The 53,607-nt window shown below is 63.0% G+C and carries 58 protein-coding genes, 1 rRNA gene and 2 pseudogenes; 30 read left to right on the top strand and 31 right to left on the bottom strand.

The annotated features are described in order from the left end of the window. The first annotated feature begins 46 nt into the window (after window positions 1–46). The 4 genes from rloA to BLR94_RS02370 all read left to right on the top strand — a co-directional run bounded on the left by rloA (window position 47) and on the right by BLR94_RS02370 (window position 3,832). A complete protein-coding gene (gene rloA, locus BLR94_RS02385) occupies window positions 47–577 on the top strand; it encodes a retropepsin-like aspartic peptidase RloA (RefSeq protein ID WP_084303439.1) in 531 nt (176 codons plus the stop codon). 4 nt (window positions 578–581) lie between these two features. Continuing rightward, window positions 582–2,108 carry an osmotic stress tolerance membrane protein RloB gene (rloB, locus tag BLR94_RS02380; RefSeq protein ID WP_084303440.1) on the top strand — a complete coding sequence of 509 codons (1,527 nt, stop codon included), beginning with the start codon at window positions 582–584 and terminating at the stop codon, window positions 2,106–2,108. A 4-nt stretch (window positions 2,109–2,112) separates the two neighbouring features. Further along, on the top strand, window positions 2,113–3,099 hold the full coding sequence (locus BLR94_RS02375; RefSeq protein WP_084303441.1) for an alpha-L-glutamate ligase-like protein: 987 nt from the start codon (window positions 2,113–2,115) through the stop codon (window positions 3,097–3,099). A 112-nt stretch (window positions 3,100–3,211) separates the two neighbouring features. Next, on the top strand, window positions 3,212–3,832 hold the full coding sequence (locus BLR94_RS02370; protein WP_084303442.1) for a phosphoadenosine phosphosulfate reductase domain-containing protein: 621 nt from the start codon (window positions 3,212–3,214) through the stop codon (window positions 3,830–3,832). Window positions 3,833–3,895: 63 nt separating this feature from the next. On the opposite strand, the gene cysB is transcribed toward BLR94_RS02370, so the two are convergent. The 3 genes from cysB to BLR94_RS27050 form a co-directional block, all read right to left on the bottom strand. After that, complete coding sequence (gene cysB, locus BLR94_RS02365; RefSeq protein WP_084303443.1) at window positions 3,896–4,870, bottom strand: HTH-type transcriptional regulator CysB; 975 nt, start codon at window positions 4,868–4,870, stop codon at window positions 3,896–3,898. A gap of 104 nt (window positions 4,871–4,974) precedes the next feature. Next, the gene (locus BLR94_RS02360; protein ID WP_084303444.1) at window positions 4,975–5,472 is read right to left on the bottom strand and encodes a universal stress protein; all 498 of its coding nucleotides are present in this window, start codon (window positions 5,470–5,472) and stop codon (window positions 4,975–4,977) included. Beyond that, window positions 5,469–5,747: a hypothetical protein gene (locus tag BLR94_RS27050; RefSeq protein WP_139207406.1), complete on the bottom strand. Its 279-nt coding sequence runs from the start codon at window positions 5,745–5,747 to the stop codon at window positions 5,469–5,471. Before BLR94_RS27050 ends, BLR94_RS02360 begins: the two co-directional genes overlap by 4 nt. Window positions 5,748–5,876: 129 nt before the next feature. Between BLR94_RS27050 and BLR94_RS02355 the strand changes: the two genes are divergently transcribed. After that, window positions 5,877–6,293 carry a PilZ domain-containing protein gene (locus BLR94_RS02355; RefSeq protein ID WP_084303445.1) on the top strand — a complete coding sequence of 139 codons (417 nt, stop codon included), beginning with the start codon at window positions 5,877–5,879 and terminating at the stop codon, window positions 6,291–6,293. Between the two features lie 133 nt (window positions 6,294–6,426). Next, the gene (locus tag BLR94_RS02350) at window positions 6,427–7,503 is read left to right on the top strand and encodes a 3-deoxy-7-phosphoheptulonate synthase (protein WP_084303446.1); all 1,077 of its coding nucleotides are present in this window, start codon (window positions 6,427–6,429) and stop codon (window positions 7,501–7,503) included. A gap of 60 nt (window positions 7,504–7,563) precedes the next feature. Here the strand turns inward: BLR94_RS02350 and BLR94_RS02345 are convergent, their stop codons facing one another. Next, the gene (locus tag BLR94_RS02345; protein ID WP_084303447.1) at window positions 7,564–7,845 is read right to left on the bottom strand and encodes a GNAT family N-acetyltransferase; all 282 of its coding nucleotides are present in this window, start codon (window positions 7,843–7,845) and stop codon (window positions 7,564–7,566) included. 376 nt (window positions 7,846–8,221) lie between these two features. On the opposite strand from BLR94_RS02345, the gene oprI reads away from it, so the two are divergent. Further along, on the top strand, window positions 8,222–8,473 hold the full coding sequence (oprI, locus tag BLR94_RS02340) for an outer membrane lipoprotei OprI (RefSeq protein WP_042553774.1): 252 nt from the start codon (window positions 8,222–8,224) through the stop codon (window positions 8,471–8,473). Window positions 8,474–8,592: 119 nt separating this feature from the next. Here oprI and BLR94_RS02335 read toward each other — a convergent pair whose 3' ends face one another. Genes BLR94_RS02335 through BLR94_RS02325 form a run of 3 tightly spaced genes read right to left on the bottom strand, consistent with a single transcriptional unit; the run spans window position 8,593 to window position 10,564 of the window. Beyond that, window positions 8,593–9,549: a L,D-transpeptidase family protein gene (locus BLR94_RS02335; RefSeq protein WP_084303448.1), complete on the bottom strand. Its 957-nt coding sequence runs from the start codon at window positions 9,547–9,549 to the stop codon at window positions 8,593–8,595. 57 nt (window positions 9,550–9,606) lie between these two features. Further along, window positions 9,607–9,888: a hypothetical protein gene (locus tag BLR94_RS02330; RefSeq protein ID WP_084303449.1), complete on the bottom strand. Its 282-nt coding sequence runs from the start codon at window positions 9,886–9,888 to the stop codon at window positions 9,607–9,609. Between the two features lie 58 nt (window positions 9,889–9,946). Further along, window positions 9,947–10,564, bottom strand: a complete 618-nt coding sequence (locus BLR94_RS02325; protein WP_084303450.1) for an arylesterase — start codon at window positions 10,562–10,564, stop codon at window positions 9,947–9,949. A 10-nt stretch (window positions 10,565–10,574) separates the two neighbouring features. Here BLR94_RS02325 and BLR94_RS02320 point away from each other — a divergent pair, with 10 nt between their 5' ends. The 3 genes from BLR94_RS02320 to greB are packed head-to-tail and all read left to right on the top strand — an operon-like array spanning window position 10,575 to window position 14,293. Further along, window positions 10,575–11,258, top strand: a complete 684-nt coding sequence (locus BLR94_RS02320) for an ABC transporter ATP-binding protein (RefSeq protein WP_084303451.1) — start codon at window positions 10,575–10,577, stop codon at window positions 11,256–11,258. Next, window positions 11,258–13,762 carry an ABC transporter permease gene (locus tag BLR94_RS02315; protein WP_084303452.1) on the top strand — a complete coding sequence of 835 codons (2,505 nt, stop codon included), beginning with the start codon at window positions 11,258–11,260 and terminating at the stop codon, window positions 13,760–13,762. Before BLR94_RS02320 ends, BLR94_RS02315 begins: the two co-directional genes overlap by 1 nt. Before the next feature lie 33 nt (window positions 13,763–13,795). Beyond that, window positions 13,796–14,293: a transcription elongation factor GreB gene (gene greB, locus BLR94_RS02310; RefSeq protein WP_084303453.1), complete on the top strand. Its 498-nt coding sequence runs from the start codon at window positions 13,796–13,798 to the stop codon at window positions 14,291–14,293. Here the strand turns inward: greB and BLR94_RS02305 are convergent, their stop codons facing one another. The 3 genes from BLR94_RS02305 to BLR94_RS02295 all read right to left on the bottom strand — a co-directional run bounded on the left by BLR94_RS02305 (window position 14,294) and on the right by BLR94_RS02295 (window position 16,760). Beyond that, on the bottom strand, window positions 14,294–14,593 hold the full coding sequence (locus BLR94_RS02305) for a hypothetical protein (protein WP_084303454.1): 300 nt from the start codon (window positions 14,591–14,593) through the stop codon (window positions 14,294–14,296). A 218-nt stretch (window positions 14,594–14,811) separates the two neighbouring features. Further along, window positions 14,812–15,246 carry a DoxX family protein gene (locus BLR94_RS02300; protein ID WP_084303455.1) on the bottom strand — a complete coding sequence of 145 codons (435 nt, stop codon included), beginning with the start codon at window positions 15,244–15,246 and terminating at the stop codon, window positions 14,812–14,814. Between the two features lie 101 nt (window positions 15,247–15,347). Beyond that, the gene (locus BLR94_RS02295; protein WP_084303456.1) at window positions 15,348–16,760 is read right to left on the bottom strand and encodes an MltF family protein; all 1,413 of its coding nucleotides are present in this window, start codon (window positions 16,758–16,760) and stop codon (window positions 15,348–15,350) included. Between the two features lie 206 nt (window positions 16,761–16,966). Here BLR94_RS02295 and BLR94_RS02290 point away from each other — a divergent pair, with 206 nt between their 5' ends. The 3 genes from BLR94_RS02290 (at window position 16,967) to BLR94_RS02280 (ending at window position 19,794) form a co-directional block, all read left to right on the top strand. Next, complete coding sequence (locus BLR94_RS02290; RefSeq protein WP_084303457.1) at window positions 16,967–17,812, top strand: TatD family hydrolase; 846 nt, start codon at window positions 16,967–16,969, stop codon at window positions 17,810–17,812. A gap of 161 nt (window positions 17,813–17,973) precedes the next feature. After that, window positions 17,974–19,458 (top strand): methyl-accepting chemotaxis protein, encoded by a 1,485-nt coding sequence (locus BLR94_RS02285; protein ID WP_084303458.1) that lies wholly within the window; start codon window positions 17,974–17,976, stop codon window positions 19,456–19,458. 105 nt (window positions 19,459–19,563) lie between these two features. After that, complete coding sequence (locus tag BLR94_RS02280) at window positions 19,564–19,794, top strand: hypothetical protein (protein WP_084303459.1); 231 nt, start codon at window positions 19,564–19,566, stop codon at window positions 19,792–19,794. Here BLR94_RS02280 and BLR94_RS02275 read toward each other — a convergent pair. The 15 genes and pseudogenes from BLR94_RS02275 to BLR94_RS02205 form a co-directional block, all read right to left on the bottom strand. Next, a complete protein-coding gene (locus tag BLR94_RS02275; protein WP_084303460.1) occupies window positions 19,770–20,567 on the bottom strand; it encodes an acyl-CoA thioesterase in 798 nt (265 codons plus the stop codon). The genes BLR94_RS02280 and BLR94_RS02275 overlap by 25 nt on opposite strands. A 104-nt stretch (window positions 20,568–20,671) precedes the next feature. Beyond that, on the bottom strand, window positions 20,672–21,433 hold the full coding sequence (locus BLR94_RS02270; RefSeq protein WP_084303461.1) for a CHAD domain-containing protein: 762 nt from the start codon (window positions 21,431–21,433) through the stop codon (window positions 20,672–20,674). 22 nt (window positions 21,434–21,455) lie between these two features. After that, window positions 21,456–23,450: a transglutaminase TgpA family protein gene (locus tag BLR94_RS02265; RefSeq protein WP_084303462.1), complete on the bottom strand. Its 1,995-nt coding sequence runs from the start codon at window positions 23,448–23,450 to the stop codon at window positions 21,456–21,458. Next, a complete protein-coding gene (locus tag BLR94_RS02260; RefSeq protein ID WP_084303463.1) occupies window positions 23,447–24,403 on the bottom strand; it encodes a DUF58 domain-containing protein in 957 nt (318 codons plus the stop codon). Before BLR94_RS02260 ends, BLR94_RS02265 begins: the two co-directional genes overlap by 4 nt. Beyond that, window positions 24,400–25,317, bottom strand: coding sequence for an AAA family ATPase (locus BLR94_RS02255; RefSeq protein ID WP_084303464.1), 918 nt, complete (start codon window positions 25,315–25,317; stop codon window positions 24,400–24,402). The genes BLR94_RS02260 and BLR94_RS02255 overlap by 4 nt, the downstream gene beginning before the upstream one ends. A 222-nt stretch (window positions 25,318–25,539) precedes the next feature. Then, window positions 25,540–26,147 (bottom strand): annotated as a pseudogene (locus tag BLR94_RS02250) (flavin reductase family protein). A 183-nt stretch (window positions 26,148–26,330) separates the two neighbouring features. Beyond that, window positions 26,331–26,603 carry a hypothetical protein gene (locus BLR94_RS02245; RefSeq protein ID WP_084303465.1) on the bottom strand — a complete coding sequence of 91 codons (273 nt, stop codon included), beginning with the start codon at window positions 26,601–26,603 and terminating at the stop codon, window positions 26,331–26,333. Between the two features lie 221 nt (window positions 26,604–26,824). After that, window positions 26,825–27,898 carry an AI-2E family transporter gene (locus BLR94_RS02240; protein WP_084303466.1) on the bottom strand — a complete coding sequence of 358 codons (1,074 nt, stop codon included), beginning with the start codon at window positions 27,896–27,898 and terminating at the stop codon, window positions 26,825–26,827. A gap of 46 nt (window positions 27,899–27,944) precedes the next feature. Then, on the bottom strand, window positions 27,945–28,745 hold the full coding sequence (locus tag BLR94_RS02235) for a DUF4892 domain-containing protein (RefSeq protein WP_084303467.1): 801 nt from the start codon (window positions 28,743–28,745) through the stop codon (window positions 27,945–27,947). A 159-nt stretch (window positions 28,746–28,904) separates the two neighbouring features. After that, the gene (locus BLR94_RS02230) at window positions 28,905–29,768 is read right to left on the bottom strand and encodes an alpha/beta hydrolase (RefSeq protein WP_084303468.1); all 864 of its coding nucleotides are present in this window, start codon (window positions 29,766–29,768) and stop codon (window positions 28,905–28,907) included. Next, window positions 29,765–30,568, bottom strand: coding sequence for an alpha/beta fold hydrolase (locus BLR94_RS02225; RefSeq protein WP_084303469.1), 804 nt, complete (start codon window positions 30,566–30,568; stop codon window positions 29,765–29,767). Before BLR94_RS02225 ends, BLR94_RS02230 begins: the two co-directional genes overlap by 4 nt. Window positions 30,569–30,671: 103 nt before the next feature. Continuing rightward, entirely contained in the window at window positions 30,672–31,115 is a 444-nt protein-coding gene (locus tag BLR94_RS02220) for a hotdog fold thioesterase (protein WP_084303470.1), read from the bottom strand. Window positions 31,116–31,212: 97 nt separating this feature from the next. Beyond that, window positions 31,213–31,677 carry a phosphohistidine phosphatase SixA gene (sixA, locus tag BLR94_RS02215; protein WP_084303471.1) on the bottom strand — a complete coding sequence of 155 codons (465 nt, stop codon included), beginning with the start codon at window positions 31,675–31,677 and terminating at the stop codon, window positions 31,213–31,215. A gap of 10 nt (window positions 31,678–31,687) precedes the next feature. Then, window positions 31,688–32,026 carry a DUF4389 domain-containing protein gene (locus BLR94_RS02210; RefSeq protein WP_084303472.1) on the bottom strand — a complete coding sequence of 113 codons (339 nt, stop codon included), beginning with the start codon at window positions 32,024–32,026 and terminating at the stop codon, window positions 31,688–31,690. Window positions 32,027–32,037: 11 nt separating this feature from the next. Continuing rightward, complete coding sequence (locus BLR94_RS02205) at window positions 32,038–33,060, bottom strand: NAD(P)H-dependent glycerol-3-phosphate dehydrogenase (protein ID WP_084303473.1); 1,023 nt, start codon at window positions 33,058–33,060, stop codon at window positions 32,038–32,040. A gap of 229 nt (window positions 33,061–33,289) precedes the next feature. On the opposite strand from BLR94_RS02205, the pseudogene BLR94_RS28280 reads away from it, so the two are divergent. The 6 genes and pseudogenes from BLR94_RS28280 to fabB all read left to right on the top strand — a co-directional run. Further along, a pseudogene (locus tag BLR94_RS28280) lies at window positions 33,290–33,490 on the top strand (hypothetical protein); the annotation flags it as partial. Window positions 33,491–33,629: 139 nt separating this feature from the next. Beyond that, complete coding sequence (locus BLR94_RS27475) at window positions 33,630–33,788, top strand: hypothetical protein (protein ID WP_167359702.1); 159 nt, start codon at window positions 33,630–33,632, stop codon at window positions 33,786–33,788. After that, the gene (locus BLR94_RS02195; protein ID WP_084303474.1) at window positions 33,785–34,708 is read left to right on the top strand and encodes an ABC transporter substrate-binding protein; all 924 of its coding nucleotides are present in this window, start codon (window positions 33,785–33,787) and stop codon (window positions 34,706–34,708) included. The genes BLR94_RS27475 and BLR94_RS02195 overlap by 4 nt, the downstream gene beginning before the upstream one ends. Next, complete coding sequence (locus BLR94_RS02190) at window positions 34,705–36,615, top strand: ATP-binding protein (protein ID WP_084303475.1); 1,911 nt, start codon at window positions 34,705–34,707, stop codon at window positions 36,613–36,615. Before BLR94_RS02195 ends, BLR94_RS02190 begins: the two co-directional genes overlap by 4 nt. Window positions 36,616–36,846: 231 nt before the next feature. Then, window positions 36,847–37,362, top strand: coding sequence for a 3-hydroxyacyl-[acyl-carrier-protein] dehydratase FabA (fabA, locus tag BLR94_RS02185; RefSeq protein WP_084303476.1), 516 nt, complete (start codon window positions 36,847–36,849; stop codon window positions 37,360–37,362). Between the two features lie 12 nt (window positions 37,363–37,374). Further along, on the top strand, window positions 37,375–38,595 hold the full coding sequence (gene fabB, locus BLR94_RS02180) for a beta-ketoacyl-ACP synthase I (protein ID WP_084303477.1): 1,221 nt from the start codon (window positions 37,375–37,377) through the stop codon (window positions 38,593–38,595). A gap of 156 nt (window positions 38,596–38,751) precedes the next feature. Here the strand turns inward: fabB and BLR94_RS02175 are convergent, their stop codons facing one another. Then, window positions 38,752–39,780 carry an amidohydrolase family protein gene (locus tag BLR94_RS02175; RefSeq protein WP_090423644.1) on the bottom strand — a complete coding sequence of 343 codons (1,029 nt, stop codon included), beginning with the start codon at window positions 39,778–39,780 and terminating at the stop codon, window positions 38,752–38,754. A gap of 182 nt (window positions 39,781–39,962) precedes the next feature. Here BLR94_RS02175 and BLR94_RS02170 point away from each other — a divergent pair, with 182 nt between their 5' ends. The 3 genes from BLR94_RS02170 to BLR94_RS02160 all read left to right on the top strand — a co-directional run bounded on the left by BLR94_RS02170 (window position 39,963) and on the right by BLR94_RS02160 (window position 42,150). Continuing rightward, the gene (locus BLR94_RS02170) at window positions 39,963–40,511 is read left to right on the top strand and encodes a sigma-70 family RNA polymerase sigma factor (RefSeq protein ID WP_084303478.1); all 549 of its coding nucleotides are present in this window, start codon (window positions 39,963–39,965) and stop codon (window positions 40,509–40,511) included. Then, the gene (locus tag BLR94_RS02165) at window positions 40,508–41,212 is read left to right on the top strand and encodes an anti-sigma factor (RefSeq protein WP_084303479.1); all 705 of its coding nucleotides are present in this window, start codon (window positions 40,508–40,510) and stop codon (window positions 41,210–41,212) included. The genes BLR94_RS02170 and BLR94_RS02165 overlap by 4 nt, the downstream gene beginning before the upstream one ends. Window positions 41,213–41,364: 152 nt before the next feature. Further along, complete coding sequence (locus BLR94_RS02160) at window positions 41,365–42,150, top strand: DUF4394 domain-containing protein (protein WP_244158052.1); 786 nt, start codon at window positions 41,365–41,367, stop codon at window positions 42,148–42,150. Between the two features lie 49 nt (window positions 42,151–42,199). On the opposite strand, the gene BLR94_RS02155 is transcribed toward BLR94_RS02160, so the two are convergent. Then, on the bottom strand, window positions 42,200–42,979 hold the full coding sequence (locus tag BLR94_RS02155; RefSeq protein WP_084303480.1) for a dienelactone hydrolase family protein: 780 nt from the start codon (window positions 42,977–42,979) through the stop codon (window positions 42,200–42,202). Window positions 42,980–43,094: 115 nt separating this feature from the next. After that, complete coding sequence (locus tag BLR94_RS02150; RefSeq protein ID WP_084303481.1) at window positions 43,095–43,703, bottom strand: FMN-dependent NADH-azoreductase; 609 nt, start codon at window positions 43,701–43,703, stop codon at window positions 43,095–43,097. A gap of 148 nt (window positions 43,704–43,851) precedes the next feature. Here BLR94_RS02150 and BLR94_RS02145 point away from each other — a divergent pair, with 148 nt between their 5' ends. From BLR94_RS02145 to BLR94_RS02135, 3 genes are read left to right on the top strand one after another with little or no spacing between them, the layout of a single operon-like run. After that, window positions 43,852–44,829, top strand: coding sequence for a LysR substrate-binding domain-containing protein (locus BLR94_RS02145; protein ID WP_084303482.1), 978 nt, complete (start codon window positions 43,852–43,854; stop codon window positions 44,827–44,829). Then, window positions 44,826–46,025, top strand: coding sequence for an MFS transporter (locus BLR94_RS02140; RefSeq protein ID WP_084303483.1), 1,200 nt, complete (start codon window positions 44,826–44,828; stop codon window positions 46,023–46,025). Before BLR94_RS02145 ends, BLR94_RS02140 begins: the two co-directional genes overlap by 4 nt. Next, on the top strand, window positions 46,022–46,375 hold the full coding sequence (locus BLR94_RS02135; protein WP_084303484.1) for an MmcQ/YjbR family DNA-binding protein: 354 nt from the start codon (window positions 46,022–46,024) through the stop codon (window positions 46,373–46,375). The genes BLR94_RS02140 and BLR94_RS02135 overlap by 4 nt, the downstream gene beginning before the upstream one ends. On the opposite strand, the gene BLR94_RS02130 is transcribed toward BLR94_RS02135, so the two are convergent. Next, window positions 46,370–47,089, bottom strand: coding sequence for a DUF1294 domain-containing protein (locus BLR94_RS02130; protein ID WP_084303485.1), 720 nt, complete (start codon window positions 47,087–47,089; stop codon window positions 46,370–46,372). The genes BLR94_RS02135 and BLR94_RS02130 overlap by 6 nt on opposite strands. A 24-nt stretch (window positions 47,090–47,113) precedes the next feature. Then, window positions 47,114–47,944 (bottom strand): undecaprenyl-diphosphate phosphatase, encoded by an 831-nt coding sequence (locus tag BLR94_RS02125; RefSeq protein WP_084303486.1) that lies wholly within the window; start codon window positions 47,942–47,944, stop codon window positions 47,114–47,116. Between the two features lie 244 nt (window positions 47,945–48,188). On the opposite strand from BLR94_RS02125, the gene pnuC reads away from it, so the two are divergent. From pnuC to queD, 5 genes are all read left to right on the top strand, one after another. Next, window positions 48,189–48,755, top strand: a complete 567-nt coding sequence (gene pnuC / locus BLR94_RS02120) for a nicotinamide riboside transporter PnuC (RefSeq protein WP_084303487.1) — start codon at window positions 48,189–48,191, stop codon at window positions 48,753–48,755. Further along, a complete protein-coding gene (locus BLR94_RS02115) occupies window positions 48,752–49,282 on the top strand; it encodes an AAA family ATPase (protein ID WP_084303488.1) in 531 nt (176 codons plus the stop codon). The genes pnuC and BLR94_RS02115 overlap by 4 nt, the downstream gene beginning before the upstream one ends. A 176-nt stretch (window positions 49,283–49,458) precedes the next feature. Continuing rightward, a complete protein-coding gene (locus tag BLR94_RS02110; protein ID WP_084303489.1) occupies window positions 49,459–51,369 on the top strand; it encodes a di-heme-cytochrome C peroxidase in 1,911 nt (636 codons plus the stop codon). Further along, window positions 51,362–52,504, top strand: a complete 1,143-nt coding sequence (locus BLR94_RS02105; protein WP_084303490.1) for a catalase family protein — start codon at window positions 51,362–51,364, stop codon at window positions 52,502–52,504. The genes BLR94_RS02110 and BLR94_RS02105 overlap by 8 nt, the downstream gene beginning before the upstream one ends. A gap of 67 nt (window positions 52,505–52,571) precedes the next feature. Beyond that, entirely contained in the window at window positions 52,572–52,928 is a 357-nt protein-coding gene (gene queD / locus BLR94_RS02100; protein ID WP_075961648.1) for a 6-carboxytetrahydropterin synthase QueD, read from the top strand. Window positions 52,929–53,366: 438 nt separating this feature from the next. Here queD and rrf read toward each other — a convergent pair. Next, window positions 53,367–53,482 (bottom strand): 5S ribosomal RNA (gene rrf / locus BLR94_RS02095). Window positions 53,483–53,607: the final 125 nt, after the last annotated feature.

Here is a 53,607-nt window from a genome sequence, read left to right as displayed (position 1 = left end):
CGGCCCGAGATTCGCTCTACCGATCGCGACTCACCCCACAGGATTTATGAGACTCAAGCCCTTCCCCCTGCTCTTCTGCCTATCGCTTCTACCTGGCATCGCCGTTGCGGCCGACAAGACCGTCTATGGCCTGAACGAATACGTCAGCCTCGACCTCGACGTGGAGGTCGCCGCCAAGCTCGATACCGGTGCCCAGACCGCCTCGCTGAGTGCCCGTGATATCGAACGCTTCAAGCGTGACGGCGAGCGCTGGGTTCGCTTCTACCTGGCCATCGACGATGCCCATGCGCACCCGATCGAGCGCCCATTGGCGCGTATCAGCAAGATCAAGCGGCGTGCCGGCGATGTCGACTCCGATGACGAGAAGACCTATACCGCACGCCCGGTCGTCGAGCTGGATGTCTGCATGGGCGGCGTCAGGCGCCAGATCGAAGTGAACCTTACCGATCGCAGCGCCTTCCAATACCCGCTTCTGATCGGCTCCGATGCGCTCAAGCGCTTCGATGCGCTGGTCGACCCGAGTTTGAAATACGCAGCAGGGAAACCTGCCTGTACCACCGCAAAATCCGGCGAGTAATCCCATGCGCTCTCTCACCCTGCACCTGAAAGTCCTCATCACCATCCTGGTGAGCCTGGGGATCGCGATTACGGCCTATCAGATATTCGTGCTTGGCATTCCGGTCAGCAGCGACGAGACCGATGACCTGTGGAACATCGACACCCGCGTCGAATTCCAGGCCAATGGTCGCGACCCGATCAAGCTGCAGATGTTCGTGCCGCCGCTTAATCAGGATTATGTCAGCCTCAACGAGAGCTTCATTTCCAACAACTATGGCGTGAGCGTCAACCGTGCCGACAGCAACCGCAAGGTGACCTGGTCAGCGCGCCGCGTCAGCGGCAAGCAGACGCTCTATTACCGCTTGGTGCTGACCAAGCGCTACAGCGGCGAACAGGCCAAGGCCAAGGGCCCGATATTCCGCGACAGCCTGCCCGTGGAAGGTCCGGAAAAGATCGCCGCAGAAGCCCTGCTGGCGCCGATTCGCCAGCACTCGGCGGACGTCGAGACCTTCATCAGCGAGACCATCAAGCGCGTCAACAATAGCAATGACGACAACGCCAAGTTGCTGCTCGGTGGCGATGCCTCGACGACCAAGAAGGCCGAGGCCATCGAACTGCTGCTGTCCATCGCCCACGTGCCGATGGAGCGTGTACACACCATTCGCCTGGCCGCCGATATCCAGCAGAGCCCGGAACTGTGGCTGCGCAGCTTCAACGGCGACCGCTGGCTGTACTTCAATCCGGAAACCGGCGAGCAAGGCCTGCCGAGCGATCGCCTGGTCTGGTGGACCGGCGACGAGCCGCTGGTGACCCTCGACGGTGGTCGCCAGGCCACCACCACCTTCACCCTCAACAATAGCGAGATGAACGCCATTCGCCTCGCTCAGCTGACCGACGAAAACACCGACGCCGACTTCCTGGAGTACTCGCTGTACGGCCTGCCCCTGCAGACCCAGCAGACCTTCATGATCATGGTGATGATCCCCATCGGCGTGCTGGTCATCCTGATCCTGCGCAACCTAGGCGGCCTGCAGACCCTGGGTACCTTCACCCCGGTGCTGATTGCCCTGGCCTTCCGCGAGACGCAGCTGGGCTTCGGTATCTTCCTGTTCACGGTGATCACCGCACTCGGCCTGTCGCTGCGCTCCTACCTGGAGCACCTGAAACTGCAGATGCTGCCACGCCTGTCGGTGGTACTGACCTTCGTGGTGGTGCTGATCGCCACCATCAGCCTGTTCAGCCACAAGCTGGGCCTGGAGCGCGGGCTGTCCGTGGCACTGTTCCCGATGGTGATCCTGACCATGACCATCGAGCGCCTGTCGATCACCTGGGAAGAACGCGGCGCTGGCCATGCCTTCAAGGTCGCCATCGGCACCCTGTTCGCCGCCACTGTCGCGCACCTGCTGATGAGCGTGCCGGAGCTGGTCTACTTCGTCTTCACCTTCCCGGCGATCCTGCTGATCCTGGTGGGCTTCATGCTGGCGATGGGTCGCTACCGCGGCTACCGCCTGACCGAACTGTTCCGCTTCAAAGCCTTCCTGAAGGATTGAGCCAATGCTAGGTCTCTGGAAAACCTGGAAGGCCCTTGAAGCCAAAGGCATCATGGGCATCAACCGACGCAATGCGGACTACGTGCTGAAGTACAACAAACGGCACCTGTACCCTATCGTCGACGACAAGATCATCACCAAGGAGCGGGCGATCGAGGCCGGCATCCACGTGCCGGAAATGTATGGGGTGATCTCCACCGAGAAGGAAATCGACAACCTCGACGCGATAATTGGCGAACGCAGCGACTTCGTCGTCAAGCCAGCCCAGGGCGCCGGCGGTGACGGCATCCTGGTGATCGCCGACCGCTTCGAGGATCGCTTCAAGACGGTATCGGGCAAGATCGTCAGTCACTCCGAGATCGAACAGCAGATTTCCAGCATCCTCTCGGGGCTCTACTCCCTTGGCGGACACCGGGATCGCGCACTGATCGAATACCGGGTGACCCCGGACGCCATCTTCAAGAGCATCAGCTACGAGGGCGTTCCGGACATCCGCATCATCGTCCTGATGGGCTACCCGGTGATGGCCATGCTGCGCCTGCCAACCCGCCAGTCCGGGGGCAAGGCCAACCTGCACCAGGGTGCCATCGGCGTCGGTGTGGATCTCGCCACCGGGGTGACCCTTCGCGGCACCTGGCTCAACAACAAGATCACCAAGCACCCGGACACCACCAATGCGGTGGACGGCGTGCAACTGCCGAACTGGGATGGCTTCATGAAGCTCGCCGCAGGCTGTTACGAGCTCTGCGGCCTGGGCTACATCGGTGTGGACATGGTGCTGGACCAGGACAAGGGCCCGCTGATTCTCGAACTCAACGCGCGCCCCGGCCTGAACATCCAGATCGCCAACGACTGTGGCCTGACCCATCGCGCCCATGCGGTGGAGGCTCGCCTGGAAGAACTGGCGGCCAAGGGCATACAGGAAAATGCCGAAGAGCGCACCCGTTTCTCCCAGGAGCTGTTCGGCCATATTCCACCGGCCGAACTCTAAGGCCACGCCCTGGCAGCTCGTCGCCGCCAGGGTATCTCCCCACTGCCCGCGTGTCCCCACCAGCGCGATTTGCTACCATCGGCCTCCTCATGCACATGCCCTGGAGCCCGCAATGGATCTTGACCTGGACAGACTCAACGCCGAATTCGCCAACCAGCCGGAAAAGCTGGTCGAGTGGGCAATCGGCCTGGGCAGACCAGCGATCTGCACCACCAACTTTCGCCCGTTCGAAGCGGTCATTCTGCACATGGTGAGCCAGGTCAAGGCCGATATCCCCATCGTCTGGATGGACAGCGGCTACAACACCGACGCGACCTATGCATTTGCCGATGAGGTGACCCGCCAACTCGGCCTGAACCTGATCACTTACCTGCCCAAGCGCAGCCGCGCCCACCGTGAGGCCATCGACGGCCCGACACCGGCACTGGACGACCCGCGCCATGCCGCGTTCACCGAGGAGGTCAAGCTCGAGCCCTTTGCCCGCGCCCTGCGTGAAACCGCGCCAAGCGTCTGGTTCACGGCGCTGCGCGCCACCGATACGGCTGTGCGCGCACAGATGCAGCCGATAAGCATCAACCCGGATGGCTTGATCAAGGTCGCACCGCTGTTGCACTGGTCATCCAAGGACCTGTACCAGTACCTCACCACCCATGGCCTGCCGAACAACTTCGACTATTTCGACCCCACCAAGGGTGAAGACAACCGTGAGTGCGGCCTGCACCTGAGCCATTGAATCAAGCTGCAAGTCAGAAGCCGCGTGAACCATGCTTCTACTTGCAGTTTGTCGCCAATGCCGTCAGTGCAGCGGCAGCTCCACGCCCTTGAACAGCTCTTCGAGCTCGACCTTGTTGTGGCACTGCACGGCCTTGGCCAGCACATCACGGGTCAGGTGCGGGGCGAACTTCTCGATGAAGTCGCACATGAAGCCACGCAGGAAAGTGCCACGGCGAAAGCCGATCTTGGTCACACTGGACTCGAACAGCTCGCTGGCATCGAGTACCACGAGATCCGGGTCGAGGGTCGGATCGATGGCCATCTTGGCCACGATGCCAACGCCGAGGCCCAGGCGCACGTAGGTCTTGATCACATCGGCATCGGCTGCGGTGAACACCACCTTGGGCGTGAGGCCGCGGTGACTGAACGCTTCATCGAGCTTGGAGCGACCGGTGAAACCGAAGGTGTAAGTGACGATTTCGTGTTCGGCCAGCGCTTCCAGGGTCAACTTGGGCAGTTTCGCCAACGGGTGGCCCTGAGGCACGATCACACAGCGATTCCAGCGGTAGCAGGGCATCATCACCAGATCGTTGAACTGCTCGAGACCTTCGGTGGCGATGGCGAAATCGACGGTGCCGTCGGCGGCCATCTCGGCGATTTGCGTAGGCGTCCCCTGATGCATGTGCAGGGCGACCTCAGGGTACTGCTTGATGAAACCGCTGATTACCGTGGGCAGCGCATAGCGCGCCTGGGTGTGGGTGGTGGCGATGGAAAGCGTGCCCTTCTTTTCGTTGGAGAACTCCTGAGCGATCTGCTTGATGCTCTCGACCTTGCGCAGGATCTCCCCGGCCGTCGTGATGATCCGCTCACCTGCTGGCGTCACTCGCGTCAAATGCTTGCCACTGCGGGCGAACACCTCCACACCCAACTCGTCTTCGAGCAGACGGATCTGTTTGCTGATACCGGGCTGCGAGGTATAGAGGCTCTGCGCGGTGGCTGAAACGTTGAGGTCATGGTGCGCGACTTCCCAGATGTAGCGCAGTTGCTGAAGCTTCATAGAATTCCCTCAAAGCGAATAGGCAGCCTGATCGTCGGCCCGATATATAACCATATTAATGGTTGAGACAGTAGATATAGATTTTTTTGTGGGTCGCGCGGCGATCATTCGTAACGGGAGCGGTGCTGCAGCATGGGCACCAGGTAGACCGGCACATCAGATAATTGCAGTAACCTCGACGCTGTCCTGCCCATCGGAACCTCAAGCGCTGCGCCATGGCTGTGACTGCCTACGACCAGTAAATCCACCTCGAGTTTCTGCGCTTCTTCGAGGATGGACAGGGGCGGGTCGCCGCGCAGCACCCGTACGGAACCGATCAGTTCGAGATCGTCACGGTTGTCGCCCAGCTCGTCGCGAAAGCCCTCGAGGACTCGCAGCTCGATGCTGCTCATCACCGTTTCAAGGCCCGTGCTGCGCAATTCCTTGAGGCGTGACTCGTCGACGTAGGTCTGCAGGACCGACTCGGCGAACAGCCCCATTGGCTCGACCACATGCACGACATAGAGCCGTGCCCCGAAGCTGCGGGCCATGGCCAATGCGTGCTGCAGGACGTAAGGAGCATAAAGGCCGAGATCGGTTGCATAGAGAATCGAACGAATCATGCGGCCTCCTCGGCTGCCGACACGGCGGCGCCTCGCTTGAGCTTAGCAGCGCCATACAGAAATGAACGAAAACACCCGTAGGCCGGCGGCGGCGCCATGTACCACAGCAGCAGCCCGAACCTGGAAGCAGCAAGCTTAGGCGATACGCGCCAGCCGTTGTGTGAAATCGCCTGGTTATCCTGAACCGCCAGGTCGACACGCCGTAATACCACGCATCCGGCCATCCAATAGAAAGGCAGCAATAGCAACGGCAGTCGCCACGTGATCAGCGGCAAGCGTCAGGTCAACCATGACCCGCCTGGAGAGCTCGGTAATCGCGGATTGGTATCAAAATCGGTGAGTTCCAATCTCCTCGCTATACTCGCTGGGGTCTGTCCCTTCGATAGAGGTTGGAGTGATCGTTCATGCGGCGCTTTCTTCGTCATAGCAGTGATCTACCCGTGGAGTTGCGCTTGCGCAGACAGACCCCCTCTGCCTTGCAACGCCTGGACAACATCGGCCTGGGCGGCGCAGCCTGCTACTCGCCCCGTGCGCTTTCACGGGGAAGCGCGGTGGAATTGCACATTCCACTCCTCGGCGAACGGGCCTGCCATCCCGGGCTGGTCGCCTGGTGCTGCAAGCAGTCCGAGGCCTATCTGGTCGGCATCGCCTTCGCCGGGCACGACGCCGGGCTGCGCACCTACATGGTCGAGCAGGTGTGCCGCATCGAACAATACCGCAGGCACCGTGAACAGCAGGTCGGCCATGCTCTCCCTCTGGAGCTGATCGCCGGCGAATGGCAGGAGCAGCACGCCAGCACCTTTAAAGCCCCCACATCCTGAATTTCATTGTCTAGCCGGTCGCTAACGCGCTAAGGTTCCCGTTCCCCGCTGTGCCCATAACGCTGTGCCCGCTGTACGGGGATCGCAGGCGGCCGGCTCCCGTGACCCGATGACGCAATTGATGAAAAGCACGATGGCTGATTTACCGATCAACGACCTCAACGTCGCCTGCAACGAAACCCTCATTACCCCAGAGCAGCTCAAACTCGAGATTCCACTGACCGAGCGCGCACAGCACACGGTGTCCGCCGGCCGCCAGGTGGTGCGTGACATCCTCGACGGCAAGGATCATCGCCTGTTCGTGGTTGTCGGCCCCTGCTCCATCCACGATATCAAGGCGGCTCGTGAGTATGCCGAACGCCTGAAGGTGCTCGCCGGGGAAGTTTCCGACACGCTCTATCTGGTGATGCGCGTTTACTTCGAGAAGCCGCGCACCACCATCGGCTGGAAAGGCCTGATCAACGATCCTTACCTCGACGACTCGTTCAAGATCCAGGACGGCCTGCACATAGGCCGCAAGCTGCTGCTCGATCTCGCTGAAATGGGCCTGCCCACTGCCACCGAAGCACTGGACCCGATCTCGCCCCAGTATCTGCAGGACCTGATCAGCTGGTCTGCCATTGGCGCACGCACCACCGAATCGCAGACCCACCGCGAAATGGCGTCGGGCCTGTCGTCGGCCGTGGGTTTCAAGAACGGTACCGACGGTGGCCTGACCGTCGCCATCAACGCCCTGCAATCGGTTTCCAGCCCACACCGTTTCCTGGGTATCAACCAGCAGGGCGGCGTGTCGATCGTCACCACCAAGGGCAACGCCTACGGTCACGTGGTGCTGCGCGGCGGCAATGGCAAGCCGAACTACGATTCGGTCAGCGTGACCCTTTGCGAACAGGAACTGAAAAAGGCCGGTATCCAGCCAAACATCATGGTCGACTGCAGCCACGCCAACTCCAACAAGGATCCAGCCCTGCAGCCGCTGGTGATGGACAATGTCGCCAACCAGATACTCGAGGGCAACCAGTCGATCGTCGGCCTGATGGTCGAGAGCCATCTGGGCTGGGGCAGCCAGTCGATCCCGAAAGACCTGCAGCAGCTCACCTACGGCGTGTCGATCACCGATGCCTGCATCGACTGGGAGAGCACCGAGAAAACCCTGCGCGGCATGCACGCCAAACTCAAGGACGTACTGCCGAAGCGCAAACGCGGCTGACCGTCCGTACCCATGAAAACGCCGGGCATATGCCCGGCGTTTTTGTTTCCAGCCTACGGCTCACCCTTGCTCGGTGGAGCCCTCGAGACGCGCCATGTAACGTTCCACATATGAACAGGACGGAATTACCGTGTAGCCCGTACGCTGCGCATAATCGAGCGCGGTCTGGGTCAGGGCCGCTGCTATGCCCCGGCCCCGTAGCGCGTTGGGCACGAAGGTGCGATAGATATCCAGCGTCTGCTTGCCCAGATCCATGTAAGAGAGGTAAGCGCGATCCCCATCCACTGTGGTCTCGAACTGGTGACCGTCAAGGTCATGGTGAATGGACAGTGGCTCGCTCATTACGACTCCTCTCGATTAAGTCGAACATCGACATCCAGCCAGCACGGACTGGGAACATTCGGTAACAATCACGACATAAAGCCATTCTAGATGATAAAGGGCAAGGCGAAATCCGCTCCCACCGAAATCGAAGCCGTCCTGTAAAAATGCTGCTGGTGATTCAGCGATCGTTCGGCAGGCCCTGTCGCTTCCGGCGAGTGGCCAATGCCGCGCACCGCGCCGATCTCGGAGCGCGTGGCAGGCCTGGAAAAAAAATCGGAACCCTGGCCCAGCGTCCGTTTACTTACTAAAAGTTACAGGTAGTATGTACGCCGGTCATTTTCCAGGTTAGGGATGTGGCTTCAATAAGCAAAAAACTTACCCCAAGGGGAACACGATGAACAACGTTCTGAAATTCTCTGCTCTGGCTCTGGCCGCAGTTCTGGCTACCGGTTGCAGCAGCGTTACCAAAGAAACCGAAGCTCGCCTGACTGCAACCGAAGACGCAGCAGCTCGCTCGCAAGCCCGTGCCGACGAAGCCTATCGCAAGGCTGACGAAGCGCTGGCCGCTGCTCAGAAGGCTCAGCAAACCGCTGACGAAGCCAATGAGCGCGCTCTGCGTATGCTGGAAAAAGCCAGCCGCAAGTAATAGCCCCACGGCTAGAAAAAACCGGCCCAATGGGCCGGTTTTTTTTGGCCGATGGCCTTTGATCTGCTGAGTGCAAAACGGCCGGGCAATCCCAGGGGGTTCAAGCCTGCCGCAAGGGCTCAGAGGGCTGGCGACTGCACCTGGATTACCGCGTCCTGGGGTGCCGCGATCTCGACCGGCAGACCGTCCTGCGCCGCAACCACCTCACGCACCACCTCCCAATCCAGATTCTGCGCATTCAGGTCGCTGCGCTTGATCAATGCGTTGACCACCGCAGCGTGCTGATCACCGGGCGGTACGCCCTCCTCCTCGCCCAGCGGCGCATGGGCCTCAAGGTAGACCTTGCCGTTGCTCACGCCGAACTTGTAGGGCTCGTCGATAATGCGCACGGGCGTGCCCACAGGCACCTTGTCGGCCAGCTCGAGCACATTGTTGTTGAGCATGCGGAAACAACCGTGGCTCACCCGCATGCCAATACCGAATTTCTTGTTCGAGCCGTGGATCAGGTAGCCGGGAACGGAAAGCGACATCTTGTAAGGCCCCAGAGGATTGTCAGGACCAGGGGGGACGTAGTTGGGCAATGGATCGCCGTCAGCGGCGTGCTCGTCACGAATCGATTGCGGCGGGTACCAGCCGGGATTCGGCGTCTTTGCAGTGATGCGCGCATCGGTGACTGGCGAGTTCCAGCCCTCACGGCCGATTCCCAGCGGGTAGGTGTAGACGACGTCCTGACCTTTGGGGAAGTAGTAAAGACGGTACTCAGGCAAATTGATGACGATGCCCTCGCGAGGGCCCGGCGGCAGAATGAAGCGCGTCGGCAGGACGATATCGGTGCCCTCGCCCGGCAGCCAGGCATCGACGCCGGGATTGGCGGCGACCATTTCCAGATACCCCAGGTCGTTGGCAGTGCCGATATCGGCGAAAGTGTCTTCGTAACGGGCCTTGATCACCTGGATTTCACCCACGACATCCTCGCCAGGTGGTGGCAGCGGCAGCTCCATCGCGACAGCAGAACCGGTCAGACAGAACGCACTCAACGACAGACAGCGGGCGAGAGCTGAAACGCGCGGCGACATGCAGGAAACCCTTGAGGTGGAAATGAGAGAGGGATGAAGTGTATACCGCTGCCCGGTTCAGCGTCCCGGCCAGGCTGGCCGCTCCCCGCGCCGTTGTGCTTCCAGCGTCGTCAGGCAGACCCGGCACAGGCGCCGATCCTGCAACATGGGACGCTGCAGGTCACGCCACAGTGGCTGTGCAGGCAGCAGACCGCCACACAGCGTGCGGTCGGCATGGCCACCCAGCTCCAACTGACGAGCGACCAGGTGTACACGAACCTCACGGCAGGCGAACAGGTCGAGCTGTTCGTCGGGCTCGATCAGTTGATAGGCGTACAGGGACCAGACGGGTCGCAGCATGGGGGGCTCCAGGGCGGGGGCGCCACATTAGCCGAAACGCCGTCGGTGGAAAAGCCCGTCAGAGCAACGGTTTCAGGGTTGGCCAGACATTTTCCAGCAGCTGTGGCTGTGCCTCCACAGCAGGGTGCACGCCATCCTCCTGCATCAGCGTGTCGACGCCGCCCACCCCCTCGAGAAGAAACGGCACCAGCGGCACGTTCTTCTCGCTTGCCAGGTCGTCATAGACCTTGGCAAAGGCGGTGGTGTAGCGCTCCCCGTAGTTGGGCGGAATGCGCATCCCCAGCAACAGCACCTTGGCGCCGGACTCGCGAGAGGCATCGATCATCGATGCAAGATTCTGTTGCAATTGGCTCGGCGGCAAACCACGCAGCCCATCGTTGCCACCCAGCTCCACGATAACCAGATCGGGGTGATGCTCGGCAAGCAGCGCCGGCAGCCGCGCGGCGCCGCCTGCGCTGGTGTCGCCGCTGATCGAGGCATTCACCAGCCGATGCTCGAAACCCTCGCTGCGCAGGCGCTCGTCGAGGAGATGAACCCAGCCCTGGCGGGTATCCATGCCAAAAGCCGCGCTGATACTATCGCCGACGACCAGCACGGTCGCCGCCTGCGCCACCTGCCCCGCGATCTGCCCCCAGAGCAGCAGGCCGAGAACGGCTCCCTTCCATATCGCACGCATCGGATTCCTCATGAGCTCAAGCATTCTGTCTGCGCAGAACCTTAACAAAGTGGTTTCCAGCGCGGAAGGCGAGTTGACCATCTTGCACGACCTTTCCCTGGATCTGGAAAAAGGCGGCAGCCTGGCCATCGTCGGCAGTTCGGGCTCGGGCAAATCCACCCTGCTCGGCCTGCTGGCCGGACTCGACCTGCCCAGCAACGGACGCATCCTGCTGGCCGGTAACGACCTGGGAAGCCTCGGCGAAGACGAACGCGCCAGGGTGCGGGCCGAGCACGTCGGCTTCGTGTTCCAGTCCTTCCAGTTGCTCGACAGCCTCAACGCCCTGGAAAACGTCATGCTGCCGCTGGAGCTGGAAGGCCGAAGCGATGCCCGCCAGCGTGCCACGCAGCTGCTCGAGCGGGTCGGCCTGGGCGCCCGCCTGAGCCATACTCCGCGCCAGCTTTCCGGTGGCGAGCAACAGCGCGTTGCCATCGCACGTGCCTTTGCCGCCGATCCGGACGTACTGTTCGCCGACGAACCCACCGGCAACCTGGACAGCCACACCGGCGAGCGGATCAGCGACCTGCTGTTCGAGCTGAATCAGGAACGTGGCGCCACCCTGGTACTGGTTACCCACGATGAGCGCCTGGCGGCCCGCTGCCAGCGCCTCATCCGCCTGGAGGGTGGCCACCTCGTGGCACCGGTGGTCGCCTGATGAAATCCTTGTCCTTCTTCAGCCTGCTGTCGCTTGCAGGCCGGCAACTGCTGCGCGACGCCCGTGCCGGCGAATTGCGTGTACTGTTTTTCGCCCTGCTGATCGCCGTCGCGTCGAGCACCGCCATCGGCTACTTCGGCGCCCGCCTGAATGAAGGCATGAGCTTGCGTGCGACCGAGTTCCTCGGTGCCGACCTGATTCTGCGCGGCAGCGCGCCGGCATCTGCCGAGCAGATCGACGCAGGCACGTCACGGGGCCTGGAACACGCCCAGGTGGTCGAGTTTTCCAGCGTGATCGCCAGCGACGAGGGCATCCAGCTGGCCAGCGTCAAAGCCGCCGGCAATGGCTATCCACTGCGCGGCGAACTGAAGAGCGCTGTCGAGCCCTACGCCGAGGAAGCGGTCAGCCAGGGCCCACGACCCGGCGAAGTCTGGGCCGAAGCGCGCTTGCTGGCTGCCCTGAATCTGCAAACCGGGGACGACATCGAGGTCGGCGCCAAGACCCTGCGCCTGACGCGCGTACTGACCTACCTGCCGGACGAAGCCGGCGACTTCTACAGCCTGACGCCTCACGTGCTGATGCACTTGGACGACCTGCCCGCCACCCGGGTGGTACAACCGGGCAGCCGGGTCCGCTACATCGAACAATGGAATGGCCCGAGCGATGCCCTGGCCAGCTATCGCCAGGCCCTCGAACCAGGCCTCGCCGCCCACCAGCGCTTCGATGATGCCCGGGATGGCAGCCGCAGCGTCGGCGGTGCCCTCGATCGCGCCGAGCGCTACCTGAACCTGGCCAGCCTGGCCGCCGTTCTGCTGGCCGGGGTCGCCGTGGCGCTGTCCGCCGCGCGCTTCGCCAGCCGGCGCTTCGATGCCAGCGCGCTGCTGCGCTGCCTGGGCCTGTCACGTCGCCAGGCACTTGGCCTGTTCAGTCTGCAACTGGCAATTCTCGGCCTGGTCGCCAGCCTCAGCGGCGCCCTGCTCGGCTGGCTCGCTCAGCAGTTGCTGTTCCAGTTGCTACAAGGTTTGCTGCCCACCCAGATTCCTCCGGGCGGCTTGTGGCCGGCACTGGCGGGTATCGCTACGGGCCTGGTGGCACTGGCCGGTTTCGCCCTGCCGCCACTGGCGGCCCTTGGCCGCGTGCCGCCACTGCGCGTGCTGCGTCGCGACATGCTGCCGGTGCCGGCCAGCTCCTGGCTGGTGTACGGCACCGCCCTGCTCGCCCTGGGGCTGATCATGTGGCGTCTGAGTCTGGATTTGCCATTGACCCTGGCACTGCTCGGCGGCGGCCTGGTCACCGCACTGCTGCTCGGCGGCCTGTTGTTGCTCGGCTTGCAGAGCCTGCGCCGCCTGCTGGCTCGTGCCTCGTTGCCATGGCGCCTGGGGCTTGGTCAATTGCTGCGCCGCCCCCTGGCAGCCGCCGGGCAGTCCCTGGCCTTCGGCCTGATCCTGCTGGCCATGGCGTTGATCGCGCTGCTGCGCGGCGAACTGCTGGACACCTGGCAGGATCAGTTGCCCGCCGACGCCCCCAACCATTTCGCACTCAATGTGCTACCCGCCGAGCGGGACGCCTTCGCCGCACGCCTGGAGCAACTGTCACCCCACCCAGCGCCACTCTACCCGGTCGTGCCGGGCCGGCTGGTGATGGTCAACGGCGATCCGGTTCGCCAGTACGTCAGCAAGGACTCCCGTGGCGAGCGCGCGGTACGCCGCGACCTCAGCCTGACCTGGGGTGCCGACCTGCCGGAGGGCAATACTCTCACCGCAGGCCAGTGGTGGACAGGCGAAAAGAGCCAGCAACTGCCCGGCGTATCGGTGGAAGACGAGCTGGCGCAAAGTCTGCAGATCAAGCTGGGTGACCGCCTGACGTTCAGTGTGGGTGGCGTCAACCGCGATGCTGTCGTGACCAGCCTGCGCGAAGTCGACTGGAACAACTTCCAGCCCAACTTCTTCATGATCTTCGAACCTGGCACCCTGCAGGATCTGCCGGTCACCTACCTGACCAGCTTCTACCTGCCGCCACAGCAGGAGCGGCAACTGGTCGAGCTGTCACGGGCGTTTCCGTCGGTCACCCTGCTGCAGGTCGAGGCGCTGCTCAATCAACTGCGCAGCATCCTCGCCCAGGTCACCATCGCCATCGAGTTCGTCCTGCTGTTCGTCCTCGCGGCCGGTCTGGCCGTACTGTTCGCCGGCCTGCAGTCGACGCTGGACGAACGCATTCATCAGGGGGCCCTGCTGCGCGCCCTGGGCGCGGAGCGCAAGCTGCTGATTCAGGCTCGTCGTGCCGAGTTCGGCCTGCTCGGCGCAACCAGCGGTCTGCTGGCGGCCCTTGGCTGTGAGCTGGTCAGCTTCCTGCTCTACCGCTTCGCCTTCCAGATGGCCTGGCAGCCACATCCCTGGCTGCTGTTGCTGCCGCTGATCGGTGCGCTGCTGGTCGCCACCGCTGGCGTGCTGGGCACTCGGCGCTCCCTGGATGCCAGCCCCCTCACCGTTCTGCGCGAGGGTTGATAGACTGCACGTCCGCACCAGACCGAGCCCAGCATGAGCCGATACCGCCCACCCCGCGCCGCCGGAACGCCTCTCATCACCCCCGAAGGTGAGGCGCATCTGCGCGCAGAGCTGCACGAACTCTGGCACGTACGCCGCCCTGAGGTGACGCGCTCGGTCAGCGAGGCGGCCGCACAGGGTGACCGCTCCGAGAACGCGGAATACACCTACGGCAAGAAAATGCTGCGGGAAATCGACAGCCGCGTGCGTTTTCTCACCAAGCGCCTGGAAAAGCTCAAGGTGGTCGACACGCGTCCAAGCGATCCACACAAAGTCTATTTCGGCGCCTGGGTGACCCTCGAAGATGAAGACGGCAACGCCTCGCGCTACCGCATCGTCGGCCCCGACGAACTCGACCTGAAGCTCAACCTGATCAGCATTGATTCACCGCTTGCGCGGGCGCTGATCGGCAAGGGGCTGGACGCCGAAGTGCGTGTGGAAACGCCAACCGGCGACAAGTACTGGTACGTCATCACCATCGACTATCCGTAGTCAGCGCAGGGTGATCAGCCCCTGTCGGGCGATACGCGTCAGTTGGCCGAGGGCCCCGGCGCTGGGGCGTTGCAGCACCGCGAAGTCGAAGCTGTCATCGGCGAAGCGTTGCAATGAGTCGCCGTCTTCGGCGAACTGCACCAGAAAGGCACGGCGTCCCTGGCGGCGACTGGGCCAGCCATCGAGATAACGCAACAGTGTCGGCTGATGAGTGCCGCAGAGCAGGATGCGTGGATTACGCCGGATCAGACCGGAAGTGATGGGAACGATACGAATCTGCGTGGCCTGTGGGCAGGTCATGGGTGTTTGTCTCCGCCTCGAAAAACCCGCTGGGCAGCGGTGAGAGGCAACACCGAACCAGCGCTTTAGCGGAATTTCGAGACTCGTTGAAGAATCCCTGAGGCGCCCCGCAAGTAGCTGTTTAAATCGGCGCAGACGGCAATCCTAGAGAGTTGCGGATCGCCCTGTCAATAACGAAGAAAGCCCGCATCAGCGGGCTTTGCAGAGACTGGTGTCGCTTAACCGGCGATGCGCTTGTCGAGGGACAGGCGGCCAGCACCTTCGATCAGCAGTGCCAGCGTGGCTGCCATCAATGCCAGGGCGAATTCATAGCCATTGTCGCTCATGAAAAAACCGTTACCGATGTGCACGGAGAAGATGGCCACCAGCAGAGTGAAGCTCAGCACCGCCGCAGCGGGACGCACCAGCAAGCCGATAATCAGCGCCAGGCCACCGAAGAACTCTGCACTGCCGGCCATCAGTGCCATCAGGTAGCCGGGCGCCAGACCGATACTCTCCATCCACTGCGCGACACCCGCCAGGCCGTAACCGCCGAACCAGCCGAACAGTTTCTGCGAACCGTGGGCCACGAACGTGATGCCAACCAATACGCGCAGAATGGTCAGGCCATAGCCTGCACGGGTGGTTACCAGCGATTTGATGAATGTATTCATGGCGCCAATCCTTTACTGATGGAAATGAGATGGCGGCATATTAATTTAATTATCAAATCCTGATACCGAATAAAACCGCTAAAAAAAATCGAATAAATCGATTATTTACCCAGACTCACCGTACGCTTTCCAGGCTCCAGGGAATAGCGCTTGCGTGCATAAGCCAGGTAATACTTGTTGACCGCATTGACGTAACTGACCACGCCCATGCCCAGCTCTTCCATGGCGACGCGCTCTACCTGGAAGAACCATTGATCCGGATTCAGGCCACGCCTGCGGGCTTCCGCACGCAGGCTCTGCACCCGCTGCGGACCGAGGTTGTAGCCGGCCAGGACGAAGGCCATGCGCTCGCGCTCGTTCAGCCGCGGGCTGTTGAAGAAACCACGGCGAATCTTGGCCAGGTACTTGGCGCTGGCTTGCACATTGCTCTCGACCCGGCTGATGTCGCTGACGCCTACGCTGCGCGCAGCGGCCGGCGTGATCTGCATCAACCCGGTCGCGCCACTGCTGCCTCGTGCAACGGGATTCAGGGTCGACTCCTTGAACGCCAGTGCGGCCAGCGCCAGCCAATCGAAATCATGCTGCTCGGCATAGCGTTGCAGGACCGGACGAACCCGCTCCAGGCGCCGCCGCTCGGTGCGGCCCATGGGCGAGTGCACTTTGTAGAGTCGCCGATACACGCGCTGGAACGCGGCATCCTGATCATCGGGCACCCGGTAACCTTGCAGAAAACGGTCGACACTGGCGCTGAGCATCGGCGCATCGCGGCGCATGTACCAACGCATATCGCCCTGGTCATCGAGCACCAGATGGCGATCGACACGCAACTTGGGCATCACCTTGGCCCAACGCTCGGCAATCTGCAGCTCCACGGCGGTGAAGTCGAAGATACCGGCCTGAACCATTTCCAGCACGTCCTCCACAGCGAGCGTCGGGTCCGCCCATTCGACCAGGATCGGCGGCAGCTTGCGTGCCTGGAGTTTCAGGTTGATGCCGTGCAGGGCCTCTTTGGCGATGCTGCCCACCGGCAGCGAGAGGCTGCGCCCGGCCAGTTGCTCGAGACGTTTGTAACGTCGATTGCCCTTTCGCGAAACGATCACCACAGGCACGTCACGACGAATCGCCTCACTGGCGACGATGTTTGCCCCCCTGCCGCCGAGTAGCTCGCCGGGCGCCACCAGATCGCCCTCGCCACGCTGCAGGGCGGCGAGCAACTGATCCTTGCTTTTGGGAATCATCTTCAGACGCAGGCTGCGATCATCTCGTGCATTGCGGTTGAGGTATTGCTCCAGGGCGCGCAGGCGCTGGTACTCGACCCCGATACTTTGCCCCTTGATTTCTCCGGAGCTGTTGCGGCTCTGGTTGACCAGCACCCGCAGTTCGCCACTCTTGCGAATGCCGGGCAAATCACGAACCGCCGCCGGCTGGATCACTTCTACCGGGCCAGCAATGCGCGCCACTGCCGGAACAGGCAGCGAGAGCAACAGGCACAGTACGAGAAGGACACGCAATATCGACGCTCCGGGAAGGAAAGACCGGCCGACCGCCAGGGGCTGTCATCCGCAAGCTGGGCGCGGAGGGTCGCACAGCCAGACTTCTGACGCCAATAATTGTTGACCTTGCCTTACAAAGATCTCACAACCCTTTGTAATCTCTGGCCTTTTAGATGCCTCTGGAAGCTCTGTTATGCTGCGGCCCCCACGTCCCGCAGGGTCACACCATGCAACTCATCGACATCGGCGTCAATCTGACCCACGCAAGCTTCAATGATCAGCGCCAGGCGCTGCTCGACAGAGCGTTCAGCGCGGGCATCTGCCAATTGGTGCTGACCGGCACCAGCCTGGCCGAGAGCGAGCATGCGCTGAGTCTGTGCCGACAGCTGGATCAGAGCGGTGCCCGCCTGTTCAGCACCGCTGGTGTGCACCCCCACGATGCCAGGAACTGGCGCAGCGACGATACGCGCCGGCTACGCACTCTGCTGGCCGAACCTCAAGTGCGTGCAGTGGGTGAGTGCGGCCTGGATTTCAACCGGGACTTCTCCCCGCGTGCCCAGCAGGAAAAGGCCCTCGAGGAGCAGCTCAGCCTGGCAGCGGACCTGCAGATGCCGGTATTCCTGCACGAGCGTGACGCTCACCCGCGTTTCGTACAAATGCTGCGCCATTACCGGGATCGCTTGCCTGCGGCGGTCGTGCACTGTTTCACCGGCGAGCAGCGGGCACTGTTCGATTATCTGGATCTGGACCTGCACATCGGCATCACTGGCTGGATCTGCGATGAACGTCGTGGTGCTCATCTGCATCCGCTGGTCAAGGAGATTCCTGCCGGACGCCTGATGCTGGAAAGCGATGCCCCCTACCTGCTTCCACGCAGTCTGCGGCCGAAACCGAAAAGCGGTCGCAACGAGCCCGCCTACCTCGGCGAGGTACTGCGTGAAGTGGCGCTGCACCGGGGTGAGTCGGAGGCCGAGGTCGCCAGACACACCAGCGCAAGCGCACGCGCCTTTTTCGGCCTGCCCCATCACGACGAGCAGACTGACGAGCAAGCGCCAGACATGCCTAAAGCCTGAGCCGATGTCGCCGTTAACCTGGGAGTAACCGCATCGTTCACGGGGTCGCTGGAAACCGGCGCTTACCTGGCCATTGATTCAGGTCAACGGATCGATGCAAGGCCAGTGAAACAATGGTGGCGCCTTGCCAGCAACCTCATTCATGTCGAGAGCAGAAAAACATGCCCGCCTGGATTCGCGATATCTCCCTGAAACACAAGTTCTGGGCGGTCAATGCCGTCGCTTTCTTCACCACCCTGTTGCTCGTCCTGTTCGCCATGCACCAGGAACAGAATTCCTTCGCCCAGGCGGCTCGCCAGGGTGCGCAAACACAGGCGAGCCTGGTTGCCGCCTGGCCGGCGGCAAGCGAGTTGCCAGGCACCACCGGCCTTATCCCGTTCACGACGAGCGAACCGCCGCGCCTGCCAGGCTCAGCAGATGCCCGCACACTGCTCGACGCCCGCGGCTGGATCGACCTGGAGCATGACCGGGTGTTCGGCAGCGATCCGTTGATCGGCGTCCAGGTCGTCGAACGCGGCAGCGACAGGCGGATCGCGGTCCCCGCATACGGCCGCAGCCTGATCCAGGTGTTCGCCGAGCGTGCCGGCAGCTACGCGCTGACGGTCGCCCTGTTGATGCTGACTCTGCTTGGCGCCTCGCAGGTTCTGATCCGCTTCCTGCTCACCCACCTCAATACCCTCAAGGACGTGATGCTGCACGTGGAGAAGAATGGCGACCTGGCCGCGCGCGTTCCCCTGCACAGCCGTGACGAGGTCGGGCAGATGGCCGGCGCCTTCAACGCCATGCAGGACGGCTACCAACGTGTCGTCGGCACCGTCGTCCAGGCCGCCTCGAGACTGGATGACGGCACTGGGCGTTTGGCGCGAAGCATGAAGGACGTGCGCCAGGGCATGCTCGGCCAGCAGAGCGAAACCGATCAGGCAGCCACTGCCATCAACGAAATGTCGACCACCGTTCACAACATTGCCGAACATGCGGCGACGACCCGTGACCAGTCGCAGAATGCCGACCAGTTGGCCGGCGTTGGCCAGGCCGTGGTCAGTCGCGTCGTGCATTCCATCACGGGGCTTTCCAGCGGTGTCCAGCAGACGGCGACGATGATCCAGCAGGTCGCGGGCGACAGCCAGAAGATCAGCAGTGTGGTCAACGTCATTCATGGCATTGCCGAACAGACCAACCTGCTGGCCCTCAACGCCGCCATCGAAGCCGCCCGTGCAGGCGAGATGGGCCGCGGTTTCGCCGTGGTGGCCGATGAAGTGCGCAACCTGGCCAAGCGCGTGCAGGACTCGACGGACGAGATCACCAGCATGATCGGCACCCTGCAGGCTGGCACCCGCGACGCCGTGGAGTTCATGCAGGAGAGTTCGCTCAAGGCCGACGATTGCGTGCGGGCCGCCCACGAAGCCGGCGAGGCCCTGGCTGCGATCACCGGTGCAGTGGCGCAGATGCGCGAGAGCAACACACAGATCGCCGTGGCTGCCGAACAGCAGAGCCAGGTGGCCGAGGAAATGACCCGCTCGGTGATCGGTATCCGCGACGTCACCGAGCAGACCGTCCAGCAGACCCTGGAGTCGGCAACCACCAGCAGTGAGCTGGCAGAACTGGCGGGTGAACTGTCGCGGGCCATCCGACAGCTCAAGCCGTAGGGCATGGACAGATAGTGCAAAAGCTATCTGCCACATAGCAGGGATCAATTCGCTGCCGGGCATGCGGCGCCATAGACTGGCTCCATCTGATGCAGGAGACCGCCCATGACCACGCAAACCGCCCCCCTCGCCCAGCCAGACAGCAGTGAATCGCTCGACATGCCAATGCTGGCGATTGCCTTGCCGCTCTTGCTGGTGTCACTGGCCCTGGCCGGCAGTGGCTCGGGCCCACTGGCGCTGGTGCTGTCCGCTTTGGGCGCCATCGCCGCCTATGCACTGGCACGCCAGGCGCTGCTGCCAGCCACCGAGACTCAGCCGAATACCATCACGGTCTGACGGCTGATCGCGAGCAGCTCACCGCCGGGTGTCCACAGCGCCGCTGCGACATGGCCAAAGCCATCGCGGGCGTGTTCGATCTCAGCACGATACAGGCACCATTGATCGGAGGTCAGCGGAACCAACGGCTGGATGAAGTCGATCGTCCAGGTCAAGGAACTGCTGGGGGCCGGCCCTTTGAGCTGCGACAGCAGGGCCGGCGGCCAGGCATCGACGAGCGCCAGCAGGTGCGTCTCATTCAGGGTTTCGATTCGCTGCTGATCGCGAAAACGTACCCAGCCGCCCATCTCGCGTGACTGGCTGCCGCTGAATGGCAAGCCGCCCAGCCCCCAGCGCATCGCCAGGTGACGGATGAACTCCGGCGTGGCCTGTGGGATATAAGCCAGCTCCTGGCTGCTCTCCAGGGCCTCGAACCTGGGTGCAGGCTGCGCGGCGACCCTGACCGAAGAGGTACGAGCGGCGCCGAAGCTACCCTGAACCAGCGCCACGACCTCATCATTCTGAAACGCACGTCCCAACACCTGACTGACTGCCTTGCCCTCGCGCAACACTTCGGCCTCGAAGCGGGTGGCGATGCCCGGTACTACCGGCGCGACGAAGCTGATCGCCAGCGAGCGCGGCGGGCGCTGCACCGGTACCTTGCTGCGCATCACCGCGTACACCAGCGCCGCCACCACGCCACCGAAACTGGCGCGCCCCTGGCTCCAGTCAGGGGGAATCGACAATGCCTCAGGCGTGCGCTGCAACTGCTCCAGCAGTGCGGAGAAATTCATGCTCACCTCCCATGGACGTCTGCCAGATAGTAAGAGACTAGCTGCCCGGCAGCGAGCCTGCGGTGAACGCCAGTTCGGTCATTTGCACGGAGATCCCGGCGTGCTCACGCCAGCGCGGCAAGCAGACGCGCCTGAATCACTTCCGAGGATCGCCCGGCCTCCTCCATCGAATGGCGCCATGGCTGTTCGAATAGCTGCAGATCCTTCTCCGTTTCGGCTCTCGCCAGCCACTGCAGGTGATCGTGCCAGTCGCCGAGCACGGCCTGCGCCTTCTTGAGCAGGCGAACCTGGCCGGCGGACAGCGGCGACAGCTGCGGATACGCCTCTGCCGTGTAGCGCACTCGCTTGATCAACAGGCGAACGCGGTGGCGGTCATGCTCGGCATCACGTAGTGCCTCGACCAGGCGATCACTCTGCTTGCGCAGGTAGCGGCGAACCTTCTTGTGCAAGTCATCCAGCTCACCGCTGGCTTGCTGCCGAGCCAGCTCCTGGGGCCATTCATCCAGTGCCTGAAACAGTGCCGGCAGCGAACGGCTCGCGAGCAACATCGCGTCGCCTCTGGCCCGCTGCGCCACACGCCGGTCGGCAGCGGCATGTCCGCCATACTGCCTCAGGGCGTCGATCAACACCTCCAGATCGCGCAGCGGGCCACTCAAGCGCCCGAGCTCAGCCGCACGCTGCTGCAACGGCTCACTGCCGGCAGCGCCCTTGAGCGGCTTCAACAGGCTGCGCAGCCTGCGCAGGCAGACCCGCAGATCATGCAGCGCCTCAGCATCCGTCTGGGCCCGCAAACGCTCGCGACAGGCGTAGAGCGCTACTTGCAAACGCAGTACCTCATTGCGCAAATTGCTGATGAAACCACTCATTTCGGGTTCTCCTGAAAACCGCTCATTGTGATCGACTCCAACGCCACGGTAGCTGGCGGCGAAGCACCTTCAACTGTCGGATTAGCACGCGCGGAGCTGGCGCCTGCCCCGCGTAGCGCTGCAGTTCATAAGCCTGCAAGAAGGCCTTGATGGCCTCGGCCTGCCCGGGCAGCGCCTGAGTGGCCCGGGCAGCGAAAGCCCGGGGCCCTTCGCCGCCCGCTCGCTGCACGCCGTGCTGCGCCAGCAGGCGCTCGAAGCGCAGGAACACCCGTAGAAGGGAGTCCCGCTCGACGCGCCAGGGCTTGAACAGCCATAACGACAACAGACCCAACAGCAAGCCGCCGCCGCCCACCAATGCGAGTATCAGGCGACTGCTGTCGACTTGACCGAACCAGCGCTGCAGCAATTCGAACTGCTGGGCGCCCTGATAACCGAGAACCCAGCGCTGCCAGCCGTAATTGAGGTCATCCCAGGCCAGACGGATCTCGTTCAGCCAGGTCAGGTTGCGATAGCGCAAGGGCGAGAAAGGCGAATCGGCGAGAAAGCTCTGCTCACCTGCCAAGGCCTGCTCCAGACCTTGCTCGATGCGCTCGGGGGCAACCTGGAAGGTCGGGTCCACGCTCGTCCAGCCTTTTTCCGGCTGCCAGTATTCGACCCAGGCATGGGCATCGAACTGGCGTACCTGCACATAACGACCATTACCGCTCAGCTCCCCCCCCTGATAGCCGGCGACAACCCGGCTGGGAATACCCGCAGCCCGCAGCACGAACGTCATGGCGCCCGCATAGTGGGCGCAGAAGCCACTGCGCGTATCGAACAGGAACTCGTCGATGGAGTCGGCGCCCAGCGGCGTCGGTGTCAGGGTGTAGACGTAAGGCTGGCGGTTGAAGTGGCCGAGCAGCGCGGCGACCAGTTGCTCGTCTTGCGGGTGCTCTTGGCGCAACGCCTGCGCCCAGGCGCGGCTGCGCGCGTCCCCCTGTTCAGGCAGGCGTAGCCAGGTCTGCATGCCATTGCGGCGCTCCTGCGGCTCGCGAATCGCCTGGGGCCAGGAACTGACGTCATAAAGCAGCGCACGGTCCACCGGCCGGTTGCGCTGCAGGCGGAAATCGCCCATCTGCCGGGTGCCCTGCAAGTCGGTCTGGGCGACGTCGAGGGCGAACAGCCAGGGCCGCGTGGTGGGCTGCATGACGATGCTGTAGCGCAACGGCTCACCACGCGGCTGCCATTGCGGCGGTGGCGAAAACTGCGCGACGGTTGATTGCGACCAGCGCCGCCCATCGAAATGATCGAGGGTCAGCGCCCGCCAGTACAGCTCGTTGCGCGGCGGCACCTCGCCCTCGAAACTGGCGCGAAAGGCCAGCTCACCAGAACGGGTCAGCTCGGCGATATCTCCGGGAGCCATGCTGTCGGCAAGGCCGGTGACAGCGCCCCGCTCATTGGCTACAGGTAGCGACCAGAGCGGCCCCAGGCGTGGGAAGAACAGGAACAGCAACAGCATCAGCGGCAGCGCTTGCAGCAGCAGGCTGGCGGATAACCGAAGCGTGCGCCAGGGACGGTTCGCCGTACCGCTCTGCTGCAAGCCGATCAGCGCCGCCAGCAGCGCGCAGACCGGCAGCAGGCTGAATAAGGCGACGAGAATGCTGTCGTCGAACAGGTACGCGGTCACCACCACGAAGAAGCCGAGGAAGATAAGCACCAGCGCGTCGCGGCGGGTGCGCATCTCCAGCAGCTTGAGGATGAAGGCGGCAATCAGCAGCACCACGCCGCCATCCAGCCCCACCAGCGTGCCGCGCGACAGGAACACCCCGAGTGCCGCCAGTCCGATCAGGCCGATGCGCAGCACGCGCGTGGGATAACCGGCACGCATGCGGAAAATCTGTACCCGCCAGAAGGCGCAGCCCAGCCACAGGCCGATCACCCATAGCGGCAGGTGCCCCAGATGCGGCACGATCACCAGCGCCTGCGCCACCAGCAGCCAGGTCAGGCTGATCCGTGGAATGCCCTGAATGGCGCTCATGCGCGGGCTCCGTGCAGCGCCAGGGCACGCAGACACTGCTCGCGGTGGCGCTCGCCGATATCCGCTGCGAACAGGCTGCCAGGCAGATGCAGGGCAAATGGCTGCTGCCGCTCGGAGAGCACCAGCACCCAGTGGCAGAGCAGCGACAGCCGGCTTTCCAGGTCACCGCTCAGCACGTCGAAATCCAGCAGCAGGTCGCGACCGCTCTGGGCGGCGAAATCCTTGACCAGCAGCCCTTGGCCGCGGGAATAGGCCTTCCAATGCAGACGCTTGCGCGAATCGCCCGGCTGGTAGGTTCGCAGCCCCTGGAAATCGTCGCTGCCCTGCCCCCTGCTCAGATGCCCCTGCTCCTGATCGTCTTCGCTGCCGCCGGCGGCCAGCGGCAACTCGCCCTCCAGGGGGCGCGGATAGACCAGCACCGCCTGATCCAGGTCGATCAGACTCCATGCCACCAGCAGGCCGAGAGGAAAGCGGCTTTCCACCCTCAGCCTGCCGGGGTGCAACCAGCCACGGCGCTCGGTCGGCAGGCTCAGCTCGCATTCGGCAGCACCACCGCCGGCGACGTCCTGCTGCAGCGTATCGGCAGGCGGCCAGCCCAGCGCCACGGCTTCATGGCCCCGCCCGCGGCTTTCCAGGCGTACCCGCAAACGTGCCTGCTCGCCGGCGAACACCGCACCGGCGCCAGCGGCATGCAGCACCAATCCGGCCAGGTTGCGGTAGGTATGCAGGATGGCCACCACGAACACCGAGCCCAGCAGGAAGGTCAGCGCGTAGGCCAGGCTGCTCTGGTAATTGATTGCCGCCAGCAGCATCACCAACAGCGCGAACAGAAACGCCACCCCGACCCGCGTCGGCAGGATGAAGATCCTTCGCTGACTGAGTTGGATACTGGCCGCCGCCGGAATGCGCTTGTCCAGCCAGCGACTCCAGCGCTGCTTCAGGGCACTCGTCAAAGCGCAGGAACCTCGCGCAGCAGCCACTGCACCAGTGCCCCGCCGCCATGCCCCGCTGGGTCGGCCTGGTCGCGCAGCCGATGGCCGGCAACCGATGGCAGCACGGCCTGCACGTCCTCGGGAATCACATAATCACGCTGCGCCAGCAGCGCCCAGGCACGCGCCGCGGCCAGCAGGGCCAGGCTGCCCCGCGGCGACAGGCCCCAGGCGAACTGCGGCTGGGTACGCGTGGCGTCGACCAGGCGCAGCACATAATCGACCAGAGCATCGCTGACCCGTACCCTGGGCACCTCGGCCTGCAACTTCGCGAGTTCGACGTGGTTGAGCACCGCTTCCAGGGTTGGCAGCACCGAACGACGGGGTTCGCCCAGCAGCAAGGCCTTCTCCGCCGCGCGCGCCGGATAGCCAAGCGAAAGGCGCATCAGGAAGCGATCCAGTTGCGACTCGGGAAGGGCGAAGGTACCGCTCTGGCTGATCGGATTCTGCGTGGCGATCACGAAGAACGGATCCGGCAGTGGCCGGGTCGCACCCTCGATGGTCACCTGCCCCTCCTCCATGGCCTCCAGCAAGGCGCTCTGGCTCTTTGGGGTGGCCCGGTTGATTTCGTCGGCCAGCACCAGCTCGGCGAAGATGGGCCCGGGATGAAAAAGGAACTGCCCGGTATCCTTGTCGAAGACCGAGGTGCCGAGGATATCGCCCGGCAGCAGATCGGAAGTGAACTGCACGCGCTGGAAACTCAATCCCAGCACCTTGGCGAGGGCGTGGCTGAGGGTGGTCTTGCCCATGCCAGGAAGATCTTCGATCAGCAGGTGACCACGCGCCAGCAGGCAGGTCAGTGCCAGGCGCACCTGTGCTTCCTTGCCGAGCAGCACCTGGTTGACGGTATCCAGGCAGGCATCCAGTTTCGTGTGCATCGTCCACTCCTCATGCAAGTGGCCTGATGCTACTGGCCCAGCCGCAGCGGGCAAAGTGCTACGTAACCTTTGCTGACGAAACTGCGCGCAAGAGGGGCACGCTCGGACGGCATTGCAAGCGCCGCCAAGGTGCCGATCGGGTGCCTGAAGGAAAAATACCCATGGGCAAGATTGCCGACCTGCCGCGCTGACCAAGCCTTTTACCCGTCGGAGGGCAATGGGTCAGGCCGGCCGGTGCAAATCGAAGGTGTCACGGGTTCTGCTGTAGGCTGCCCCCCCAGGCGCCCGACCACATCGAGGCGATGTGGGTCGATACGGCCCTTTTCGTCGAGCACGCCATCGTCGACGTGTGCAAGCAGCACCTCGGCGAAGATCAGATGATGGTTGGGTTGCTGCCGTGGGTAGCCGATGACTTCCGCCACCCGGCATTCGAACGCTATCGCCGCGCCAGCCACCCGAGGCGGTGCGATGCGGCAGCTGGGAATCGATGCGATCGCGAAATGTTCGAATTCGCTGCTGCTGCGCGGCAGGATGGCAGCGCTGGCATTCATCGCCTCGGCCTGGGCGAAGGACACCAGATGAATCGCCAGTTCGCCGGTTTCCTGAGCGTTGCGCAGGGTGTCCTTGAGGGCGCCGTCATCACGGGTGCCGACGTTGACCATCAGCGTGGCCGGCTCGTCGCTTATCACCTGAAAGAAACTGAAGGGTGCCAGATTGGCGACGCCCTCTGCTGAAAGGCTCGACACCCAGGCAATGGGCCTGGGCGTGACGCTTGCAGCGAGCCAGCGGTAACGTTCCAGCGGGGTCAGATCGGCGAAGTCGAGCAGCATCTCATTCTCCAGGAAGCCAGGGTACCGACAGCTTACTCCAGTCGGCCGTCAGCACCTGCTCACCCTCTCACCAACTGGAGCCATGCAAGAGCTGGACACCTCCTGGGGCGGCTTTGCGACCAGACTGGCAGTCCAGCCTTTTGACCACTGCAAACCGACCCTTATCAGGTCGTGAGTGGGTTATCAGCGGCCCGCCCGAGACTCACGAATATAGAAGCGGGCCTTTTCCGACTTGTCGCTGCAGCCACGAAAGGCTTCGAACTGTTGCTGGGTTTTCGCAGCCGTCATCAGCGATGCAGCCTTGGAGTAACTGACGGTGCCGGCAAAGCCTTCGGCTTTGGCGAGGTCGAGCTCCTGCCACGCGGCATCCAGTTGAGTGGCACAGCTATCGCGGTAGGACGTGGTCGCTGAGCAGCCCGCCAACAGCGCGATCGGTAAGAGAATCCAGGCTTTCATGTCGCATACTCCAGAAGTTGTCCGGCAATCATGTCGCCGGTGCTGATTATGACGGCGGGCCGGAGGAAAAGTGCCACTACCGCGCCGCAGCCACGGCTCGTGGCAGTATCCAGTACGTTTTTCAGGGGCAGCGGGATGAGCAGGCAAGTGGCCCGGGCGTCGCGCACGGCTGTTTCATCTGGGGTGCGGGGCCATACTGACGTACCAGGGATGGTCGCCACTCAGAGCAGCGGCGTACCCTCGTCGCGCGGCAGCGCACCTGCCGGCGCCTTGCGAGCGACCCAATCGCTGAGCAGGTTGTAGGCCACCGCCAGCAGGGTCGGCCCCAGGAACAGCCCCATGAAGCCGAAGGCCAGAATGCCGCCGAACACCCCGAGCAGCACCACGACCAGCGGCAGGTTGCCGCCGCGGCTGATCAGGTAAGGCTTGAGGATGTTGTCCACGCCACTGATGATGAAGAAGCCCCAGATGCCGAGGAAGATCGCCATGCCGATCTCGCCCTGCCAGATCAGCCACGCCACCGCCGGCCCCCAGATCAGCGGCGGCACCATGATCAGGCTGCAGGCGAAGGTCAGCAGGCCCAGCAAAAGGGCGCCTGGAATGCCAGCGATCATGAAGCCGATGTAGGCGAGAATCGCCTGCGCTACCGCAGTGCCCAGCACGCCGTTCACCACCCGCTGCACGGTTCCGGCCACCAGCTCGAGGTAATGCTCGGCACGCTCGCCGATCAGCCGCTCGAGCAGGCTTTCGACGAACGCCGCCAGCCGCGGGCCGTCTCGATAGAAGAAAAACACCAGAATCAGGCTCAGCGCCAACTCGAGAATGCCCCCACCGATCTTGGCACTGCGCACCAGCAGGAAGTTGCCGACCTGGCCGAGATAAGGCTGCACCGTGGCAAACAGCGCCGAGCCCTGCTGATCGAGGGTTTCCCAGATGCCGACCAGGCGCGCACCGACCAGAGGTACCGAGTGCAACCAGGTCGGCGGGGGTGGCAGGCCTTCGACCTGAAACCCCTTGATCACGGCAGTGGCATCGCGAATGTGGTCGGCCAAATTGACCCCGAGCATGACCAGCGGCACGGCGACCAGCACGATCCAGACGCCGGTCAGCAGCCCGGCAGCGACGGACTGTCGCCCCTTGAGCAGCCGGGTCAGCCAGCGCATCACCGGCCAGCTGGCGAACGACAGTACGGCGGCCCAGAACAGCGCCGACCAGAACGGCGCCAGCACCCAGAGGCTGGCGCCCAGTAATCCCAGAAGCAGGATCTGCACCAGCAAACGGTCGTTATTCGGCATTTTTCAGTGTTTCCAGAAAACCGGACTCAGGCCCTGAAGGGCGCGCTCAACGTAGCACGTCGATACGCAGACCGTCGCCGTCGCTTTCACCGATCTCCAGGCGAGCCGCTCTCACCCGCTGCTCGATCAGTGCTTCTCGCCAGGCTTCGGCATGCGCGCCGGACAAGCTGACACGCAAGGTACTGTCCTGATTGAGGCTACGCGCCAGGAGCTCCGTCCATTCTTCCTGAGGTTCGTCCTGCCCGGGCAGCCGCAGGTCACCGGTGCTTTTCAATTGACGCAGCAGAGTGGCAGGCGTGGGCAGCACTTTCGCCAACGGCTGGCTGGCCGCCAGCAACTCGGCATGCAGGTAGGCACGACGGTTGCCGCGGGTGATGCTGTACAGCGCGACCAGGCTGTCCTGATAGGGTTCGGCCAGGCGCAGCAAGGCGTAGGCCTGCTGGTCATCGGAGCCATACAGGGTGGAGTTGCCGAACACCGCATTGGCCCACAGGCTGCTGGAGCCGCACTCACGCCCCTCGCACCAGTAAAGGATATGGGCATCCTTTTCCTGCAGCGCCTCACGCGCGGCAGAGAACACTTCCTTGGCATTGTGGGTACGCGGCAGCTCATAGGTGATGGCGGTGAGCTGCCCGGTGGCGAGCACTTCGCGCTCGTAGCGCAGGCGCCCGCTGATACGCCGGATAGTGCCCTGTGGGTAGAGCCGCTCCTGCCCCGCCTGATCCTTGAAGGTGACGATTTCACTGCCGGGAAAACGCGGCAGTACGTCAAGATCGCGGCTGCCGGCTACATCGGCGCAAGCAACCGCGCTGAGCAACATCAGGGGCAACAGGTAACTCAGACGCATGAAACCCCTCGCTGCCCGGTCGTGTCGAGGGCCTGCGAGGTCGAAGGCAGAGGGTGAACGGCAGTGGACGGGAGCCGTGCTTCCAGCGCGGCGGTATACAGGTCGGTCATGCGGGTCTCCATTGCAATGCCGACACCTTTCCCCAGTTGTAGCGGGCCGTCAAGGCGCGTTCAGGAAAGGATTGAAACAGTCTGCTACGAGTTGCGCCCCACGCTCGTCGTCCAGATGCAGATGATGCCCGCCAGGCAACCGCTCGACATCGATGGCCGTCGGCGCCAGCAAGCCTTCGAGGCCGTCGCGTTGCGCCAACAAGCCATGCTCGGCCAACAGCAACCTGGTCGGGCAATTCAGCGCCGCGATGAAGGCCTGTACATGGTCGCGGGTCAGCCGCAGGGGCGTCGGCAGCGTCAGGCGGTTGTCGGTGCGCCAGGTGTAGCCGCCTGGTACCGGCATCAGCCCACGTTGGGCGAGCAGTTCGGCGGCCTCGAAACTGACCAGCCCTACCCCGCGCTGGCGTACCTGGGCGGCACGCTCCAGGCTCGGGTACACCGGCTTGCGCTTGGCCGGCAGGGCCAGTTGCGCGCGCAGGGAATCGGCCAGCGTACTCACCGCCGCATCGGCTTCGCTGGTCGGCGGCACCAGGCCGTCGATCAGCGCCAGGCGCTGCACCCGCTCGCCGAAAGTGGCCGCCAGCAGAAGCGAGACGATCGCGCCCATGGAATGGCCGAGCAGGCTGAAGCGCTGCCAGCCAAACTGCTCGGCGACCAGCAGCACATCGTGCACGTAATCCCAGAGTGCATACCCGGCACCAGGCGGACGATGGTCCGAATGGCCATGCCCAGCGAAATCCAGGGCCACGATGCGCAGCCCTGACAGCTTCGGGGCCAGCCGGGCGAAGCTCGCGGCATTGTCGAGCCAGCCATGCAGGGCGATTACCGGGATACCGTCTTCGGGACCATGCAGCTGGGCGGCCAGTTCGATATGCGGCAGCCGTAGCCGCACCTCTTCGAACCCGAGGCTCATGGAACGGCCTCGGCAGGTTGCTGCCAGCGCGCGAACAGCCCGCGAATCAGTTGCGCCGTCTCGTTCGGGTGCTCGAGAGGAAACATGTGGCCGCCGGGCAACGTCAGGAACTCTCCCCGCGGTGCACGACGCGCCATACGTCCATGATGGGCGAGTACCACGCGGCTCTGGGCGCCTTTGACCAACGCCAGTGGCACCTGCAACTGCTGCGGCAGCCCGGGGCTGGTGTGCGGAACACTGCGGTAGATGCTGATCTCGGTCGCGGCCTCGAAACGCAGCCTCATGCCATCCTGATGGGGGTGCAGACCATGCTCTACATAGGCATCCAGGCAATCGGGATCGAAGCGACTGAACAGCGCCCGCTCGGCAAAGTATCGGCGCGCCTCCAGGGCGTCGGCAAACGCCTCGCGGCGTCCCAGCGTGCGCCTGGCAGGGGTCAGACGGTCGATGAAACCGAAACGTTTGGCAGCGTGAATCACCATCTGATCTGCACGGCTCAGCACAGGCGAGTCGAGCATCACCACGCCGCGATAGAGATCCGGCCTGCGCAGCGCTGCGTGATAGTGCAGCACGCCACCCAACGAATGGCCCACACCCCACACCGGGCCGGCGCACTGCTGCAGATGATGCAGCAGTTCATCGACCAGGTTGCTCCAGTTGTCATTCACCGGGAAACGCGGGTCGTGGCCATGCTGCGCCAGGTGCTGCACCCGGTACTCCGGCGCAAGCGTGGCGAACAGCTTGCCGTAGGTTCCCGAGGGGAAACCGTTGGCGTGGGCGAAGAAGATGAGCTGGGACATGGTCGTCGCGCCGGAGGCAGGCAATGCAGCAATTGTCAGCCAGCGCCCTGCCCACGGCAATGACCGTAACGGCCAGGAAGGACGACGCTCCGGCCAAATCGAACTAGCGCTCCGGCAGCTGACTGCCGTGTGGCACGATGGCCATGGTCAGCCGCGAGATGCAACTGGTCTTGCCATCCTCGCCACTCAGGCGGATATCCCACACATGGGTGGTACGGCCAAGATGCACCGGCCTGGCCACCGCGGTGACGCGCCCCGAGCGCAGGCCCCGCAGGTGGTTCGCGTTGACCTCCAGGCCCACGCAGAAAAAACGCTGCGTATCGATGCACTGATAGCTGGCCATGGAGCCGAGGCTCTCCGCCAGCACCACCGACGCGCCACCGTGCAGCAGACCATATGGTTGATGGGTGCGCGCATCGACCGCCATGCTGGCGGTGATTGACTGGTCATCGAAGGATTCGAAACGGATGTCCAGCAGCTCGCCGATGGTGTTGCGCTGGGCAGCATTGATTTCATCGAGGTTTGGGGGCTGTCGCCAAAGGCTCATGGTCGATCCTTGTCATTAGCGGTGGACTCTACCGGCTCGCCTGCAATGGCGAGCACAGCAGGATCGTGACACAGCGCCCACGCCTTGCGCAGCCGTATCAGCGCAGGTCGGGATGGGCCAGCAACTCGAGTGACATCAGCCCGGCAATCGGCTCCTCACCTTCGAGCATCGCCAGGCTGGCGGTATGCATGGCAAGCGGCTGCTGCCGATGGCCATGTACCAGCAGCCCGCCGAGCGCGCCGATGAAGGGCTGATGAGACACCAGCAGAAGCTCCTGGCCCGAGAGGCGCTGAAGCTTGCCCAGGCTGTCACGGGGATCGCTTTCCGGGGTCAGCCAGGGAACGCTGTGCAGCTCGGAACTAATCGCCAGGGCATCGCGCACCAGTACGGCCGTCTGCTGGGCACGCACGTAAGGACTGACGAATATCGCCTCAAGCGAACGGCCACGCAGGTGCTCGAAGGATTGACGTACTTCGTCACGACCGTAGTCCGTCAGTTCCCGCTGGGCATCGGTGCGTGCTTCAGGGTGGGCCTGACCATGGCGCAACAACCAGATCCTCATGGCTGATGACTCACAGTTTCGGCTCCTCGTCCCTGACCGGCGACACGTCCGGCGGCACGCTGTGCGCAAATTCGCCCTGCGCTGGGCGCGGCGTTGGCCAGTCGGCGAACGGCCAGGGCTTGGACTCGCTGTTGAAGGTACCGAAACGGCCGATCTGGGCCAGATACTGGCTGAGGCTGTCGCCGAAACCCTGCAAGCCCGCATGGGGCGCGCCCTGTATCAGACGGTAGGCCAACTGCAACAGAACCACCCCGGCCAGCACCAGCTCAGCCACTTGCCAGACCAGCAGGAACAGCAGCATCCAGACGATACGCAGCCCGATCGGCTGGCCTTTTTGATGCTCACTCATATTCGGATCCTTCAGAAGCCAGTGGCTGGAATGAAATCGACATCGGTCTTCGGCTCTGCACGCATCAACGCCTCGATCACCTGATCCAGGGTGCGCCCCTCGAACAGGATCGCATGCAGCCCGGCCACCAGCGGCATGTATACCTGCAACTGGTCGGACTTTGCCTTGAGCACCTTGATGGTATTGACCCCTTCGGCAACCTCGCCGAGGCGCTCCACGGCCTCCTCCAGGCTCAGCCCCTCACCGAGCGCGAAGCCGACCTGGTAGTTGCGGCTTTTCGGCGACGAGCAGGTGACGATCAGATCACCGACCCCGGCGAGCCCGAGAAAGGTCATGGGGTTGGCTCCCAACTGCACGGCGAAACGGGTCATTTCCGCCAGTGCTCGGGTGATCAGCATGCTCTTGGTGTTTTCGCCCATGCCGAGCGCCGCCGCCATGCCGGCGATGATTGCGTAGACGTTCTTCAGCGCACCGCCCAGTTCGACCCCAAAGCGGTCGGCACTGGCGTAGACACGGAAGGTAGGTCCGTGCAGCACCGCCTGAACCTCACGACACAGCGCTTCGTCCTCACTGGCCACGACTGTGGCAGTCAGCGTATGAGCGGCAATTTCCCGCGCCAGGTTCGGCCCGGAGATCACGCCGATTCGCGCCGCCGGGGCGACCTCTTCGAGAATCTGGCTCATCAGTTTGAACGTCTGCGCCTCGATCCCCTTGGTGGTGCTGACCAGCAGCTTGCCAGCCAACAGTGCCGACACCGGCTGCAGCACCTGACGCAGCGCGCTGGACGGCAAGGCCACGAAGGCCAGCCTGCAACTGTTCAGCGCGCCGGCAAGATCGGTGGTCGGCTCGACAGCGTCGAGTACCCGGACGCCTTTCAGGTAGCGGGGGTTTTCACGCTTGCTGCGAATGGCCTCGGCCTGGACGGGATCGCGCATCCAGTGCAGAACACGATGCCCATTCTGCGCCAGCAGGTTGGCGATGGCGGTGCCGAAGCTGCCGCCGCCGAGCACCGCGATAGGTTGCTGTTGAGTCATGAGCGATCCGTAGTGAGCATTGTGGCAATGGCGTGCATTATACGACTCGCTCGCTCTACGGCCAGCCTCGACGCTTCAGACCTCGCTTGGCGGCTGAACTAAAATGGGTCTTTTCACGCCACATGGCTGGCAACGCTTCGCCGCTCGGTTACCATGCACCTCACTGCGCGAACAGGGTCGTTGCGTGATCAAAGCCCCCTCTTCTTTCCACGCTCTGCTGCTGGCCCTGATGGCCACTGGCGACGCCGTGGCCGATGATCTGTTCAGCGACACCCAGGCCATACCCCACGGGCTGACTGCCAGCCGCCTCAAGCCGCCTGCGTCGGTGCCCGGCAGCGTAACGTTGCTCGACAGCGCGCTGATCGAGGCCAGTGGAGCACGCGACATCGCCGAACTGCTGCGCCTGGTTGCGGGCATGATGGTCGGCTACCGCACCACCGACAAGACCGACCAGCGAATCGCTGCCCGTCGGTGGCTCTGCCGACTGGCTCAGAAACTGGGGGCTGGGCTGGTCGAGCGGGGTTTTCTACTACGGTGCCGATCGCCTCAACGAACGACGCTTCGAGCGCATGGATCTGCGACTGGCCAGGGGCGTGCCGCTGAACCGCAGTCAGCTGGAACTGGCCGGTATGATGCAGCGGCGCCTGGACGACGAAGCCCTGACCTGGCGCGAGAACAACGACGACCAGCCTCGGCTGTTCTCAGCGCCGAGTTCGAACTCTAGATGATCGCCAATCGCTGCTCGAGAACATCGGTCTGCCCATCCTGGGCAGGCCGCACGCTGCTGTTGCTGTGCCTGCTGCAATCCCCGCTGCAGGCGGCCGAGTTGTTGCTGAGCAGCGCCGGGGACACCAGCGTTCTTCAAGGTTTCGGCACCGCGCTGGCGCGGGCACGACCGCAGGATCGCGTACGTATATTGCCGCTGAACGAGATGCCTCCCCTGGGCGAGCTGCCTGCCGACACCCGCCTCATCCTCTTCGGCCAGCCAGCACTGGCGTGGCGTATCAGCTCGAAGAATGGCCCAGCAACGCTGGTGCTGCAGGTAAACAAGAGCCAGGCACGGGCGACCCTTGGCGAACATCCCCCGGGCAATCTGAGCGTGCTCTGGCAAGATCCGGCGCCACTGCGCCAGTTGCGCCTGGCCAAACACCTGCTGCCACATATCGACCGGGTTGGTGTACTGCATGACCGGCACAGCGCGTTTCTGCTCGAGGAAATCCGCCAGGCCGCCACTCACCTCGGCCTGCAGATCGTTTCGGAGGACTGGCCGAACACCCGCGACAATCGTCCTCTGATGCGCCTGCTACGCGACAGCGACGTGTTGCTCGGTATCGCCGACGACACCCTGTACAACCCGCAAACGGCCAAGAACCTGCTGTTGAGCACCTATGGGCAGCAGCATGCCCTGATCGGCCCCAGTGCCGGCTTCGTGCGAGCCGGTAGCCTGGCCAGCACCTACAGCGACCAGAGCGACTGGCTCGACACCCTTGACCGCCTGCTCGACCGGCCACCACACAGCTGGCCGCAAGGCACCTATTCGAATACGTTCAAAGTGCTTGGCAATCCTCAAATAGCCCGGGCCCTGGCCGTGGAGCTGCCCAGTGACGAGGATCTCGCCAGGCACCTGTCAGAAGGAGATAGGCCATGAAACTGTGGCGCGGCTGGAACATCCACATCCGCACCCAGCTCATCAGCGTCGGCCCGGCGCTGCTGCTGACGCTTCTGCTGACCGGGTTTCTGACCTTCAATCGCCTGCAGGATCTGCGCATCGAAATCAACCACACCGGCCAACTGATCGCCAGCCAACTGGCGCCGGCTACCGAATACGGGGTGATTTCAGGCAACAGCCAGGTACTCGGCGCATTGCTGCAGGCCACGCTGAAGACGCCCCATGTACGCTTCGTCGAGGTGCGCGACCGTGACGACAACATCCTGGTCTACCTCGAGCAGCCCGATAACCTGCAGGCGGGCCAGGGCCATATCGAGATATTCCAGTCGCCCATTCAGCAGCAGCAGGTCGATCTGGGCCCGGACTTCATCCGTGAAGGGAGCAACGCCCCGGCGCCAGTCGGCGTCGACTACCTGGGCCGGGTGGTCGTCGGCATGTCCGGCGAAGCCTTCAATAACCGCCAGCAGGAAATCCTCCTGAAGGTCGCCGTGCTGGTGCTGCTCGCTCTGCTACTGACCTTCCTGCTGGCACGGCGCCTCGCCAGCCGGCTATCGCGCCCCTTGAGCGCGATGAGCGATGCGGTCACGGCGATCCAGGGCGGCAACTATCGGACGACGCTTCCGGAGGTCGGCGGCGGCGAACTGGCGACCCTGGCGCGGCATATCAACGACCTGGCCAGCGGCCTGAACAACGCCGCCCTGGAGCAACAGCAGGCCATGACCCTGTTGATCAAGGCGCGGGAAGAATCGGAACTGGCCAACCGCGCCAAATCGGATTTCCTGGCGATGATGAGCCATGAGCTGCGCACCCCCATGAACGGTGTACTGGGCATGCTGCAACTGCTGGAAACCACCGACCTGAACCAGGAACAGCACGAATATGCGGCCCTGGCCACCGAGTCGACCGAACATCTGCTCAAGGTGATCAACGACATTCTGGATTTCTCGCGGATCGAACGCGGCGCACTGGAACTCGAGCTGATCAGCTTCAATCTGTCGGCGCTGCTGAAAACCGCGCTGCAGGCCTTCCAGCACAGCGCCCAGCAGCGCGGCCTGGCGCTGCGCCTGGAGCTTGCCGACGCCCTGCCATCACTGCAGGTGCAGGGCGACCCCACGCGTCTGCGCCAGATTCTGGTCAACCTGATTGGCAACGCCTTGAAGTTCACCGAGCGTGGCGAGGTACGGGTCGAGGCCCACTGGCAGGCCCTGGACAACCAGGTGCTGTGGTTCACCTGCCGCGTGCACGACACCGGCATCGGTATCAGCAGCGAGCGCCTGGAAACCATGTTCGACGCCTTCCAGCAGGCCGACAATTCGATTTCCCGCCGCTATGGCGGCACCGGCCTGGGCCTGCCCATCGCCCGCACCCTTGCGGAGCGCATGGGTGGCACCCTGAAGGCAGAGAGCGAGCCGGGTCGTGGCTCCTGCTTCACCCTGGAAATTCCTCTGCCGTTTTCGGCGCAACAGCCGCAGGCGCTCCCCAAGACCGCCACTTCCGAGCCTACGCTACGGGAAGCCCATTCGGTGCTGCTGGTGGAAGACAATCCCGTCAACCAGACGGTGATCGAGGCCATGCTGCGCAGCCTGGGCTATCAGGTGACCCTGGTGGTCGATGGCGTGCAGGCGTTGGCAGCGGTGAACCAGGGCCGGTTCGCGGCCATACTGATGGACTGCCGCCTGCCGATCATGGATGGCTACGAAGCGACTCGGCGCATCCGCGGGCTGGGCCCCCGTGGACGGCTGCCGATCATCGCCCTGACCGCCAACGCCCTGCAGGGAGACCGCGAAGCCTGCTTGCAGGCTGGAATGAACGATTACCTCGCAAAGCCGTTCAAACGCATGGAGCTGCAGGAACTGCTCGACCGCTGGCTGTCGCCCGAGCACTAGGTGACTAGTCAGATCGACGGAAATGTTGCACGCTTGCCGGTTGAAGTGGAGCGTCAATGGGGCATCTGTGACACCATTGGCCCCCGCAGAGTACAACTGTACTCGCCGCACTGTGACTTTCACCACAACGCAACAGTCTATGACTAGGCTGCTGGCAGTCGCATCACTCATGCGCAGCCGGCCAGGACGATTTACCCAGCCGAGGCGCGTGGGGATTATTGAGGAGCTCGCATGACCAAACAAAACGCCTTCACCCAGGAAGACCTGTTGCGCTGCAGCCGCGGCGAACTGTTCGGCCCGGGTAATGCGCAACTGCCCGCCCCCAACATGCTGATGATCGATCGGATCGTGCACATCAGTGAAACGGGCGGCAAGTACGGCAAGGGCGAGATTGTCGCGGAGCTCGATATCAACCCTGACCTGTGGTTCTTCGCGTGCCACTTCGAAGGCGACCCGGTGATGCCCGGCTGCCTGGGCCTCGATGCCATGTGGCAACTGGTGGGCTTTTTCCTCGGCTGGCAGGGTAACCCGGGCCGTGGTCGTGCGCTGGGGTCGGGCGAAGTCAAGTTCTTCGGCCAGGTACTGCCGACCGCCAAGAAAGTCACCTACAACATCCATATCAAACGCACCATCACCCGTTCGCTGATCCTGGCAATCGCCGATGGCAACGTGAGCGTCGATGGTCGCGAGATCTACAGTGCCGAAAGCCTGCGCGTCGGCCTGTTCACTTCCACCGACAGTTTCTAAAGGATCCTTTCCATGCGTCGCGTCGTTATTACCGGTCTAGGCATCGTTTCCTGCCTGGGCAATGACAAAGAAACCGTCTCCGCCAACCTTCGCGCTGGCCGCCCCGGTATCCGCTTCAATCCGGAATACGCCGAAAAGGGTCTGCGCAGCCATGTATCGGGCTCCGTCGACCTGAACCTGGAAGAGTTGATCGACCGCAAGCTGTTCCGCTTCATGGGTGATGCCGCTGCCTACGCCTACCTGGCGATGGATCAGGCGATCAAGGACTCCGGTCTGAGCGAAGATCAGGTCTCCAACCCGCGTACCGGCCTGATCGCCGGCTCCGGTGGCGCGTCCACACTGAACCAGATGGAAGCCATTGACACCCTGCGCGAAAAAGGCGTCAAGCGTGTTGGCCCGTACCGTGTCACACGCACCATGGGCAGCACCGTGTCGGCCTGCTTGGCCACCCCGTTCAAGATCAAGGGCGTCAACTTCTCCATTTCCTCGGCGTGCGCCACCAGCGCGCACTGCATTGGCCAGGCCATGGAGCAGATCCAGCTCGGCAAGCAGGACGTGGTCTTCGCCGGTGGTGGTGAGGAAGAGCACTGGAGCCAGAGCTGCCTGTTCGACGCCATGGGCGCCCTCTCCACCCAGTACAACGACACGCCGGAAAAGGCCTCCCGCGCCTACGACGCCCAACGTGACGGCTTCGTCATCGCTGGCGGCGGCGGCATGGTAGTCGTCGAGGAGCTGGAGCACGCACTGGCTCGCGGTGCCAAGATCTACGCCGAAATCGTCGGCTATGGTGCCACCTCGGACGGTTATGACATGGTCGCACCGAGCGGCGAAGGCGCGGTACGCTGCATGCAGCAGGCGCTGGCCACCGTCGACACTCCGATCGACTACCTGAACACCCACGGCACCTCGACGCCGGTCGGCGACGTCGCGGAAATGAAGGGTGTGCGCGAAGTGTTCGGCGACAAGGCTCCGGCCATCAGCTCCACCAAGAGCCTCTCTGGGCACAGCCTGGGCGCCGCTGGCGTACACGAGACGATCTACTGCCTGCTGATGATGGAAGGCAACTTCATCACCGCCTCGGCCAACATCGAGGAACTGGATCCGGCTGTCGCCGACCTGCCGATCCTGCGCGAGACCCGTGAAAACGCCAAGCTGGAAACCATCATGTCCAACAGCTTCGGCTTCGGTGGTACCAACGCCACCCTGGTCCTGAAGCGCTGGGCCGGCAAGTGATAACTGCCTGATACGAGAAACGGCGCCTGAGGGCGCCGTTTTTCATGCTCCATGTTTTGTTTTAGCTGCCAGCCCCGGCAGCGCTTCATCTCACTGCCTCAACGCACCTCCGTTGCGAATCTGATGTGCTGCATCTCACGCGCGAGGCGATGACGGTCAGCGTGACGCGGGCTGCGCCTCGCGGACAGTGCGCGGCAGGATGGAGAGGAAGTTGTCTCTGGCCACTTTACGGGCGACCTCTGTGGGCAGCTCATCGAGGAAACGATCGAAGCCCTGCATGTACTCGCCCATGCTGTCGAAACGCCCTACCACGTCTGAGCCGATCATGAAACGCTCAGGGTAGCGGCCCACCAGCTCTACCCACTTAGGGTCAGGCTTGCCGTTGTCGTCGGTGAGATACGGCCTGAGCATGGTCCACGACAGATCGACGTACAGATTGGGGTAGCTTTCCAACATGCGCGCCAAGGTGTCGAAGAGAAAATCCAGCTTCTCCTGATGGCGATGGATCTCCATGCTGGTGCCAGCGTGGGCCCAGATGAAACGAACGTGGGGATGATTGCGCAGCGGTTCCTCGACTTCCTGCAGATAGAGCGGATTACGCTCGCGCTTGGAGGTGATGTTGGAATGCACCATCACCGGCAGATCGTATTCTGCAGCCAGGTGATAGACCCGGGTCATGGCCTCGTTGTTGGCCCGTGGAGTACTGCCCTCGATCAGCGACGTCAGGTCGTCGTGGCGTGTGAACACCTCGCCAATGCCCTGCCAGAGTCCCGGATCGAGCTCCAGCATGCGACGGATATGGGCATCCGAATTCTTGTCGTTGGGGTTGAAACCAGACAGGAACGGGTGAAAACGATGGCGCTGCGCCTCCGGCACCTGCTTGTAGGCATGGGCGATAAGCACGTCGGTGGCGCTGTACCAGTAGGCGGCGGCGTCATCGCCGGCGTAATAGCGCGGGCGCTTGGGCTCATCTTCATGCCACTTCTTGGCGACCGGTATACCCGAGAACATCACGTGATCGACCTTGGTCTCGTCCATGCGCTGCAGCAGCGTGTCCATGCCTGCGCTTTCCTGGAAGAAGTCGACGTAGTGCAAATGGGCGTCGCTGTAACGGTATTCGCGCGCCTCTACAAGACCGGCCAGCAGCCCTGCAGACAATAAAAAACCCAGACGAATCATATGCATGCAGGCGTCCTCCTGACGTTGAGCAGCATAGACTGTGAGCGCTTGCGCCAAGTTCAGCCAATATGGCGGATCGGCGAAGGCACAGGCGAGACTATTTGTTTCATTGCCGAGGCATCCGTAATCCCTTGTCTCGGGTATAACCCTTGTCACATTCAGGACGCAGCCCATGACAGGACGCCGGCATGTCTGACCCGATGTTCGATTACGAAAAAACCCTGGAAGCCTGCGCCCGCAGTGACGAGCGCGCCTTTCAGGCACTATACCGCCAGGAATCCTCGCAGATGCTTGGCCTGGCAATCAGTCTGCTGGGTCAGCGCGACTCGGCCGAGGACTGCCTGCACGATGCCTTCGTGCAGATCTGGCGCAATGCCGGGCGCTTTCAGCGTTCACTGGGCAGCGGCCGGGCATGGATCTACAGCATCCTGCGCTACCGCGCCCTGAACCAGCTGCGCCAACGCGGAAGCACCGTGGCCCTGGCGGACGACATCGCCGATCACCTGATCGACGAGAGCCCCTCGGCCGCTCAGCAACACGAACAACAGTCGGACAAGCGTCATCTGCGCACCTGCCTGCAGAAGCTCGAGCGCCCACGGCGTCATCCGGTTCTGCTGGCGTTCTACCGTGGCCTGACCCATGAGCAGATCGCGGAGCGCCTGACCACCCCACTGGGCACCATCAAAGGGCGCATTCGTAGCGGTCTGCGCGCACTGCAGGAGTGTTTGCAACGATGATAAGCACCGACCCCGCAGAACGCCGTACGCTCATCGGCGAGTATGTTCTGGGCCTGCTCGAGCAGGATCAGGCCCGTGAAGTCGCCGAGCTGATAGAGCACGATCCCCAGGCTGCCGCCATGGCCCTGGAATGGGAGCAGCACTTTCTCGAACTGAGCGACAGGCTCGAGCCCGGCACGCCCTCGCCCGGCCTGTGGCCGCGCCTGCAGCAAACGCTGAACCTGGGGCAGCGGACGAGAAGTTGGCAGGCCTGGTGGTCGAGCCTGAATACCTGGCGCCTGACCAGCGCGGCCCTGGCGATGGCGCTGATCATCGCCCTGCTGCCGATGCCGTGGCGCAGCGACGTCCTGCCGGCCTCCTACACCGCCGTGTTGCAGCCACCGGGCGAAGCGGCAGCACCGGGCTGGGTGGTGCACATTGATGCGGCCGGCACCTTGCTGCTGGAGCCACTGCGTCAGGATCAGGTCGCAGCGGACCGCTCGGTGCAGTTCTGGACGCTCGTCGATCCGAAGGACGGGCCGCGCTCGCTCGGCCTGGTCGAACCGGGCGAACGCCTGACCCTGTCCGCCGAGCAGATCGGCGCCGTACGTGCCGGCCAGCTGTTCGAATTGACCCTGGAGCCGTCCGGTGGCTCGCCACTGAACAGGCCTACAGGTGAAGTGCTGTACATCGGCCGCGCTGTGTTAGCAGCACTGGAGTGATCGGGTGCACGCAGAAAATCGACAGATGTAAATAAGTATGTCTGCCGACATCTGCCACGTCATCTCATGGGTATTGATAACAGGTGCTCTATCACGGTGCCTGGATGCGAGCGCGAAGAGACCTTCGCGCCTTACCCATAGAGAGGACGCTCATGAACATTGCCAAGAAAATGCTCGGTATCGCTATCACCACCGCTGCCCTGGGCTGTGCCACTGCCAACGCCGACAACCTGCTGGCCTTGAGTGCGGACGGCAAGCTGCTGCACATCGACACCAAGACCCTCACCGTCGCTTCCGACGTGAAACTCAGCGGCGTATCCAGCCTGCGCGGCCTCGATGTACGCCCCTCCAACGGCTCGATCTACGGCCTGGATGACGCTGGCCAGCTCTACACCCTCGACGCCAAGAGCGGCGCTGCCAGCAAAGCGGCCAAACTGAGCCAGGCGTTGCCGGGCAAAGGCCAGGCGGTGGTGGACTTCAACCCGGTAGCCGATCGTCTGCGCCTGCTGGCGGCCGACGGCACCAGCCTGCGCGTCAACGTCGAGAGCGGTGAAGTCGTGGTGGACGGCAAAGTCGCCTACGCCAAGGATGGTCCGTACGCAGGCAAGACCGCCAAGGTGATAGCTGGTGCCTACACCAACGCTTACGCCGGTACCGAGAAAACCGCGCTGTACACGGTGGATCTGGCCAGCGGCAACCTGATGTTGCAGAACCCGCCAAACGACGGCATCCAGCAGGTAGTCGGCAAGATCGCCGATGGCCTGAAAAATGCGGCGCTGGATATCAAGAGTGACGGCAAAGGCGGTAACACCGCTTATCTGCTGACCGGTACCACGCTGCACCAGGTGAACCTGGAAACCGGCAAGGCCAGCGCGCTGGGCGAGATCAAGAATCTGCCTGCCGATATCATCGACATCACTGTCCTGCCAGCCAAGTAAAACGCCTGCAGGGGAAGGCCAAGCGGCCTTCCCCAGTATCGCTCCCGCGTTACTCGAACACCTCGTCGAGCAGATTGTTCATCGCCTTGAAGGCACGCGCCGCGACCAGTGGGTGGTACTGATTGCTACCCGGCGTATTGGCCTTCGGATTGGTGAACGAATGCACCGCACCACCGTAGCTGACCAGTTGCCAGTCCACCTTGGTGGCCTTCATCTCCGCGACGAAACCATCGACCTGCGCCTGGGGCACCGCCGGATCGTCCGCGCCGTGGAGCACCAGTACCGGCGCCTTGATGTTGTTGGCGTCAGCCGGGTTGGGCGTATCCAGATTGCCGTGGAAGGACACGAAGGCCTTAAGCGGAGCACCCGAACGGGCCAGTTCCAGAACCGTTCCGCCACCGAAGCAGAAACCGATCGCGCCCAGCTTGGACGTGTCCAGGGCGACCTGAGCAGTTTGCGCCTTGAGGACTTCGACCGCAGCATGGGCGCGCTTGCGCATCAGCGCCCGGTCACTGCGCACGGCGGTGGCCGCTTGCTTGGCTTCGTCGGCATTGCTGGGGCGAATGGCCTTGCCGTACATGTCGGCCATGAACACCACGTACTTGTCCCCCGCAGCCCGTGCGGCCTTCTGCGCGGACGCATCGTTGACGCCCATCCAGTTCGGCACCATCAGCAGACCTGGACGCGGGTCGGTAACGGCATCGTCATAGACCAGCAGGCCTTCGAACGGCTCACCATCGATTTCGTAGGGAACGTTCTTGACCACCACACCCGCTTCGGCCAACCCCGCCAGCCCCAGCAACGCTACCGACAACAGTGATTTCTTCATTGTTTGACTCCCATCGTGGATGTGCCCACTCGATACAGCCGAAGCTGCGCCAAAGCCACAAGGAAGCACATTTGCGGCGTCAGGGAAACCCATGGCGCCGCAGCCGGGAGTGGAATCAGGCGGCAGCGAACAGCGCGTGGATCTGCTCCTGGGCAGCGCGCAGGGCGTTGGCTTTCGGCTCTTCGCCATAGGCCAGGCCTTCGGCACGCACCACCTGGATGTCGGTGATCCCGAGGAAACGCAGCACCAGGATCAGGTAGTCCTCATGGGCCTGGCCACTGGGTTGCCCGGCATGCACACCACCGGCGGTCGAGGCGATGATCACCTGCTTGCCACCCGCCAACCCTTTGGGGCCGTTTTCATCGTAGGCGAAAGTCTTGCCGGCGACCGAGATACGGTCGATCCACGCCTTGAGCTGGCTGGGGATGGCGAAGTTGTACATTGGCGCGCCAATTACGATGGCCTCAGCGGCGAGGAACTCTTCCAGCGTCGCTTCGGCCAGCGCCACCTCATGGGCCTGGGCGGCATCACGCAATTCGGCGGGCGTAGCGCCAGCAACCAGACTGGCAGCCGAGAAGTGGTTCAGGGCATCGCTGGCCAGGTCACGATAGATGACCTGAACATCCGCCTGGCGGTTCTTCCAGGCATCGACCACTGCAGCGCTGAGCTGACGGGAGGCGGACGCATTGCCGAGGATGCTGGAATCGAGATGCAGAAGTTTCATGCTGGCTCCTTGAGCGATCAGGGTTATCTGTGAGTATTCGGTGGATTGATCCTACCGATGACACCAATCCCTGATTAGTCGGTAAAAATGCGATGATGCGTTCTACTCATGGAACAAACAGCGCCTTTCTACCGAGCTGGAGCCTGTAGTGCAGGATCTCAACGACCTGATGTATTTCGCCAAGGTGGTCGAGCACGGTGGGTTCAGCGCTGCCGGCCAGCAATTGGGTATTCCCAAATCCCGTCTGTCGCGGCGGGTGGCCGAGCTCGAGGCACGCCTGGGCGTGCGTCTGCTGCAACGCACCACGCGCAAGCTGGCGCTGACCGAAACCGGTGAGCGCTACCTGCATCATTGCCAGGCGATGCTGCTCGAAGCCGAGCAGGCACAGGCGGCCGTGAATTCGCTGAGCAGTGAACCGCGCGGACGGATTCGCATGTCGTGCCCCAGCGAATTGGCACGTACCGGTCTGCACCAGGTGCTCAACACCTTCCTGTTGAAATACCCGCTGGTGCAACTCGACGTGCTGTTGACCAATCGTCGGGTGGACCTGCTGCAGGAGGGTGTCGACGTCGCTCTGCGGGTGCGCGACCAGAGTGACGAGGATCCATCGCTGATCGCCCGCCAACTGTCACCAGCAACGGCCTTCCTGGTGGCCTCACCGGCGTTGCTGCAAGGGCTGAGCATTCAGGCACCGGAGGACCTGCAACAGCTGCCGGCACTCGGCGCGGCCGGGAGTGACCGGCGCATTCATCATGTTCTCAAAAATGCGGCGGGCGCACGCCGTGAGGTGACTTTCGAGCCACGTCTGAGCATCGAAGACTTCGACATACGCCGGGAAGCGGCATTGCAAGGTCTGGGCTTCACCATGTTGCCGCACAGCAAATGCCAGGGCGATCTCCAGGCCGGGCGCCTGGTTCGCCTGCTACCGGATTGGGAATTGCCCGGGGGCCACCTGCAGGCCGTCTACCCTCATCGCCATGGCATGCTCCCCGCAGTGAGGGCCTGGCTCGACCATATGATCCAGGCCAGCGCCAACGGATGGTTGATGCCAGGAACAGACCATGGCCTCACCCGGTCTGAAACGCCTGAGAACCCTATTCCCTTCTACCGACAGGACGCCCAATGACCGCTCGCAAGCCCCATGTTCCCGGCCAGACCGCCCGAATTCTTGCAGTGGTTTTCTTCACCTTCATCGGTTTCCTGTGTGTCGGCCTGCCGCTCGCCGTGCTGCCTGGTTTCGTGCTCAACGATCTCGGTTACGGCTCGGTGATGGCCGGCCTGGTGATCAGCCTGCAGTACCTCGTTACCCTGGTTTCGCGGCCTATCACCGGCGTGCTGATCGATCGTATCGGCCCCAAGCGCGCGGTGATCTATGGCCTGGCCGGAGCCGTGGGCAGCGGCGTGCTGACCCTTGCGGCAACCAGCCTGCACGGCCTTTCCAATGACATAGGGCTGGGCCTGCTGCTGGCCGGGCGGGTAGCGCTGGGCATTTCCCAGGCGCTGATCGGTACCGGTTCGATCACTTGGGGCATCGGCCGGGTCGGCGCAGAGAACACTGCCCGGGTGATCTCCTGGAACGGCATCGCCTCCTATGGCGCCATCGCCATTGGTGCGCCGCTCGGTGTATTGATGGCTTCCTCCACCGGCCTTTGGAGCATCGGCTGCGCGATTACCCTGCTCAGCCTCGGTGCCCTCTGGGTCGCACGCGACAAGCCGGCGATCCCGATCATCCAGGGCAAACGCTTGCCGTTTCACAATGTCTTCCTGGCCATCGCACCCAATGGGCTCGCGCTCGCGCTGGGCTCCATCGGTTTCGGCACCCTGGCGACCTTCGTCACCCTGTATTACGCCAGCCTCGGCTGGGAGCACGCGGCTTACTGCCTGAGTGCCTTTGGCATGGCGTTCATCGCTGCACGCCTGCTGTTCGCCGGGGCCATCGAACGGCGCGGCGGCTACCGGGTCGCGACCATCTGCCTGGCGATCGAAACCCTCGGGCTGTTGCTGCTCTGGCTCGCGCCAATCCCGGCACTCGCTCTGTGCGGCGCCGCGCTGACCGGCTTCGGCCTGTCGCTGGTCTACCCGGCGCTCGGCGTGGAGGCCATCGGTAACATTCCAGCCGCCAGCCGCAGCTCGGCCTTGGGCGCCTATGCGCTGTTCTTCGATCTGGCACTCGGCATCGCCGGCCCGCTGATGGGCCTGATCGCCGGTGCGCATGGCTATGGGGCGGTGTTCCTGGCCTCGGCTCTGCTGTCGCTACTCGGCCTGGGCCTGAGTCTTCTGTTGCTGCGCCGTGCGCAGAGCCCCAAGGAAGTGCAGCCATGACCCGCGAAGAGCTCGTCGCCTTCTGCCTGCACCTGCCAGGGGCTCGCGTCGACTACAAATGGGGCAGCAACCAGGTATTCTCCGTGGCGCACAACAAGATGTTCGCGATAGTCGATTTTCTCGGCGATAACTTGGCTTTCAAGGTGGATGACGGGTTGTTTCTCGGCTTCACGGATCGACCGGGCATTCGCCCCGCCCCCTATCTGGCGCGCGCTCACTGGATCAGCATGAATGGCAGCCAACCGCCCATGGATGACCAAGAGCTGCGTGGGCTGCTGAGCCGTTCTCACCAACTGGTCGTGCGGCGGCTGCCCAGGAAGCAGCAGGTCGGCCTGCTGCTCGATCTATAGCAGCCCACGTAGCCAGCCGCCGGTATAAGACCCGGCCAGCAGCAACTGGTCAGCCCAGAACAGCTGGTGCAGCACCACGATGGCCCAGAACACCAACTGATAGAGGAGCTTGCGTGTCTTGTGGCGCAACGCTTGCTGCGCCAGCAAGGCGCCAGGCCAGCCGCCTGCCAGCTCGACCAGGTGCAAGGTATTTTCCCGGATGCGCTGACGCCCTTGTTGGGCACTGCTCTTGTCTCGCCAATAGAGCATGAAGCCCAGCGCGCTGCCCAGCGGGTAAAGCAGCAGCGGCCACAGGCTCAACTCCTCTGCCAGCCAGCGCAGGGCGCCCAAAGCAGGCAGGCTGCACAACGCAGCCAAGATCATCAGCTTGGCGGCTGGATTGCGCAGGCGGCCGTTGCCTGCACGCGGCTTGGCTGCGCCTCGGGCTGTCGCAATGGTTTTACCGGAAGGGGCGGCAGCCCGTGGCTTGCTGCGAACCTGCGGCTGGTCGATAGCCCGTTCACCAGCCAGGCGCAGGTGCTCGGCACGCAGGCGCCCCGTCTCGTCACGCCCGGCGACGAACAGCACCTGATCACCGGCGCTGGGACGACGGTCGCCACGCACCACCGAGATATGCACGAACACCTCAGCCCCACCTGCGTCAGGCTGGATGAAGCCGAAGCCCTTGTCATCATTCCAATTTCTGATCCGACCGGACTGCTCACTGGCCTGCATAGGCTGCTCCGCGTGGCGAGGCGATCAGCCCTCGGCCGTGCTCCAGTCGATCAGACCGAATTGCCAGGTCGCCAGGATCACCAGGCCGAAGGCGATCCGGTACCAGGCGAACACCGCGTAGCTGTGATTGGCGATGAACACCAGCAGCGCGCGTACCGTGATCATGGCAACGATGAAGGTGGTGACGAAACCGATGGCGAACATCGGCAGATCGCTCCACTGCAGGATTTCGCGGTATTTGTAGAGCGAGTAGACGGTGGCTGCGACCATCGTCGGCATGGCCAGAAAGAACGAAAACTCGGTGGCTGCCTTGCGCGACAGGCCGAACAGCAGGCCACCGATGATGGTCGAGCCGGAACGCGAGGTGCCCGGGATGAGTGCCAGGCACTGTGCGAAGCCAACCTTGAGGGCCAGCTTCCAGTCCATGTCATCGACCGACTCGGCGACGATGCGGTGCTGGCGTTTTTCCGCCCAGATCATCACCACACCACCAAGGATCAATGCCGCACTGACAGTGATCGGGTTGAACAGCCAATGCTCGATGATATCCGCGAACAGCAGGCCGAGGATGACTGCCGGGATGAAGGCGATCAGCAGGTTGACCGTGAAGCGCCGCGCCATCGGATCACTGCCGAGGCCGCTCACCACCGAGGTGATGCGCTGACGGAACTCCCACATCACCGCCAGGATCGCGCCAAGCTGGATGATGATCTTGAACGCCGTGGCGCGTTCCCCATTGAACGACAGCAGATCGCCCACCACGATCAGGTGACCGGTGCTGGAAATGGGCAAAAATTCGGTGAGACCTTCAACGATACCCAGGATCAGCGCCTGAAAAGCGAGCCAACTGTCCATCAGAACTCCTATGGATGCGCCAGAGCAACTGGCTGTAAAGGGGATGATTCTCGGACTGGAGCGGCTGGTGTAGGTTCCAGCCTGGCCGAAAAAAGCGGCAGTTATAAAGCAGTTGTTTTCAATTTCAAACAGCTATCGATGCAATCCGGTGAATTGCCGCCACTGGGCGTCATGCGCTGGCGAGACGCCTCGAGCGACACGGGATAGAATGCGCCTCCCAGACCACCACAGACCCAGGGGTTCCATGTCACCGCTCGAAGCCTGCGCCTCGCTGCTCGGCCTGATCGCCGTCTGGCTGACTGTACGCCAGAACACCTGGTGCTGGCCCGTTGGCCTGGTCATGGTGGTGCTCTACGCCTGGGTATTCTTTCAGGCCAGGTTGTACTCCAACGTGTTGCTGCAATTCGTCTACGCAGCCCTGCAACTCTACGGGTGGTGGCACTGGACACGGGGCGAGCTTCCCGAGGAGCGACTCCATGTATCACGCCTGGGCCTGCGCCAGACCGGTGCCGGCCTGGCGCTTGGCCTGCTGGGCTCGGCCGTGCTGGGCATGTTGATGACGAACTACACCGATGCCAGCGCCCCCTGGCAGGATGCGACACTGTGTGCCTTCAGCCTGGTGGCGCAACTGTGGATGGCCAGGAAGCGCCTGCAATGCTGGCCGCTGTGGATCATCCTCGACCTGCTGTTCGTCGCACTGTTCATCGACCAGGCCCTCTATTCAACCGCCGCCCTGTACGGCCTGTTCACCCTGCTCGCCTGTCACGGCTGGCTGACCTGGCGTCGCGAACTGGTCGTGCGTGCATCATGAAGGTTCTGGTACTGACAGGGCCGGAGTCCAGTGGCAAGAGCTGGCTGGCCAACGAGCTGCAGCAACGCTTTGGAGGAATCGTCGTCGGTGAATACGTGCGCCACTTCATCGACAGCCAGCAACGCGATACCCGCTACGCCGACATATCTGCCATCGCCAGGGGCCAACTCACCTGGGAAGATGCTGCGCGGGAGAAGCGCCCCCACCTGCTGATTCTCGATACCCACCTGCTGAGCAATATCCTCTGGAGCCACGAGCTGTTCGGTGACTGCCCCGCCTGGATGGAACAAGCGCTGCTCGAGCGTGACTATCACCTGCATGTGCTGCTCGACCCCCGTGGCGTCGAGTGGGTCAGCGACGGCCAGCGCTGCCAGCCGGAACTCGCACAGCGGATCATCTTTCATCAGGCCTGCGCGGCGTGGCTCGCGGCGCATGAGCAGCGGGTGGTGAACATTGCCGGTAGCTGGAGTGAGCGCCAGAGCGAAGTGATCGGCCGGATCAAGGACTGGCTGGCAGCTGGCGAATAAAAACGCCCGGGAGAAATCCCTGATGTCGCATACGACGCCCTGCAGGATGATCAGCAAGGATGACCGGCCGTCAAAACCACACAAATTTCACGTGATATTCGCGTGGCATCTTGCCATTACCTGTCGGCATGGGCATAAAGGAGCACGACCAGAAGAACGCTACAAGGACGTCACCAATGCGCCTGATTCGCTACACGTTGCTGATCATCTTCTCCCTGTTGATCATCGCGGTAATGATCGCCGCCTACTTCATCGCCAACCCTGACCTCCCTGACTACAGGCCGGCGGAAAAGGTGCATTACCTCGGACAATGGAGCGAGCAGGAACGCGAGTTCTACTACTACACGCCCCAGGGCACCCGGGTGAAAGGCCTGCAGTACGCGTGGTTCACAGCCTTGGAGCTGCCCTTCGGCAAGGCCAGATTCGCCAGCCCCGACTACCTGGCGCGCTTCGGGTTCCTCACCCAGCCTGGGCAGCAGGCGACACCGTCCAACCCTGGCAACCTACCGGTGGGGTTCGCCCGTCATCAGGACGATGAAAGCGGCATCGAGTACCTGGACATCACCTGCTCCGCCTGCCACACCGGCGAACTGCGCTACCAGGGCCAGGCCGTACGCATCGACGGCGGCGCGGCGCTGCATTCCCTGGCCTCGACCGTGCCGACCCTCAAGGGCGGCAGCTTTGGCCAGTCCCTTGGCATGAGCATGGCGTTCACCTACTACAACCCGCTGAAATTCCGCCGCTTCGCCCGGACGGTGCTGGGCGAGCGCTATGAGCGTGATTACGACACCCTGCGAGTGGAATTCAAGGAAGTCCTCGATCGCCTGCTGAACACCGCTTACAACGACTGGCACCGAGGCCTTTACCCGACCGAAGAAGGCTTCGGCCGCACCGATGCCTTCGGTCGAATCGCCAACACCACCTTCGGCGACAGCATCGAAGTCGCCAATTACCGGATCGCCGATGCGCCGGTCAGCTACCCACACCTCTGGGATATCTGGAAATTCGATTGGGTGCAGTGGAATGGCTCGGCCATGCAACCCATGGCACGCAACGTTGGTGAGGCGCTCGGCGTTGGCGCAACGCTGCAGCTGCTCGACGATCACGGACGGGCTGTCGCTGAGAACCAGCGTTATGCCTCCAGTGTGCGCATCCAAGACATCTATGAGCTGGAGGAGACGCTCAAGCATCTGCAGCCACCTGCCTGGCCGGAGGACGTTTTCGGCAAGGTGGATATCGCGCGGGCCAGCCAAGGGCGCGCCCTGTTCAAGGAAAACTGCGCCCACTGCCACGCGCCACAGGTGACTCCGGTGGACAAGCGCATGGCCCCCGAGCGCGATCCAGAGTGGCACATGCGGGTCATCCCGACGTCCATCGTCGGTACCGACTCCACCACCGCCGACAACATCGCCGACCATCGTTTCGACATCAGCAAGCTAGGCTGGAAGAAAGACGAGCTGGCGAAGCTCGACGTCAAATTGTTCAGCAACAGCCTCGACAAGGTCGACTTTCGTGCCATCTCCACCGCCGAAGCACTGGCTTACATCACCGCCTATGTCGAAGAGCGGGCATATCGCGACAACGGCATCACGCCGCAGCAACGCAAGCGCATGGATGGCTATGGTCTACCCATCGGCGTCCAGGAGATCCGTGGCTACAAGGCGCGCCCACTGGACGGCATATGGGCCACTCCGCCCTTCCTGCACAACGGCTCGGTACCCACGCTCTTTCATCTTCTGTCGCCCGTTTCAGAGCGCCCCAGCCGCTTCTGGGTCGGCAACTTCGAGTTCGATCCCCAACATGTCGGTTTCGTCAGCGAAAAATTCCCCGGCGGTTTCCTTCTCGATACCACTGTCAAAGGTAACGGCAACCGCGGGCACGAGTTCCGCGACGGCTGTCGCAACGACGGCGTCATCGGTCGAGGCCTGCACCCGGAAGAGCGCTGGGCGCTGGTCGAATACCTGAAGGTGCTGGGTAATGCACAGCTGGAAAACCGACTGAGCGAAGTGCCGAGCAAGCCCTGGAGCCCCGGTCAGTTCTGTCAGGGCCGCGTGACGGCAAACAACAAGGAGTCCAACGATGCTTAAACGATTCTGGCTGTGGCTGGGCCGGCTGCTAGGCAAAACGCTTGCCGTACTGTTGATCGCCGGCCTTGGCGGCTGGGCCATAGGCACCGCCTACTACAGCTGGAAATTTTCCGGGCCGGTTTCCAGCGAGGAACAGATTCCTGCCAACGAAGCAGCCTACACTGCGGGGATCATCGACGATGCCATCCGCGTGGTGGAGCAGCACCGCGACAATACCCGAGTCCTGCGCGACGCCCACGCCAAGGCCCATGGCTGTGTGAAGGCGGAGGTCACCGTGAGAGAGGGACTGGACGAAAGCCTGCGCCATGGTGTACTCAGCGAACCTGGCAAGACCTGGCAGGCCTGGATGCGCCTGTCCAACGGAAACGCCTATCCACAGTTCGACCGAGCTCGCGATGCCAGGGGTATGGCCATCAAGCTCCTTGACGTCCCAGGCAACAAACTGATGGGCAATCCGCGCCATGCCGACGAGCAGGACTTCGTGATGTTCAACCACCCGGCATTCTTCGTACGCGACGTCGCCGAGTATCGCAGCAACTTCGCCGCCCAGGCGGATGGCAAAAAGGCGCTGGCTTTCTTCCCCACCTGGGATCCCCGCACCTGGGAGATCCGCCACCTGATCATCGCCTTGAAAACGCTTTCGCCTGCGCCGAGCAGCCCGGTCGAGACGACCTACAACTCGATCGCCCCCTTCAAGCTGGGGCCACACAACATCAAATATCGGGTCATTCCCAGCCCCGAAAGCTGCCCGACCTATACCATTCCCAAGCCAAACACCGACCTGCCCAATTTCTTGCGCAACGCGCTTTACCAGCAGCTCTCACTGGACCGCATGCCAGCTTGCTTCACGTTGCAGGTGCAGCGGCAGAACCCGAGCCACTACATGCCGATCGAGGATCCCAGCGTGGAGTGGGACGAGGAGATCGCGCCGTTTGAGACGGTCGCCGATATCCGCCTGCCGGCCCAGGACTTCGATAGCGCGGAGCAGAACCTGTTCTGCGACAACCTGTCGTTCAATCCCTGGCACGCCCTGCCCGAGCATCGGCCGATCGGCGGCATCAACCGCTTGCGCAAGGCCGTCTACGAGGCGGTAAGCGTTTATCGCCACGATCGCAACGCCGCACTGAGCCAGTGAAGACCCTACAGGTCGCAGCAGGCTGCTAGAATCGCAGCCTGTTCGCCCTGTAGAAAAGAGATTGGCCTTGGAACTGTTCAAAGAATTCATCTTCGAAGCCGCCCATCGGCTTCCCCACGTCCCGGAAGGCCACAAATGCGGCCGCCTGCATGGCCATTCGTTCCGCATCGCCGTCTATATCGAGGGCGAGGTCGACCCGTATACCGGCTGGATTCGCGACTTCTCGGAGATCAAGGCGATCTTCAAGCCGATCTACGAGCAGCTGGACCACAACTACCTCAACGACATCCCCGGCCTGGAAAACCCGACCAGCGAGATCCTCGCCAAGTGGGTATGGCAACAACTCAAGCCATTGCTGCCAGAGCTGTCGCGCATTCGCATTCATGAAACCTGCACCAGCGGCTGCGAGTATCGTGGCGATTGATACGGGGTTCATCTGTTGCAACGATCAAAACCCGCCTTGTGCGGGTTTTGCGTTTTTAGTGACCGTAAAAACGGACCATGCCCCTATTCGACTCAGCAAGGCGACGCAGCTGCGGTAGCGCACTAGAGCTGCCAAACGACGAATCCCGCTACAGGCGGGCTTCGTCGTTTTTGCAGTCCGCCCCGGCTTACGCCTTCGGCTACCCCCGGCTACAGCCGCCTCAAGGCACCCGTAGGGTGTAAGACGCTTCATCCTTGCACCACAAACTCTCGTACACCCCGCCCCGTAGCCAGGATCAAGCGAAGCGACACCTGGAGTGACCATCGAAGCCAACTGTCCCGGGTTACGCCTGCGGCTAACCCAGGCTACAGCCACCTTTTCCCACGCCGAAAAGACGAAACCCCAGACCTCTGTCGAGATCTGGGGTTTCTGGTAGAAGCTTGACGATGACCTACTCTCACATGGGGAGACCCCACACTACCATCGGCGATGCGTCGTTTCACTGCTGAGTTCGGGATGGGATCAGGTGGTTCCAACGCTCTATGGTCGTCAAGCAATCCGGTTGGGGAGTCGATGTTTAGGTCGCTTCCCCGAATTGGGTATGTGATATCCGTTGGTATTGCGTGTTCTTGCAAATTTTCGGCTTTACTGTCGACTTCAACCGTCTAACAGCCAAATT

The sequence above is a fragment of the Phytopseudomonas flavescens genome (genome assembly GCF_900100535.1).
Lineage (GTDB): Bacteria > Pseudomonadota > Gammaproteobacteria > Pseudomonadales > Pseudomonadaceae > Aquipseudomonas > Aquipseudomonas flavescens.
The sequence above is the reverse complement of the archived record's forward strand: the minus strand, read 5'-3'. Positions and strand labels throughout refer to the sequence as shown.

What these genes read in the sequence shown, in the direction of transcription:
- rloA (WP_084303439.1), top strand. Translation starts at nt 47, where the DNA reads ATGAGACTCAAGCCCTTCCCCCTGCTCTTCTGCCTATCGCTTCTACCT.
- rloB (WP_084303440.1), top strand. Translation starts at nt 582, where the DNA reads ATGCGCTCTCTCACCCTGCACCTGAAAGTCCTCATCACCATCCTGGTG.
- BLR94_RS02375 (WP_084303441.1), top strand. Translation starts at nt 2,113, where the DNA reads ATGCTAGGTCTCTGGAAAACCTGGAAGGCCCTTGAAGCCAAAGGCATC.
- BLR94_RS02370 (WP_084303442.1), top strand. Translation starts at nt 3,212, where the DNA reads ATGGATCTTGACCTGGACAGACTCAACGCCGAATTCGCCAACCAGCCG.
- cysB (WP_084303443.1), bottom strand. Translation starts at nt 4,870, where the DNA reads ATGAAGCTTCAGCAACTGCGCTACATCTGGGAAGTCGCGCACCATGAC.
- BLR94_RS02360 (WP_084303444.1), bottom strand. Translation starts at nt 5,472, where the DNA reads ATGATTCGTTCGATTCTCTATGCAACCGATCTCGGCCTTTATGCTCCT.
- BLR94_RS02355 (WP_084303445.1), top strand. Translation starts at nt 5,877, where the DNA reads ATGCGGCGCTTTCTTCGTCATAGCAGTGATCTACCCGTGGAGTTGCGC.
- BLR94_RS02350 (WP_084303446.1), top strand. Translation starts at nt 6,427, where the DNA reads ATGGCTGATTTACCGATCAACGACCTCAACGTCGCCTGCAACGAAACC.
- BLR94_RS02345 (WP_084303447.1), bottom strand. Translation starts at nt 7,845, where the DNA reads ATGAGCGAGCCACTGTCCATTCACCATGACCTTGACGGTCACCAGTTC.
- oprI (WP_042553774.1), top strand. Translation starts at nt 8,222, where the DNA reads ATGAACAACGTTCTGAAATTCTCTGCTCTGGCTCTGGCCGCAGTTCTG.
- BLR94_RS02335 (WP_084303448.1), bottom strand. Translation starts at nt 9,549, where the DNA reads ATGTCGCCGCGCGTTTCAGCTCTCGCCCGCTGTCTGTCGTTGAGTGCG.
- BLR94_RS02330 (WP_084303449.1), bottom strand. Translation starts at nt 9,888, where the DNA reads ATGCTGCGACCCGTCTGGTCCCTGTACGCCTATCAACTGATCGAGCCC.
- BLR94_RS02325 (WP_084303450.1), bottom strand. Translation starts at nt 10,564, where the DNA reads ATGCGTGCGATATGGAAGGGAGCCGTTCTCGGCCTGCTGCTCTGGGGG.
- BLR94_RS02320 (WP_084303451.1), top strand. Translation starts at nt 10,575, where the DNA reads ATGAGCTCAAGCATTCTGTCTGCGCAGAACCTTAACAAAGTGGTTTCC.
- BLR94_RS02315 (WP_084303452.1), top strand. Translation starts at nt 11,258, where the DNA reads ATGAAATCCTTGTCCTTCTTCAGCCTGCTGTCGCTTGCAGGCCGGCAA.
- greB (WP_084303453.1), top strand. Translation starts at nt 13,796, where the DNA reads ATGAGCCGATACCGCCCACCCCGCGCCGCCGGAACGCCTCTCATCACC.
- BLR94_RS02305 (WP_084303454.1), bottom strand. Translation starts at nt 14,593, where the DNA reads ATGACCTGCCCACAGGCCACGCAGATTCGTATCGTTCCCATCACTTCC.
- BLR94_RS02300 (WP_084303455.1), bottom strand. Translation starts at nt 15,246, where the DNA reads ATGAATACATTCATCAAATCGCTGGTAACCACCCGTGCAGGCTATGGC.
- BLR94_RS02290 (WP_084303457.1), top strand. Translation starts at nt 16,967, where the DNA reads ATGCAACTCATCGACATCGGCGTCAATCTGACCCACGCAAGCTTCAAT.
- BLR94_RS02285 (WP_084303458.1), top strand. Translation starts at nt 17,974, where the DNA reads ATGCCCGCCTGGATTCGCGATATCTCCCTGAAACACAAGTTCTGGGCG.
- BLR94_RS02280 (WP_084303459.1), top strand. Translation starts at nt 19,564, where the DNA reads ATGACCACGCAAACCGCCCCCCTCGCCCAGCCAGACAGCAGTGAATCG.
- BLR94_RS02275 (WP_084303460.1), bottom strand. Translation starts at nt 20,567, where the DNA reads ATGAATTTCTCCGCACTGCTGGAGCAGTTGCAGCGCACGCCTGAGGCA.
- BLR94_RS02270 (WP_084303461.1), bottom strand. Translation starts at nt 21,433, where the DNA reads ATGAGTGGTTTCATCAGCAATTTGCGCAATGAGGTACTGCGTTTGCAA.
- BLR94_RS02265 (WP_084303462.1), bottom strand. Translation starts at nt 23,450, where the DNA reads ATGAGCGCCATTCAGGGCATTCCACGGATCAGCCTGACCTGGCTGCTG.
- BLR94_RS02255 (WP_084303464.1), bottom strand. Translation starts at nt 25,317, where the DNA reads ATGCACACGAAACTGGATGCCTGCCTGGATACCGTCAACCAGGTGCTG.
- BLR94_RS02245 (WP_084303465.1), bottom strand. Translation starts at nt 26,603, where the DNA reads ATGAAAGCCTGGATTCTCTTACCGATCGCGCTGTTGGCGGGCTGCTCA.
- BLR94_RS02240 (WP_084303466.1), bottom strand. Translation starts at nt 27,898, where the DNA reads ATGCCGAATAACGACCGTTTGCTGGTGCAGATCCTGCTTCTGGGATTA.
- BLR94_RS02235 (WP_084303467.1), bottom strand. Translation starts at nt 28,745, where the DNA reads ATGCGTCTGAGTTACCTGTTGCCCCTGATGTTGCTCAGCGCGGTTGCT.
- BLR94_RS02230 (WP_084303468.1), bottom strand. Translation starts at nt 29,768, where the DNA reads ATGAGCCTCGGGTTCGAAGAGGTGCGGCTACGGCTGCCGCATATCGAA.
- BLR94_RS02225 (WP_084303469.1), bottom strand. Translation starts at nt 30,568, where the DNA reads ATGTCCCAGCTCATCTTCTTCGCCCACGCCAACGGTTTCCCCTCGGGA.
- BLR94_RS02220 (WP_084303470.1), bottom strand. Translation starts at nt 31,115, where the DNA reads ATGAGCCTTTGGCGACAGCCCCCAAACCTCGATGAAATCAATGCTGCC.
- sixA (WP_084303471.1), bottom strand. Translation starts at nt 31,677, where the DNA reads ATGAGGATCTGGTTGTTGCGCCATGGTCAGGCCCACCCTGAAGCACGC.
- BLR94_RS02210 (WP_084303472.1), bottom strand. Translation starts at nt 32,026, where the DNA reads ATGAGTGAGCATCAAAAAGGCCAGCCGATCGGGCTGCGTATCGTCTGG.
- BLR94_RS02205 (WP_084303473.1), bottom strand. Translation starts at nt 33,060, where the DNA reads ATGACTCAACAGCAACCTATCGCGGTGCTCGGCGGCGGCAGCTTCGGC.
- BLR94_RS27475 (WP_167359702.1), top strand. Translation starts at nt 33,630, where the DNA reads ATGGATCTGCGACTGGCCAGGGGCGTGCCGCTGAACCGCAGTCAGCTG.
- BLR94_RS02195 (WP_084303474.1), top strand. Translation starts at nt 33,785, where the DNA reads ATGATCGCCAATCGCTGCTCGAGAACATCGGTCTGCCCATCCTGGGCA.
- BLR94_RS02190 (WP_084303475.1), top strand. Translation starts at nt 34,705, where the DNA reads ATGAAACTGTGGCGCGGCTGGAACATCCACATCCGCACCCAGCTCATC.
- fabA (WP_084303476.1), top strand. Translation starts at nt 36,847, where the DNA reads ATGACCAAACAAAACGCCTTCACCCAGGAAGACCTGTTGCGCTGCAGC.
- fabB (WP_084303477.1), top strand. Translation starts at nt 37,375, where the DNA reads ATGCGTCGCGTCGTTATTACCGGTCTAGGCATCGTTTCCTGCCTGGGC.
- BLR94_RS02175 (WP_090423644.1), bottom strand. Translation starts at nt 39,780, where the DNA reads ATGCATATGATTCGTCTGGGTTTTTTATTGTCTGCAGGGCTGCTGGCC.
- BLR94_RS02170 (WP_084303478.1), top strand. Translation starts at nt 39,963, where the DNA reads ATGTCTGACCCGATGTTCGATTACGAAAAAACCCTGGAAGCCTGCGCC.
- BLR94_RS02165 (WP_084303479.1), top strand. Translation starts at nt 40,508, where the DNA reads ATGATAAGCACCGACCCCGCAGAACGCCGTACGCTCATCGGCGAGTAT.
- BLR94_RS02160 (WP_244158052.1), top strand. Translation starts at nt 41,365, where the DNA reads ATGAACATTGCCAAGAAAATGCTCGGTATCGCTATCACCACCGCTGCC.
- BLR94_RS02155 (WP_084303480.1), bottom strand. Translation starts at nt 42,979, where the DNA reads ATGAAGAAATCACTGTTGTCGGTAGCGTTGCTGGGGCTGGCGGGGTTG.
- BLR94_RS02150 (WP_084303481.1), bottom strand. Translation starts at nt 43,703, where the DNA reads ATGAAACTTCTGCATCTCGATTCCAGCATCCTCGGCAATGCGTCCGCC.
- BLR94_RS02140 (WP_084303483.1), top strand. Translation starts at nt 44,826, where the DNA reads ATGACCGCTCGCAAGCCCCATGTTCCCGGCCAGACCGCCCGAATTCTT.
- BLR94_RS02135 (WP_084303484.1), top strand. Translation starts at nt 46,022, where the DNA reads ATGACCCGCGAAGAGCTCGTCGCCTTCTGCCTGCACCTGCCAGGGGCT.
- BLR94_RS02130 (WP_084303485.1), bottom strand. Translation starts at nt 47,089, where the DNA reads ATGCAGGCCAGTGAGCAGTCCGGTCGGATCAGAAATTGGAATGATGAC.
- BLR94_RS02125 (WP_084303486.1), bottom strand. Translation starts at nt 47,944, where the DNA reads ATGGACAGTTGGCTCGCTTTTCAGGCGCTGATCCTGGGTATCGTTGAA.
- pnuC (WP_084303487.1), top strand. Translation starts at nt 48,189, where the DNA reads ATGTCACCGCTCGAAGCCTGCGCCTCGCTGCTCGGCCTGATCGCCGTC.
- BLR94_RS02115 (WP_084303488.1), top strand. Translation starts at nt 48,752, where the DNA reads ATGAAGGTTCTGGTACTGACAGGGCCGGAGTCCAGTGGCAAGAGCTGG.
- BLR94_RS02110 (WP_084303489.1), top strand. Translation starts at nt 49,459, where the DNA reads ATGCGCCTGATTCGCTACACGTTGCTGATCATCTTCTCCCTGTTGATC.
- BLR94_RS02105 (WP_084303490.1), top strand. Translation starts at nt 51,362, where the DNA reads ATGCTTAAACGATTCTGGCTGTGGCTGGGCCGGCTGCTAGGCAAAACG.